General features: G+C 71.8%; 56 protein-coding genes and 2 riboswitches. Of the genes, 28 read left to right on the plus strand and 28 right to left on the minus strand.

Annotation, left to right across the window (positions count from 1 at the left end; translation table 11 throughout):
• Positions 1-67 precede the first annotated feature (67 nt).
• Together Pta02_RS26660 and Pta02_RS26665 are read left to right on the plus strand one after the other, a co-directional pair.
• The gene (locus Pta02_RS26660; protein WP_203877675.1) at positions 68-655 is read left to right on the plus strand and encodes a TetR/AcrR family transcriptional regulator C-terminal domain-containing protein; all 588 of its coding nucleotides are present in this window, start codon (positions 68-70) and stop codon (positions 653-655) included.
• A 532-nt stretch (positions 656-1187) separates the two neighbouring features.
• Positions 1188-1379: a DUF5999 family protein gene (locus Pta02_RS26665; RefSeq protein ID WP_203877676.1), complete on the plus strand. Its 192-nt coding sequence runs from the start codon at positions 1188-1190 to the stop codon at positions 1377-1379.
• A gap of 38 nt (positions 1380-1417) precedes the next feature.
• On the opposite strand, the gene Pta02_RS26670 is transcribed toward Pta02_RS26665, so the two are convergent.
• On the minus strand, positions 1418-2023 hold the full coding sequence (locus Pta02_RS26670) for an alpha/beta hydrolase family protein (RefSeq protein WP_203877677.1): 606 nt from the start codon (positions 2021-2023) through the stop codon (positions 1418-1420).
• Positions 2024-2106: 83 nt separating this feature from the next.
• Between Pta02_RS26670 and Pta02_RS26675 the strand changes: the two genes are divergently transcribed.
• Positions 2107-2484, plus strand: coding sequence for a hypothetical protein (locus Pta02_RS26675; protein WP_203877678.1), 378 nt, complete (start codon positions 2107-2109; stop codon positions 2482-2484).
• Between the two features lie 36 nt (positions 2485-2520).
• Here Pta02_RS26675 and Pta02_RS26680 read toward each other — a convergent pair whose 3' ends face one another.
• From Pta02_RS26680 to clsA, 8 genes are all read right to left on the minus strand, one after another.
• Positions 2521-3303 carry a hypothetical protein gene (locus tag Pta02_RS26680; protein ID WP_203877679.1) on the minus strand — a complete coding sequence of 261 codons (783 nt, stop codon included), beginning with the start codon at positions 3301-3303 and terminating at the stop codon, positions 2521-2523.
• 117 nt (positions 3304-3420) lie between these two features.
• A complete protein-coding gene (gcvP, locus tag Pta02_RS26685) occupies positions 3421-6273 on the minus strand; it encodes an aminomethyl-transferring glycine dehydrogenase (RefSeq protein ID WP_203877680.1) in 2853 nt (950 codons plus the stop codon).
• Positions 6274-6435: 162 nt separating this feature from the next.
• A riboswitch (glycine riboswitch) is annotated at positions 6436-6527 on the minus strand.
• A gap of 15 nt (positions 6528-6542) precedes the next feature.
• Positions 6543-7163, minus strand: a complete 621-nt coding sequence (locus Pta02_RS26690; RefSeq protein WP_203877681.1) for a MerR family transcriptional regulator — start codon at positions 7161-7163, stop codon at positions 6543-6545.
• A gap of 144 nt (positions 7164-7307) precedes the next feature.
• Complete coding sequence (locus tag Pta02_RS26695; protein WP_203877682.1) at positions 7308-7787, minus strand: bifunctional nuclease family protein; 480 nt, start codon at positions 7785-7787, stop codon at positions 7308-7310.
• 85 nt (positions 7788-7872) lie between these two features.
• Positions 7873-8523 (minus strand): transcriptional regulator FtsR, encoded by a 651-nt coding sequence (gene ftsR, locus Pta02_RS26700; RefSeq protein WP_239131241.1) that lies wholly within the window; start codon positions 8521-8523, stop codon positions 7873-7875.
• A 26-nt stretch (positions 8524-8549) separates the two neighbouring features.
• A complete protein-coding gene (locus Pta02_RS26705; RefSeq protein WP_203877684.1) occupies positions 8550-9062 on the minus strand; it encodes a double zinc ribbon and FHA domain-containing protein in 513 nt (170 codons plus the stop codon).
• Positions 9063-9329: 267 nt separating this feature from the next.
• Positions 9330-11831: a mannose-1-phosphate guanyltransferase gene (locus Pta02_RS26710; RefSeq protein WP_203877685.1), complete on the minus strand. Its 2502-nt coding sequence runs from the start codon at positions 11829-11831 to the stop codon at positions 9330-9332.
• 3 nt (positions 11832-11834) lie between these two features.
• The gene (gene clsA, locus Pta02_RS26715; RefSeq protein ID WP_239131250.1) at positions 11835-12419 is read right to left on the minus strand and encodes a cardiolipin synthase ClsA; all 585 of its coding nucleotides are present in this window, start codon (positions 12417-12419) and stop codon (positions 11835-11837) included.
• Positions 12420-12536: 117 nt separating this feature from the next.
• Positions 12537-12649: riboswitch (TPP riboswitch) on the plus strand.
• Between clsA and thiC the strand changes: the two genes are divergently transcribed.
• Positions 12642-14372, plus strand: coding sequence for a phosphomethylpyrimidine synthase ThiC (thiC, locus tag Pta02_RS26720; RefSeq protein WP_203877687.1), 1731 nt, complete (start codon positions 12642-12644; stop codon positions 14370-14372). It overlaps the preceding riboswitch by 8 nt.
• Before the next feature lie 14 nt (positions 14373-14386).
• On the opposite strand, the gene Pta02_RS26725 is transcribed toward thiC, so the two are convergent.
• The 4 genes from Pta02_RS26725 to Pta02_RS26740 all read right to left on the minus strand — a co-directional run bounded on the left by Pta02_RS26725 (position 14387) and on the right by Pta02_RS26740 (position 17803).
• Positions 14387-14653 carry a hypothetical protein gene (locus Pta02_RS26725; protein WP_203877688.1) on the minus strand — a complete coding sequence of 89 codons (267 nt, stop codon included), beginning with the start codon at positions 14651-14653 and terminating at the stop codon, positions 14387-14389.
• Between the two features lie 151 nt (positions 14654-14804).
• Positions 14805-15266 (minus strand): hypothetical protein, encoded by a 462-nt coding sequence (locus Pta02_RS26730; RefSeq protein WP_203877689.1) that lies wholly within the window; start codon positions 15264-15266, stop codon positions 14805-14807.
• Between the two features lie 66 nt (positions 15267-15332).
• Positions 15333-16034 (minus strand): response regulator, encoded by a 702-nt coding sequence (locus Pta02_RS26735; RefSeq protein WP_203877690.1) that lies wholly within the window; start codon positions 16032-16034, stop codon positions 15333-15335.
• The gene (locus Pta02_RS26740; RefSeq protein WP_203877691.1) at positions 16031-17803 is read right to left on the minus strand and encodes a sensor histidine kinase; all 1773 of its coding nucleotides are present in this window, start codon (positions 17801-17803) and stop codon (positions 16031-16033) included. The genes Pta02_RS26735 and Pta02_RS26740 overlap by 4 nt, the downstream gene beginning before the upstream one ends.
• Before the next feature lie 127 nt (positions 17804-17930).
• On the opposite strand from Pta02_RS26740, the gene Pta02_RS26745 reads away from it, so the two are divergent.
• The 3 genes from Pta02_RS26745 to Pta02_RS26755 all read left to right on the plus strand — a co-directional run bounded on the left by Pta02_RS26745 (position 17931) and on the right by Pta02_RS26755 (position 20329).
• Positions 17931-18521, plus strand: a complete 591-nt coding sequence (locus tag Pta02_RS26745) for a class I SAM-dependent methyltransferase (protein ID WP_203877692.1) — start codon at positions 17931-17933, stop codon at positions 18519-18521.
• 106 nt (positions 18522-18627) lie between these two features.
• Complete coding sequence (locus Pta02_RS26750; RefSeq protein WP_239131242.1) at positions 18628-19824, plus strand: acyl-CoA dehydrogenase family protein; 1197 nt, start codon at positions 18628-18630, stop codon at positions 19822-19824.
• Positions 19825-19912: 88 nt separating this feature from the next.
• Entirely contained in the window at positions 19913-20329 is a 417-nt protein-coding gene (locus Pta02_RS26755; RefSeq protein ID WP_203877693.1) for an SRPBCC family protein, read from the plus strand.
• Here the strand turns inward: Pta02_RS26755 and Pta02_RS26760 are convergent.
• Positions 20326-21699 (minus strand): APC family permease, encoded by a 1374-nt coding sequence (locus tag Pta02_RS26760; protein WP_239131243.1) that lies wholly within the window; start codon positions 21697-21699, stop codon positions 20326-20328. The two genes, Pta02_RS26755 and Pta02_RS26760, sit on opposite strands and share 4 nt — an antisense overlap.
• 198 nt (positions 21700-21897) lie before the next feature.
• Between Pta02_RS26760 and Pta02_RS41435 the strand changes: the two genes are divergently transcribed.
• Complete coding sequence (locus Pta02_RS41435) at positions 21898-22362, plus strand: Lrp/AsnC family transcriptional regulator (protein WP_239131244.1); 465 nt, start codon at positions 21898-21900, stop codon at positions 22360-22362.
• A gap of 40 nt (positions 22363-22402) precedes the next feature.
• On the opposite strand, the gene Pta02_RS26770 is transcribed toward Pta02_RS41435, so the two are convergent.
• Genes Pta02_RS26770 through Pta02_RS26780 form a run of 3 tightly spaced genes read right to left on the minus strand, consistent with a single transcriptional unit; the run spans position 22403 to position 24835 of the window.
• Entirely contained in the window at positions 22403-23185 is a 783-nt protein-coding gene (locus Pta02_RS26770; protein ID WP_203877696.1) for an enoyl-CoA hydratase/isomerase family protein, read from the minus strand.
• Positions 23182-24111, minus strand: a complete 930-nt coding sequence (locus Pta02_RS26775) for an alpha/beta hydrolase (RefSeq protein WP_203877697.1) — start codon at positions 24109-24111, stop codon at positions 23182-23184. Before Pta02_RS26775 ends, Pta02_RS26770 begins: the two co-directional genes overlap by 4 nt.
• Positions 24112-24145: 34 nt before the next feature.
• Positions 24146-24835, minus strand: a complete 690-nt coding sequence (locus Pta02_RS26780; protein WP_203877698.1) for a gamma-glutamyl-gamma-aminobutyrate hydrolase family protein — start codon at positions 24833-24835, stop codon at positions 24146-24148.
• 489 nt (positions 24836-25324) lie between these two features.
• On the opposite strand from Pta02_RS26780, the gene Pta02_RS26785 reads away from it, so the two are divergent.
• Complete coding sequence (locus Pta02_RS26785; protein WP_203877699.1) at positions 25325-26440, plus strand: globin domain-containing protein; 1116 nt, start codon at positions 25325-25327, stop codon at positions 26438-26440.
• A gap of 144 nt (positions 26441-26584) precedes the next feature.
• The gene (locus Pta02_RS26790) at positions 26585-27679 is read left to right on the plus strand and encodes a WD40/YVTN/BNR-like repeat-containing protein (RefSeq protein ID WP_203877700.1); all 1095 of its coding nucleotides are present in this window, start codon (positions 26585-26587) and stop codon (positions 27677-27679) included.
• 57 nt (positions 27680-27736) lie between these two features.
• Here the strand turns inward: Pta02_RS26790 and thyX are convergent, their stop codons facing one another.
• The 7 genes from thyX to Pta02_RS26825 form a co-directional block, all read right to left on the minus strand.
• Positions 27737-28462 (minus strand): FAD-dependent thymidylate synthase, encoded by a 726-nt coding sequence (thyX, locus tag Pta02_RS26795; RefSeq protein WP_203877701.1) that lies wholly within the window; start codon positions 28460-28462, stop codon positions 27737-27739.
• 88 nt (positions 28463-28550) lie between these two features.
• Complete coding sequence (locus Pta02_RS26800; protein WP_203877702.1) at positions 28551-29123, minus strand: dihydrofolate reductase family protein; 573 nt, start codon at positions 29121-29123, stop codon at positions 28551-28553.
• 175 nt (positions 29124-29298) lie between these two features.
• Complete coding sequence (locus Pta02_RS26805) at positions 29299-30078, minus strand: ABC transporter permease (RefSeq protein ID WP_203877703.1); 780 nt, start codon at positions 30076-30078, stop codon at positions 29299-29301.
• A 6-nt stretch (positions 30079-30084) separates the two neighbouring features.
• A complete protein-coding gene (locus Pta02_RS26810; RefSeq protein ID WP_203877704.1) occupies positions 30085-30975 on the minus strand; it encodes an ABC transporter ATP-binding protein in 891 nt (296 codons plus the stop codon).
• A gap of 73 nt (positions 30976-31048) precedes the next feature.
• On the minus strand, positions 31049-32221 hold the full coding sequence (locus tag Pta02_RS42025) for an amidohydrolase family protein (RefSeq protein ID WP_203877705.1): 1173 nt from the start codon (positions 32219-32221) through the stop codon (positions 31049-31051).
• 157 nt (positions 32222-32378) lie between these two features.
• Positions 32379-34517, minus strand: coding sequence for an anthranilate synthase component I (locus Pta02_RS26820; RefSeq protein WP_203877706.1), 2139 nt, complete (start codon positions 34515-34517; stop codon positions 32379-32381).
• 243 nt (positions 34518-34760) lie between these two features.
• Positions 34761-35522: an SGNH/GDSL hydrolase family protein gene (locus tag Pta02_RS26825; protein ID WP_203877707.1), complete on the minus strand. Its 762-nt coding sequence runs from the start codon at positions 35520-35522 to the stop codon at positions 34761-34763.
• 204 nt (positions 35523-35726) lie between these two features.
• On the opposite strand from Pta02_RS26825, the gene Pta02_RS26830 reads away from it, so the two are divergent.
• Both Pta02_RS26830 and Pta02_RS26835 read left to right on the plus strand, forming a co-directional pair.
• Complete coding sequence (locus tag Pta02_RS26830) at positions 35727-37334, plus strand: CocE/NonD family hydrolase (protein WP_203877708.1); 1608 nt, start codon at positions 35727-35729, stop codon at positions 37332-37334.
• Positions 37335-37360: 26 nt separating this feature from the next.
• A complete protein-coding gene (locus Pta02_RS26835) occupies positions 37361-38308 on the plus strand; it encodes a helix-turn-helix transcriptional regulator (protein WP_203877709.1) in 948 nt (315 codons plus the stop codon).
• Positions 38309-38338: 30 nt separating this feature from the next.
• Here the strand turns inward: Pta02_RS26835 and Pta02_RS26840 are convergent, their stop codons facing one another.
• Positions 38339-39253, minus strand: a complete 915-nt coding sequence (locus Pta02_RS26840) for an SDR family oxidoreductase (RefSeq protein ID WP_203877710.1) — start codon at positions 39251-39253, stop codon at positions 38339-38341.
• A 145-nt stretch (positions 39254-39398) separates the two neighbouring features.
• Between Pta02_RS26840 and sthA the strand changes: the two genes are divergently transcribed.
• The 5 genes from sthA (at position 39399) to mctP (ending at position 44091) form a co-directional block, all read left to right on the plus strand.
• The gene (sthA, locus tag Pta02_RS26845; protein ID WP_203877711.1) at positions 39399-40814 is read left to right on the plus strand and encodes a Si-specific NAD(P)(+) transhydrogenase; all 1416 of its coding nucleotides are present in this window, start codon (positions 39399-39401) and stop codon (positions 40812-40814) included.
• A 100-nt stretch (positions 40815-40914) separates the two neighbouring features.
• Positions 40915-41469, plus strand: a complete 555-nt coding sequence (locus Pta02_RS26850; RefSeq protein ID WP_203877712.1) for a VOC family protein — start codon at positions 40915-40917, stop codon at positions 41467-41469.
• Positions 41469-42131 (plus strand): carboxymuconolactone decarboxylase family protein, encoded by a 663-nt coding sequence (locus Pta02_RS26855; protein ID WP_203877713.1) that lies wholly within the window; start codon positions 41469-41471, stop codon positions 42129-42131. The genes Pta02_RS26850 and Pta02_RS26855 overlap by 1 nt, the downstream gene beginning before the upstream one ends.
• 135 nt (positions 42132-42266) lie before the next feature.
• Positions 42267-42479, plus strand: a complete 213-nt coding sequence (locus Pta02_RS26860) for a DUF3311 domain-containing protein (protein ID WP_239131245.1) — start codon at positions 42267-42269, stop codon at positions 42477-42479.
• Between the two features lie 4 nt (positions 42480-42483).
• Positions 42484-44091, plus strand: a complete 1608-nt coding sequence (gene mctP, locus Pta02_RS26865; protein WP_275423616.1) for a monocarboxylate uptake permease MctP — start codon at positions 42484-42486, stop codon at positions 44089-44091.
• A 108-nt stretch (positions 44092-44199) separates the two neighbouring features.
• On the opposite strand, the gene Pta02_RS26870 is transcribed toward mctP, so the two are convergent.
• Complete coding sequence (locus tag Pta02_RS26870) at positions 44200-44577, minus strand: DUF6285 domain-containing protein (RefSeq protein ID WP_203877714.1); 378 nt, start codon at positions 44575-44577, stop codon at positions 44200-44202.
• A 52-nt stretch (positions 44578-44629) separates the two neighbouring features.
• Between Pta02_RS26870 and Pta02_RS26875 the strand changes: the two genes are divergently transcribed.
• From Pta02_RS26875 to Pta02_RS26890, 4 genes are all read left to right on the plus strand, one after another.
• Entirely contained in the window at positions 44630-45820 is a 1191-nt protein-coding gene (locus tag Pta02_RS26875; protein WP_203877715.1) for an acyl-CoA dehydrogenase family protein, read from the plus strand.
• 52 nt (positions 45821-45872) lie between these two features.
• On the plus strand, positions 45873-46928 hold the full coding sequence (locus Pta02_RS26880; RefSeq protein ID WP_203877716.1) for a phosphotransferase family protein: 1056 nt from the start codon (positions 45873-45875) through the stop codon (positions 46926-46928).
• 92 nt (positions 46929-47020) lie between these two features.
• The gene (locus Pta02_RS26885; protein ID WP_203877717.1) at positions 47021-47506 is read left to right on the plus strand and encodes a maleylpyruvate isomerase N-terminal domain-containing protein; all 486 of its coding nucleotides are present in this window, start codon (positions 47021-47023) and stop codon (positions 47504-47506) included.
• A gap of 132 nt (positions 47507-47638) precedes the next feature.
• Positions 47639-48286 carry a DNA alkylation repair protein gene (locus Pta02_RS26890; RefSeq protein ID WP_203877738.1) on the plus strand — a complete coding sequence of 216 codons (648 nt, stop codon included), beginning with the start codon at positions 47639-47641 and terminating at the stop codon, positions 48284-48286.
• Between the two features lie 122 nt (positions 48287-48408).
• Here the strand turns inward: Pta02_RS26890 and Pta02_RS26895 are convergent, their stop codons facing one another.
• Positions 48409-49236, minus strand: coding sequence for an NmrA family NAD(P)-binding protein (locus Pta02_RS26895; protein WP_203877718.1), 828 nt, complete (start codon positions 49234-49236; stop codon positions 48409-48411).
• Between the two features lie 242 nt (positions 49237-49478).
• Here Pta02_RS26895 and Pta02_RS26900 point away from each other — a divergent pair, with 242 nt between their 5' ends.
• From Pta02_RS26900 to Pta02_RS26925, 6 genes are all read left to right on the plus strand, one after another.
• Positions 49479-49871, plus strand: a complete 393-nt coding sequence (locus Pta02_RS26900; RefSeq protein WP_203877719.1) for a hypothetical protein — start codon at positions 49479-49481, stop codon at positions 49869-49871.
• A gap of 89 nt (positions 49872-49960) precedes the next feature.
• A complete protein-coding gene (locus tag Pta02_RS26905; RefSeq protein WP_203877720.1) occupies positions 49961-50167 on the plus strand; it encodes a hypothetical protein in 207 nt (68 codons plus the stop codon).
• Positions 50168-50236: 69 nt separating this feature from the next.
• Entirely contained in the window at positions 50237-50449 is a 213-nt protein-coding gene (locus Pta02_RS26910; RefSeq protein WP_203877739.1) for a helix-turn-helix domain-containing protein, read from the plus strand.
• Positions 50449-51216, plus strand: coding sequence for a Clp protease N-terminal domain-containing protein (locus Pta02_RS26915; RefSeq protein ID WP_203877721.1), 768 nt, complete (start codon positions 50449-50451; stop codon positions 51214-51216). The genes Pta02_RS26910 and Pta02_RS26915 overlap by 1 nt, the downstream gene beginning before the upstream one ends.
• 104 nt (positions 51217-51320) lie before the next feature.
• Complete coding sequence (locus Pta02_RS26920) at positions 51321-52730, plus strand: FG-GAP repeat domain-containing protein (protein ID WP_203877722.1); 1410 nt, start codon at positions 51321-51323, stop codon at positions 52728-52730.
• A gap of 111 nt (positions 52731-52841) precedes the next feature.
• Complete coding sequence (locus Pta02_RS26925; protein ID WP_203877723.1) at positions 52842-53375, plus strand: hypothetical protein; 534 nt, start codon at positions 52842-52844, stop codon at positions 53373-53375.
• 92 nt (positions 53376-53467) lie between these two features.
• On the opposite strand, the gene Pta02_RS26930 is transcribed toward Pta02_RS26925, so the two are convergent.
• Positions 53468-54232 (minus strand): hypothetical protein, encoded by a 765-nt coding sequence (locus Pta02_RS26930; protein WP_203877724.1) that lies wholly within the window; start codon positions 54230-54232, stop codon positions 53468-53470.
• A gap of 215 nt (positions 54233-54447) precedes the next feature.
• Here Pta02_RS26930 and Pta02_RS26940 point away from each other — a divergent pair, with 215 nt between their 5' ends.
• Positions 54448-56286, plus strand: coding sequence for an acyltransferase family protein (locus Pta02_RS26940; RefSeq protein WP_239131246.1), 1839 nt, complete (start codon positions 54448-54450; stop codon positions 56284-56286).
• Positions 56287-56310: the final 24 nt, after the last annotated feature.

Genomic DNA, 56310 nt, shown 5'->3' on the forward strand with positions numbered 1-56310 from the left:
CTTGGGGAGGTCGTGCCCGGCGTGGCTGCCTTTACACAGTAAGGCACCGGCTGGCACGATGATCCCCATGCCTGCCAAACGACCTCCGATCCCGCTGTCCAGGGAGCGCATCATCGAGGCGGCCCTGCACATCGCCGACGGCCAGGGGCTGCGCCGGCTGACGATGCGCCGGCTGGGCGACGCCCTCCAGGTGGAGGCGATGGCGATCTACCATCACCTCCCCCGCGGCAAGGACGCGCTCATGGACGCCCTGGCCGAACACGTCACCGCCGTGCACGCCGAGCCGGGCGACAGCTGGCAGGAGACCGCCCGGGCGTGGTGCCGGGCGAGCCGGGCGGCGCTGCGCGAGCACCCGGGGGTCCTGGCGCTGGCCCTGACCAAACAGCCCAAGGGCCGTGCCGCGACGGCCCTGCGGGAGCAGACCGAGCAGCTGGCCGAGGCCGGGCTGGCGGACGCGGCCGAGGCGGTACGGGCGCTGCGGGCCTACGTCCTGGGCGCGGTGGCGGTGGAGGTCCAGCAGTCGGGCTGGGCCGAGGCCCCCGACGAGGGTGACGAGCCATGGCGGCCCCCCTCCCAGGGCGGCGGCAGCCCGGCCGCCGACGCCGACTTCGAGCGCGGCCTCGACGCGATGCTGGCCGGGCTGGCCACCCGCTGAGCCGCTCCGGCCCGCCCCGTTCCGCCCGGGAGCCACACCCCGAGGCCGCCCCGGCCCGCCCGGGAGCCACGCCCCGACGCCGTCCCCGCCGCCTGTCGAACCGGACCGGAACGGCCTTCAGGCCCGTCCCCGCCGGCGTTCCGAGCACCCCGGACCGCGGCGGGGCCGTACGGCCCCGCCGCACGTCAGGAACTCGTAACCGATCGTTTACCCGGATTCGGCGTGTCTCACTTGGCCTGTTATGTCTCCATAAGGCACTCTGTGTTATAGGTCACATGCCCGAAGGAAGTTCCGTTGGGGCCATCCCCAGTGGCTCTCGAACGGTCCTAACTGACTATGTCGTCCGGACGTGACCTACAGCACACTTGTTTCCAAGGTGCGTACCTCACCCCGTTCGAGGTACGCACGGTCATATGTCAACCCAGCTGCTCGTCCCCCGTCACGGTGGGAACGGGGCCCCATCGGTGACGGTGCCCCCGGTCGCCCGATGTCGGTCCCGGCGAGCCGATACGAGAAATCCGGAGGCACGCCGATGTGCCCGCACGAGCCGTCCTGTCCGTCCGCTGATGCACGGGACCGCGAAGCCGCCCGAACCCTTGCGGCCCACCCCGAGCAGGGCTGGAGCCTGCTCTGCAACGGTGTGGTGCTGTTCGAGGACACCGGCGAGCTGCTGCCCGACGGCGCCGTCATAGAGCCGCACCGGCCCCTGCTCGGCGTCGCCTGAGCCGCGCGGCCCGCTCCGGGCGCCCCGCGGCCCCGGCCTCAGGCCCGGCCCGCGCGCATCCTGGCGCCCAGCCATCCCGCGACGATCTCGCCCACCCGGGCGGGATCCCTGTTCAGGTCGTGCCCCTCACCCGGCAGTACCACCAGATCGGTGGCGTCGGCCTCCTCGGGCACGCCGAACGGGTCACGCTCCCCGTTGACCACCAGCACATCCGCACCCGCCGCGCGCAGCTCCTGTGCCCTGGACCGTTCCGGCCTGCCCGGCGGGTGCAGCGGGAACGCCAGCGCGACGACCGCCGCCGCCCGCACCGCCCCGGCCGTACGGCAGGCGACCCTGGCCCCGTTGCTGCGGCCCCCCTGAGCCAGCGGCAGCCCCGGATGGGCCGCGCGCAACTCCTCCACCAGCGCCGTCCAGGCCTCGTCCTGCTTGACCGCCGAGCCCGGCGCCCGGGCTCCCCGCAGCCGGAAGGGCTGCGTCACCCTGGCGACCGTCCCGCCGATCTTCAGCACCTCGTCCCGTACGGCCAGCAGGTCCGGGGCCCCCACTCCCCCGCCCGAACCGTGCGTCAGGACGAGCAGGAACAGGGGGTCGGGCGCGTGATCGATCTCGACCTCGGCCGGACCGTGCGGCGTCATGAGCTCCATGCGACGAAACCGTACCCGGATGGACGGCAATCTCGTCCTCATGGCCGATACCGGCGGCCATACCGGGGTGCAGACTGAAAAGCGTGCAGGATTACAACGACATCCGTCAGGACATGCGCGCCACCATCGACGCCCGGCGCGACCTCGGCCCCGAGTACGAAGCCGCGCTCGTGGAGTCGTTCGTCGACCGTCTCGACGCGACCATCGCCGCCCGGGTGCGGGCCGAGGTGCACGCGACCGGCGCCTCGCCGTACGCGCCCTACCCCGGCCAGCCGTACCCGAAGCAGAAGAAGAGGGCCAACCCCTCGATCGCCATCGCCCTGGGCTCCCTGGGCATCGGCGTCCCGCTGACCGGCATCGCCGCGGCCGAGGCGGGCCTGGCGGGGCTGCTGCTGGCCTGGGGCGGCCTCGTGGCCGTCAACATCGCCCACGCCCTCGGCAACCTGCGTCACCGCGACTGACCCTCGGGCCCGGGCGCACAGACGGGGAGAGAAGCCTCAGGCGTCGCGGTCGAGCCGGAGGCGGACCTCCTCGGCGAGGCGCTCGTCGGCGTGGTCGAGGCCGTAGCGCCACACCTGCTCGGCGTCCTCGTCGCGGCCGCGCAGCGGGAGCGTGCGGGCCAGCAGCTCGATGGCCAGGGCGCCGGTCTCGGCGTCGTCGCCCTCCTCCACCGCCGCGGCGAACTCCGCGCACGCCAGCTCCAGGTGGGCGATGCCGAGCAGCACCCGCAGCCTCGGCACGTCGGCCACCTCGGGGATCTCCAGGGCCTCCAGGAGCGCGTCGGCGGCCAGGCCCGCCTCCCCCTCCTCCAGGAACGACTCGGCCAGCCGCTGCGCCGCGCGCGAGCCGATCTCCGGATCCCCGGTGGCCAGCGCGGCCCGCAGGGCCCGCCGGGCCTCCTGCTCCTCCGTGGCCAGGCGGGCCAGCGCCATGTGCGCCGGCGCCAGATAGGCGGGGTTGTCCAGCCCGAGCGCGGCCTGCCAGGCGGCCCGGGCCTGATCGGGCAGGTCCTCCCGCTCGAAGCTGCCGGCCAGCAGGCAGGCCGCCTGGGAGGCGAACTCGGGGTGGCCGGTGGCCAGCGCGGCACGGGCGGCCGCACGGGCGCCCGGCACGTCCCCGCGCTCCTGCAGCACCACGGCCAGCCCCACGGCGGCCTGGGCCCGGTCGGGCTCGTCGGGGTCGGCGGCCAGCTCTGCGAAGATCGTCGCGGCGCCGTCCAGGTCGCCGTCCTCGGCCAGCCGGCGCGCGGTGTCCAGGGGACGCGTGTCCACCTCAGGCATGCAGGATCCTTCCCGGGTACGCGGTCGCCCCGAGCCTAACGACTCGGGGCCGTCCGCGTCCCCCCGCACGCGCCCATCGGATGCGCGGCCCGCACGGGCGGGCCGCGTCAGGAGAGGTCAGTCCTCGTAGGCCGACAGGGGCGGGCAGGCGCACACGAGGTTGCGGTCGCCGTAGGCCTGGTCGATGCGGCGCACCGGCACCCAGTACTTGCCCTCGCGCAGCGACGCCACCGGGTAGGCGGCCTCGGTGCGGCTGTAGGCGTGGCCCCACTCGTCGGCGACCAGGCAGTCGGCGGTGTGCGGGGCGTTGCGCAGCGGGTTGTCGGTCTTGTCGTAGGCGCCCGAGGCGACCTTCGCGATCTCCTCCCGGATCGCGATCATCGCGTCGCAGAACCGGTCGAGCTCGGCCAGGTCCTCGCTCTCGGTCGGCTCGATCATCAGCGTGCCGGCCACCGGGAAGGACATGGTCGGCGCGTGGAAGCCGTAGTCGATCAGACGCTTGGCCACGTCGTCCACGGTGACGCCGGTCTCCTTGGTGATCTGGCGCAGGTCGACGATGCACTCGTGGGCGACCAGGCCGCCGCGCCCGGTGTACAGGACCGGGTAGTGCGGGGCGAGCCTGCGGGCCAGGTAGTTGGCCGACAGGATGGCCTGCTCGGTGGCGGCCTTGAGGCCCTCGCCGCCCATCATCCGGATGTAGGCCCAGGAGATGGGCAGGATGCCCGCCGAGCCGTACGGCGCGGCCGAGACCGGACCGACCGCCGAGCCCTCGCGCAGCGGGTGGCCGGGCAGGTAGTCGGCCAGGTGGGCGCGGACCGCGACCGGGCCGACGCCCGGACCGCCGCCGCCGTGCGGGATGCAGAAGGTCTTGTGCAGGTTCAGGTGGGAGACGTCGGCCCCGAACTCGCCCAGCTTGGCCAGCCCGACCAGCGCGTTGAGGTTGGCGCCGTCGACGTAGACCTGACCGCCGGCCTCGTGGACCATCTCGCAGATCTGGGTGATGGTCTCCTCGTACACGCCGTGCGTGGAGGGGTAGGTCACCATGATCGCGGAGAGCCGGTCGCGGTTCTTGCCGATCTTGTCGGCCAGGTCGGCGAGGTCGACGTTGCCGTTGTCGTCGCAGGCGACCACGACGACCTTCATGCCCGCCATGACGGCGCTGGCGGCGTTGGTGCCGTGCGCCGAGGACGGGATCAGGCAGACCTCGCGGCTGCCCTCGCCCCGCGCCTTGTGGTAGGCGCGGATGGCCAGCAGACCGGCGAACTCCCCCTGGGAACCGGCGTTGGGCTGGATCGACACGGCGTCGTAGCCGGTGACCTCGGCCAGCCAGCCCTCCAGCCCCTCGATCAGCTCGACGTAGCCCTCGGCCTGGTCCTCGGGGGCGTACGGGTGCAGTCCGGCGAACTCCGGCCAGGTGATCGGCTCCATCTCGGTGGTCGCGTTGAGCTTCATGGTGCAGGAGCCCAGCGGGATCATCGACTTGTCGAGCGCGATGTCCTTGTCCTGCAGCCGGCGCAGGTAGCGCAGCATCGCCGTCTCGGAGCGGTGGCTGTGGAAGACCGGGTGGGTCAGGTAGTCGCCCGTGCGCAGCAGCTCGCCGGGGATCGTGTCCTGTACGGCGTGCAGGTCGGCCAGGACGGCGCCGCTGACCTCGAAGGCGGCCAGGACCTGCTCCAGGTGGAGCGGCTCGGTGCGCTCGTCGCAGGTGATGCCGACGTGGTCGGCGTCGACCAGGCGCAGGTTGATCCCGTTCTCGCGGGCGGCCTCGACGACGCCGGCGGCGCGGCCGGGCACCCGGGCCAGCAGGGTGTCGAAGAAGGCCTCGTGCACGATCTCGACGCCGCCGTGGCGCAGGGCCTCGGCGAGCACGACGGCGTGCCGGTGGACGCGCCGGGCGATCCGGCGCAGGCCGTCGGGACCGTGGTAGACGGCGTACATTCCGGCGATCACGGCCAGCAGCACCTGCGCGGTGCAGATGTTGCTGGTCGCCTTCTCGCGGCGGATGTGCTGCTCGCGGGTCTGCAGCGCCAGGCGGTAGGCCGCGCGCCCGTCGGCGTCCACCGAGACGCCGACCAGGCGGCCGGGCATCTGCCGCTGCAGTCCCTCGCGGACCGCCATGTAGGCCGCGTGCGGGCCGCCGAAGCCCAGCGGGACGCCGAAGCGCTGCGAGGAGCCGATCGCGATGTCGGCGCCGAGTTCGCCGGGCGTGGCCAGCAGGGTGAGGGAGAGCAGGTCGGCCGCGGCGACCACCTGGGCGCCGAGGGCGTGGGCGGCCTCGGCCACCGACCGGAAGTCGCGGATGCGGCCGCTGGTGCCGGGGTACTGCACCAGGACGCCGAAGCACTCGGGCAGCTCGGCGGTGAAGTCGCTCTCGACCAGCTCGATGCCCAGCGGCTCGGCGCGGGTGTGCAGCACGGCCTTGGTCTGCGGCAGCGCGTCGGCGTCGATCACGAACACGTTCGACTTGGCCTTGCCCGCGCGGCGGGCCAGGGTCATCGCCTCGGCCGCGGCGGTCGCCTCGTCCAGCAGGGAGGCGCCGGCGACGTCCAGGCCGGTCAGGTCGGAGATCACCGTCTGGAAGTTCAGCAGGGCCTCCAGGCGGCCCTGGGAGATCTCCGGCTGGTAGGGCGTGTAGGCGGTGTACCAGCCCGGGTTCTCCAGCAGGTTGCGGCGGATGACGGCGGGGGTGACCGTGTCGTGGTACCCCAGGCCGATCATCGAGGTCAGCACGGTGTTGCGGGCCGCGAGGGCGCGCAGCTCCCCGATGGCCTCGGCCTCACCGGCCGCGGCGGGCAGGGCGAGGCGGTCCTTGGCCCTGATCGTCTCGGGCACCGCCACCGCGATCAGGTCGGAGACGGAGCCGAACCCGACCGCCTCCAGCATGCGGGCCTGGTCGGTGTCGTCGGGCCCGATGTGGCGGGTCGCGAACGGCGGAGGGGTGAGCTCGCTGAGGGGTGACAGATCGGTCATGGAAAGCCTCCCGAGGCGGTGGAGACCGGCGCTGGGCGCGGGCGTGTGCTGCCGGATCTCCCCCTCTGTCATCTCGACCTGAGAGCTTCACCTGCCCCGGAGGGGCGGGCTTTCACCGTCGGTGAGACGCGCCTGGCGGACGCACCTGCTTTCCAGAGTTGCCTCGTCCGTGCGGTACAGGGTGCCTGAGAGATTCCGGGGAGGTTGCTCCTTCGGCGCCCCGATCGGGTCGGGGTCTCTCCCGCACAGGGTCAACAGCTGTATCAACCTTACCCCGTACGGCGGGCCCTGCGGCGGCGGGCCAGCTCATCGGCGTGGTGCTCGGCTAAAGGGCCGTCAGTGGTCTCCGCACGCTCGCCGGGCAATTCCGCCAGAGAGCCCTCCACCTCCTGCCAGACCCGGCCCAGGGCTATGCCGAACACTCCCTGACCCCCCTGGAGGAGGTCGATGACCTCGTCGGGCGAGGTGCACTCGTAGACGCTGACCCCGTCGCTCATCAAGGTGATCTGGGCCAGATCGCTGACCCCCCGGGCGCGCAGGTGATGCACGGCGATGCGGATCTGCTGCAGGGAGACGCCGGTGTCCAGGAGGCGTTTGACGACCTTGAGCACCAGGATGTCGCGGAAGCCGTACAGGCGCTGGGAACCGGAGCCGTGGGCGGCCCTGACGGTGGGCTCGACCAACCCGGTGCGGGCCCAGTAGTCCAGTTGCCGGTAGGTGATCCCGGCAGCGGCACAGGCCGTCGGGCCCCGATAGCCGACGTCGGCGGGCAGGCTCACCGGCTGCCCCTCGAACAGCAGGCCTTCTTCTCCGGCACGCTGGCGCGCCGACCGGCGCCGCCCCGGATCATCCTGGCCGGCCGCCTTTCCTTCGCCGCTGCTGACCGCCACTGCGGACCTCCGGCTTTCTCTCATCCCATGGCCTGATCTGGGGGTTTGCACACGGCCACAGGTTCACTCGCACCGTATGACTGGGGTCCAGCTCAGTCAACGACCCCACTCGGCGCGTCGTGAAGCGTAAATGCACCGAAATTCCTACCCCGCGCGGCCGAAGTCCTCCGGCGAGATCTGGTCAAGGAACTCCCTGAACTTCTCCACCTCGTCTTCCTGGCCCTCCTGATCGTCCGGAATGATCACTCCGGCCTCGCGGACCACGTCCTCACTGGCGAAGATACGCGCGCCGGTGCGCAGTGCCAAGGCGATCGAGTCCGAGGGGCGGGCGCTCACCTCGACGCCGTTGGAGAACACCAGATCTGCGAAGTAGATGCCCTCGCGGAGAGCGACGATGTTCACCGTGCGCAGCCCCACGCCGAGAGCGTCCAGGACATCGCGGAACAGGTCATGGGTGAGCGGCCGCGGCGGCGGCTCCTCCGCCTGGGCCATGGCGATCGCGGTCGCCTCGTTCATGCCGATCCATATGGGCAGATAGCGCTCCCCCCGCGCTTCCTTCAACAGGACGATGGGCTGGTTGGAGGGCATCTCAACCCGAACGCCCACGACCTCCATCTGCAACACGGGCTGCTCCGTCTTTTCGCTGAGTTCCGACCGGTTTCTTCAACGTAACACCCACAGGGCGGAAAGCGCCCGGTCAGGTCCGGCCTCACCTGCCCAGCGCGTCACGTACCCCGGAACGCAGCAGCGAAGCGTGCAGCTCCAGCAGCAGGCCGGAGATCTCCCTGGCCGTCTCGTCCGCCCTGTCGATGGCGCCGGGGCCCTTGCGGCGCAGCAGGGGGGCCACGGCCTGCTCCACCAGTCCGGCCTCCCGCTCGGCGGCGGCCCTGACCGCCCGCAGGTGGCGGGCGTGCAGTCCGAAGGCGGCCAGCGCGCCCACGCTGCGGGCCACGGCGAGGGCCTCGGCGTCGTAGTGGCGGGCCACCGCCGACAGCAGGCCGTAGGCCTCGAGCTCGGTCAGGGTCTCCTCGTCGAGGTCGGCCGCGGCCAGGAGCTCCTCCCGGGTGAGGCGGACCTCGGCGGGCGCCTCGTCGGGGACCGCCCGCGGCCGGGCGACCGGCCGGTCCTCCCGGTCGGCCGCCTCCAGCCGGTCCTTGATCACACGCAGCGGGAGGTAGCGGTCACGCTGCTCGCCGAGGATGTACCGCAGCCGCTCGACGTCGGCGTAGGTGAACTTCCGGTAGCCGGAGGGACTCCGCTCCGGCTCGATCAACCCCTCGCCCTCCAGGAAACGGATCTTGGAGATGCTGACATCGGGGAATTCACCCTGCAGAAGGGCGAGGACCTCCCCGATGCTCATATGCGCACGAGCGGCCTGCGGGCTCATCATCCTCCAGCGGCGCCGCGGGTGAGGAACACCAGACGGAACTTTCCGATCTGCACCTCGTCCCCGCCGTAGAGCGGGACCTCCTCGATCCGTTCGCGGTTGACGTAGGTGCCGTTCAGGCTGCCGACGTCGCGGACGGTGAACATGCCTCCGCCGCGCCGGTAGAACTCCACGTGGCGCCGCGAGACGGTGATGTCGTCGAGGAAGATGTCGCTCTCCGGATGGCGGCCCACGGTGGTGAGGTCGCTGTCCAGCAGGAAGCGGCTGCCGGCGTTCGGGCCGCGCATGGCGACCAGCAGAGCCGTGCCCGGACGCAGCTGCTCGACGGCCTGCCGCTCGGCGAGGAGCGTCTCCCCTGTCTCCGCCTCGTAGGCCTCGATCCCGGACAAGGAGATCGTCGACGTGCTGTCTCCCGGGACCTCAGCTCTGGTCAGCGGCGACCCGCAACGAGAACAGAAACGCGCGTCCTCGGGGTTGGCATGACCGCACTGCGTGCAGTAGACGCTCGGCATCGATCGGCTCGGCCTCCTACCGCGAAGACGCGGCAACGGTGCTCGGGGATGCGCGCCTCGCTTCTTCGCTTCTCAAGTGTTTTCAGACTGCGAATGCCGAAACTTACGCCGCTGAGGCGCAAAGGTCAAGGCGAGCGGTCGACCGCGGGTTCGGTCGTGTCAAAGCTACAGCGGGGCACGGTCCAAGGTCTATATCTGTGCTCATTGCGACGCTGCGCGTCGCAGGGTGCTCGACGGCGGCGCCGAAGCATATGATCTTGTGAGGGGTCACAGGCCCGCGGCGCGTTCCACCACGCGGGCCCAGCGTTCCAGGAGGGTCTGGGCGGAGTCGACGTCGGGGCCCTCGGCCCACAGGTGGGTGACGGCCTCGGCCGGGTCGGGCAGGACCAGGGCCCAGCTGCCGTCCTCGGCGACGACCCGGACGCCGTCGGTGGTGTCGATCCGGTAGCCCTCGGCGGCCTCGATGACCGAGCGCATCACCACGCCCTTGGCCGCCCAGGGGGTGGGCACCGTACGGCGCAGCAGGCGGGCCACGGGGATCCTGGCGTCGATCTGGCTCAGCGACAGCCGGGTCCTGGCGACCAGGCCCAGCAGGCGCAGGAACACCGCCAGGCCGTCCACCGTGGGGCCGAACTCCGGCACGATGAAACCGCCGCGCCCGTCCCCCGCGAAGACCATGTCGGGAGCCTTGGAGGCGGCGGTCAGGGCGTCGATCGCGGTGGAGGTCCACTCGACCTGCACGCCGTGGAACCGGCAGACCTGCTCGGCCACGCGGGTGGTGGTCACCGGCAGCGCCACCCGGCCGCCGCGCCGTTCGGCCGCGACCAGGTCCAGCACGACCAGCAGGGCCCGCTCCTCGCTGATCAGCTGGCCCATCTCGTTGACCAGCGAGACCCGCTCGCCCACCGGGTCGAACCGTACGCCGAAGGCCGCCCTGGAGGAGCTGACGAGCTCCGACAGGCGCTGCAGGTCGCGGCGGCGCTCGGCGAAGGTCTCGGTGGGCGAGGCGTCGTCCAGCCGGTTGTTGACCGTCAGCACGTCCACCCCGACCCGGCCCAGGAGGCTGGGCAGCACCAGCGAGGAGGTGCCGCCCGCGCAGTCGACCACGACCTTCATGTCGGCGTCGCGCACGCCGCTCATGTTCACATAGCGCAGCAGCTCGTGGGTGTAGCCCTCGACCGCCCGCGAGGGGAAGGTGAGCTCGGCGATCTCGCCGGGGAAGGCGCGGCGGAACTCCTGGCGCGAGAAGACCCGCTCCAGCTTGCGCTGGGCCGACTGCGACAGGTCGGCGCCGGTCTCGTCCATGAAGACGATGTCCACGCTCTGCGGGTCGCCGGGGGTGGTGCGCAGCGCGATCCCGCCGACGGCGTTCTCCCTGGCGGTGTGGAAACGCGAGACCGGCAGCGGGGCGGCCTCCAGGTCCAGCACGTTGATGGCGCTGGCGTTCAGGGCGCTGATGACGGCTCTCTTCAGGGCCCTGGCCGCCCGGGAGGAGTCCCGGGAGGTGACGACCGAGGTGCCCTTCCTGAGGGTCGTGGCGTAGGCGCTGGCCAGCCGTACGCACAGCTCCGGGGTGATCTCGACGTTGACCAGCCCGGAGACCCCGCGCGGGCCGAACAGGTTGCGCTGGCCCCGCGACTCCCAGATGACGCTGGTGTTGACGACGGCCCCGGCCTCGACGGTCTTGAACGGGTAGACCTTGACCCCTGAGGAGACGTAGGCCTCGGCCTCGATGATGCACTCGTCGCCGACGACCGCGTTCTCCTCGACCCGGGCCCCCGTCATCAGGTCGGTGTTCTTGCCGATGACGCAGCCGCGCAGGTGGGTGCTCGGTCCCACGTAGACGTTGTCGTGGACGACCGCGCGGTGCAGGAACGCGCCCTCGCGCACCACCGCGTTGCTGCCCAGCACGGTGTACTCGCGCAGCTCCGCCCCGGCCTCGACCTTGGCGTAGTCGCCGACGTAGAGGGGGCCCTTGAGGATCGCGTCGGGGTCCACCACCGCGCCCTCGGCCACCCAGACGCCGGGTGAGAGCTCGAAGGCCCCGATGTCCACCTTGACCCGGCCGGACAGCACGTCGGCCTGGACCCGCAGGTAGCTCTCGTGGGTGCCGACGTCCTCCCAGTAGCCCTCGGCCACGTAGCCGAACAGCGGGGCCCCGCGCTTCAGCAGCTCCGGGAACACGTCCGCCGACCAGTCGACCGGCCCGTCGGCGGAGACCTCGTCGAGGACCTCCGGTTCCATCACGTAGATGCCGGTGTTGACGGTGTCGGAGAAGACCTGGCCCCAGGTGGGCTTCTCCAGGAACCGCTCCACCCGGCCCTGCTCGTCGACGATGACGATGCCGAACTCCAGCGGGTTGGGCACGCGCTTGAGCCCGATGGTGACCAGGGCGCCGTTCTCCCGGTGGAAGCGGATCATGTCGGTCAGGTCGATGTCGGTGAGCGCGTCCCCGGAGATGACCATGAAGGGCGCGTCGCGGAGCTCGTCGGCGGCGTTCTTCACGCTCCCGGCGGTGCCCAGCGGCCGCTCCTCGGTGGCGTAGTACAGGTTCATCCCGAGCTCGTCGCCGTCGCCGAAGTAGTTGCGCACCAGGGCGGCCAGGAACTGCACGGTCACCACGGTCTCGGTGAGCCCGTGCCGTTTGAGCAGGCGCAGCACATGCTCCATGATCGGTCTGTTGACCACAGGGAGCAGGGGCTTGGGCTGGTTCGCGGTCATCGGCCGCAGCCGTGTCCCCTCACCGCCCGCCATGACGACGGCCTTCACTGATCACCTCTTACGGCTTTTGGCTCCTTTGCGGAGCTGCCGCACCTGTACCCAATACAGCACCCCTGACCACCAGTACAGCCCGACACCCCAGATAGCCAGCGACCAGCCGACGATCCGCGCCGGCTGGGCGTACCAGGCGTCGTGGTGGGCCAGGAAGAGCAGGGGGAAGGAATAGAGCAGGTTGGCCGTGGCGGCCTTGCCCAGGAAGTGCACCGGCAGCGCCGGGCCGTACCCGAGCTTGCGCAGGATCGGCGGGATGCCCAGCAGCATCACGTCCCGGAGCGGGATGATCAGTGCCAGCCACCAGGGGATGATGTCCCGCAGGGCCAGACCCAGCAGGGTGGCCAGGATGTAGAGCCGGTCGGCCAGCGGGTCGAGCAGCCGGCCGAGCCTGCTGGTCTGGTTCCACGCCCGGGCGATCTTGCCGTCGAGCCAGTCGGAGAACCCGGCGAGCATCAGCAGCGCGACGGCCCAGCCGTCGGCCTTCGGGCCCAGCACGAGCCAGAGGAAGACCGGGACGCCGAGCAACCTGGCCAGGCTCAGCGCGTTCGGAACCGTCCAGATCCGATCCTCGGTTTCCGATATCTCCGAACTCACCCGTTTATCTCCTCCCCGTGCCTGATAGCGACACTACTGTGTTGACGGCGACGCTTCGCGGATCGGGGAGGGTGGTGATCGGGAGGGGGACGCGCTAGGGTTTCGGCCGACCAACGCGGGAGCCCGGAGAACCGGGCTGAGAGGACGGCTGTCACAGCCGCCGACCGCCAGAACCTGCTCCGGGTAATGCCGGCGAAGGGAGTTTGCGCGATGGCTGACGCGCGGCTGTCCAGTTCCAAGATCTATGTGGGTGACCTGCGGGTCCCCATGCGCCGGGTGCGGCTGACCGACGGGGAGTCGGTGACGCTCTACGACACCTCGGGGCCCTGCACCGACCCGGCCGTGAGCGTCGACGTCACCCGCGGGCTGCCGCGCCTGCGCGAGGAGTGGATCCTCGATCGCGGCGACGTGGCGCGGTACGGCGGGCGCCGGGCCAGGCCGGCCGACGACGGCCATCGGGACCGGGAGTCCTGGGCCCGCGACCTGCGTTCCCTGGACGCGGTCTTCACCGGTGACGAGCGCAGGCCGCTGCGGGCGGCGGGGGCGCCGGTGACGCAGCTGGCCTACGCGCGGCGCGGGCAGATCACCAGGGAGATGGAGTTCGTGGCCGTCCGCGAGGGCGTGACGCCGGAGTTCGTGCGCGAGGAGGTGGCCGCCGGGCGGGCGATCATCCCGGCCAACGTCAACCATCCGGAGAGCGAGCCGATGATCATCGGACGTAATTTCCTGGTGAAGGTCAACGCCAACATCGGCAACTCCGCCGTCACCTCCACCATCCAGGAGGAGGTGGACAAGATGACGTGGGCGACGCGGTGGGGCGCCGACACCGTGATGGACCTGTCCACGGGGCGCAACATCCACACCACCCGCGAGTGGATCATCCGCAACTCCCCGGTGCCGATCGGGACGGTCCCGCTCTACCAGGCGCTGGAGAAGGTCGGCGGCGCCGCCGGGGAGCTGTCGTGGGAGGTCTACCGCGACACCCTCGTCGAGCAGTGCGAGCAGGGCGTCGACTACTTCACCGTCCACGCCGGGGTGCGCCTGGCCCACGTCCCGCTGACGGCCGGGCGCAAGACCGGCATCGTCTCCCGGGGCGGCTCGATCATGGCGGCCTGGTGCCTGGCCCACCACCGCGAGAGCTTCCTGTACGAGCACTTCGCCGACATCTGCGAGATCATGGCCGCCTACGACGTGGCGTTCTCGCTGGGCGACGGCCTGCGGCCCGGCTCGATCGCCGACGCCAACGACGAGGCCCAGTTCGCCGAACTGCGGACGCTGGGCGAGCTCACGAAGATCGCGCACGCGCACGACGTCCAGGTCATGATCGAGGGGCCCGGGCACGTCCCGATGCACAAGATCAAGGAGAACGTCGACCTGCAGCGCGAGCTCTGCGACGACGCGCCGTTCTACACTCTCGGCCCGCTGACGACCGACATCGCCCCCGGCTACGACCACATCACCTCGGCCATCGGCGCGGCGATGATCGGCTGGTACGGCACCGCGATGCTCTGCTACGTCACGCCCAAGGAGCACCTGGGCCTGCCGAACCGCGACGACGTGAAGACCGGCGTGATCACCTACAAGATCGCGGCGCACGCGGCCGACCTCGCCAAGGGGCACCCGGGCGCGCAGGCCCGCGACGACGCGCTGTCGGAGGCCCGGTTCGAGTTCCGCTGGGAGGACCAGTTCGAGCTGTCGCTGGACCCGGACACAGCCCGGTCCTTCCACGACGAGACCCTGCCCGCGGCCCCGGCCAAGACCGCTCATTTCTGCTCGATGTGCGGGCCGAAGTTCTGCTCCATGCGGATCAGCCGGGACATCGCCGACAAGTACGGCGCCGCGGCCGCACCCGGCGACGACGAGGTCGAGGCCGGGATGCGGGCCAAGGCCGAGGAGTTCGCGGCGGGCGGCAACCGCCTGTATCTCCCCCTGGCCGACTGAGCGCCCCGGGGCCGTCAGTCCTCGGTGCCGGGGGCGCGCTCACCCTCCGGGGCGCCCTCGACGCGCCCCTCGGCGCCCCGGCCGGTCTCCTCCCCCAGCCCCGAGGACTCCGCGGGCATGGCCGACCCGACGCCGGAGGCCCGGTCGGCGGGGTTCTGCGGCTCGTCCGGATAGGAGGTCTCGGTCATGGAGCCGGCGGTGCCGACGGTGTCCTCCATGCGCCGGTCGGTGGAGGTGTCGGAGTCCGCCACCCAGCTCTCGTCACGTTCGGTGTCGTTCATGGCGTTAGCCTGCCCGGCAGGCAGCGCTCCTACCGCCGCCTGCGCGAACGGGGGAGGGGGCGTCCCCCGGCCCCGGGGGGCGGGCCGGAAGGACGCCCCCCGCGCGGCGGGAGACCGTCCGTCGCGTCACGGAGCGGTCTCCCGTCCTGCCTCAGGAGCGCCGGACGGCGGCGCGGGGCGACCAGGCCCAGATGAGCACGGCCAGGGTGAGCCCGAACAGGGCCAGGCCGCTGGGCACGTGGGTGCCCAGCAGTTGCCAGGTGAAGTGCTGACCCATGCCGATCAGGAACAGGCCCAGGCTGGCCAGGGCGGGCCAGCCCGCTCCTCGGCCCGGACGCCAGACCAGGACGGCCGCCACGATCTGCAGCAGGGCGATCACATGCACCGCCAGGCCCGCCATGACGTGCGGCTCGGCCAGCATCCCGTCCGCCGGCAGGGCCTGGCCCGTGGCGATGAGGTCCTTGGCCGTCTGCACGGACTGCCCGGCGAAGGAGGCCGCGGTGACCAGTCCGGCCGCCTGGGCGACGACCAGGACGCGCAGGCCGTACAGCAGCCCGGTGGAGACGGGCCGGCCCTGCGGGGGCGCGGATCCCTGGGCGATGACCTCCTGCATGGGATGTGTCCTTCCTTCGGTGAGTGGTCAGGAGCACATCGTGGTCGCCGGGGACGCGGCGCGTCGTCACCCTCCGGGGTGACCCGCCGATCCGCCGCGGGGCGGATTGCGCACCGGGCGGAACCCCGCGTCGACCAGCCCGATCCGGTGGGCGACCACCGCGGCCTGGATGCGGTTGCGCAGGCCCAGCTTGTCCATGGCGGTGGAGACGTGGGTCTTGACGGTCGTGACGCCCACGTGCAGGGTGTCGGCGATCTCGGCGTTGGACAACCCCGTCCCGACCAGGGCCAGCACGTCCAGCTCCCGGTCGGTGAGCCCGGCGGGGACGCGCGCGGTGACCTTCTCCTCGGCCGCCAGCGCCCGCTCCACCACGCGGCGCAGCACCGAGGGGGCCAGCAGCGGCTCCCCGGCCGCGGCGCGGCGCACGGCGTCGACCATCCGCTCCGGCTCGTCGTCCTTGACCAGGAAGCCGATCGCCCCGGCGCGCAGCGCGGCGTAGACGTTCTCGTCCTCGGCGAAGGTCGTCAGGATCACGATCCGCGCGGCCGGCCAGGCGGCCAGGATGCGCCGGGTGGCCTCCAGCCCGTCCATCCTCGGCATGCGCAGGTCCATCAGGAGCACGTCGGGGCGCAGCCGCTCGGCGTGCTGTACGGCCTGCGCACCGTCGACCGCCTCCCCGCAGACCTCCATCTCCCCGGCCGCCTCCAGCAGCATCCGCACGCCCGCCCGCACGAGCGCCTGGTCGTCGGCGATGACGACCCGGATCACCGGGTCTCCTCCACCGGACGGTGGACCCCCGCGATGTCGTACTCGCTCACGCTGTCCTGTCGTCCTTCCTCCCGCCTCCAGGGCAGGATCCTGCGTTGCGGCGTCATGCCGCAAGAATGCGCCGAACTCTCCAGCGGGAGCGTGGCCGCCAGGCGCCAGCCGCCGTCCCCGGTCGGTCCCGCCGACAGGTCCCCGCCCAGCGCCCGCGCCCTCTCCCGCATGCCCGCGATGCCCTGCCCGGAGGAGGGCAGCGCGTCGCGCAGGGCGGGTGAGGGCGCCTCCGCCTCCGGGGTGTCGCCGGGCGGGGGCCCGCTGAGCACGTTGACCTGCAGCGCGTCTCCGGCCACCTTCAGCTCCACTACCGCCGAGGTGCCGGGGCCCGCGTGCTTGAGCACGTTGGTCAGGCCCTCCTGGACGATCCTGGCGGCCGAGGCCCGGGTCACCAGGGGCACCAGCGCGGCCTCGGGACTGGAGCGCAGCTCCACCCTCAGGCCAGCGGCGTTGACCCGGTCCACCGCGTCGTGCACCACCTCCTCCGGTGCGGCGACGGGGAGATGGGCCAGCTCGGGGTCGCGCAGCACGTTCAGCAGGCCGCGCAGGTCCTCCAGCACCTGGTGGCCGGTGCTGCGGATGTCGGACAGCGCCTCGGCGACCGGCCCCGACGGCGCGGCGTACTGGGCGGCGCCGGCCCGCAGCACCATGGCGCCCACGTGGTGGGCCACGATGTCGTGCACGTCGCGGGCGATGCGCTCGCGCTCGGCCAGCAGGTCGGCCCGGGCCCGCTCGGCCGACAGCTGCCTGGCCTCCTCGGCCATGGCCAGTTGCAGGTCCGCGGCGTCCTTGCGGACGCCGAGGTAGCGGCCGATGATGATCGGCGCGGCCACCATGGCCAGCAGGGCGGCGATCCGGGTGGGGGTGACCTGCGACATCTCCTCGCCGACGATGTTGAGGGCGGTCACCCCGGTGGCCAGGACATAGGCCACGATGGTCCACGACCACGAGGCGCGGGTGGCGAAGACGCCCAGGGTGACCAGGAACAGGCCCTGCAGCGAGTTCGCGGCGAAGCCGGCGTTCTGATTGGCCAGCAGGACCAGCACGCCCTGCAGGGCGAAGGCCGTACCCGGCAGCCTGCGCACCAGCCCGGCCGTGATGCCGCAGCCGATCGCGCACCAGCCCGCCGCCCAGACCGGCAGCGGCCCGTCGTTCCACCTGGTCCAGGTGTCCAGGACCATGAAGGCCACCCCGCCGCCCGCCAGGAGCAGATCGAGGGCGGGACGGCGCTCGACCGCGGCCACGGGTTCGATGGGATGGCGCAGATAGCGGCCGACGATGACGGGGATGACCGCCAGGCCCACCGGGAAGTACCAGGCCCCCGCGGTGAACGCGGTGCCGGGGTCGGCGAGGTTGAAGGCGGTGGCGGTCCCGGCCAGCACCGCGCCGGGCACGATCCGCCGCCACGTGTGCCGGTAGGCCAGGACCCCGACCGCGACCGGGATCAGGGTCTGCACGGTGTCGGCGGCGAAGACGCCGAGCCGGTCGCAGACGATGAGCAGGGCCGACTGGTAGAGGCAGATCTCCAGCGGCCAGCGCCGGACGAATCCCATGGGCGTCCCGGCGAGCAGGGACAGGCCGACCGCGGCCGGCCAGGGCACCGGATCGCCCGTCTTGCCGGAGACGAACAGGCCGATGGCGACTGCGGCGCAGGCCAGAAGGACGTCGAACACCGGGCCTCGCGTCCTGGCATCCGGCACCTGAACGCGGGATGTCATAGGCGAACGCTATCCGTCTCCGGCCTCGGATCGCTCCTCCCGGAGAAGGGGCCGTCTCCTCCTAGTGGCCGGAGGATCGGCCGAATGGCTGGTCAACCATCTCAAAAGAGACCCTAATCTTCACTTCATGACCAACGACACCACGCTCTTCCTGGGTCAGTGGGTGCGCTCTCCGGGGGTCACCGGAGCGGTGGCGCCGAGCTCCCGCAGGCTCGCCGAGGCCGTGACGGCGCCGGTCCCCCACCGGGGCGAGCCGGTGATCGTCGAGCTCGGGCCCGGGACCGGCGCGTTCACCGCCGAGATCCAGCGGCGCCTGGGCGGGCGTGGGCACCACCTGGCGGTCGAGATCAATCCGAAGCTGGCGGAGTTCCTGGCCGCCCGCCACCCCCGGGTGGAGGTCATGGTCGCCGACGCGGCCACGCTGCCCGGCCTGCTCCGGGAGCGCGGCCTGCCGTACGCCGACGCGATCGTCAGCGGCCTGCCCTGGGCCGCCTTCTCCGACCGGACGCAGGGCGAGCTGCTGGACGCGGTGGCCACGGCCATGGGGCCGAACACGGCCTTCACCACCTTCGCCTACAGCTTCGCCAAGCGGCTGCCGCCCGCGCGGCGCTTCCGCCGGCGGCTGGAGAGCGTCTTCGAGGAGGTCGTCCTGGGGCGTACGGTCTGGGGCAACATCCCCCCGGCCTTCGTCTACCACTCCCGCCGGCCCCGCGTGTAGCCCTCCGTCCGTGCCGCCCCGGCGTCCGCACGGCCGTCTCCGATCGGCGGCGGGAAACACTCGCCCCTGAACCGAACTTCGTTCTACGATTGCGCACGCAACTAGAATGGAGTTGATCACGGTGGACTTCACGCTCCCGGACAGCGCCCTGGCCGTTCAGCGCGGCATCGCCGACATCTGCGCGCGCTACGACCTGGACTACTGGCAGCGCTGCGAGACCGACAAGCGCTGGCCCGAGGAGGTCTGGGCGGAGCTGGCCAAGGGAGGCTGGCTGGGCCTGGCCGTACCCGAGGAGTACGGCGGGGGCGGACAGGGACTGCTGGAGCTGGCCGTGGCCACCGAGACCCTCTCCGCGTCCGGCTCCGCCGGAGGATCGGCGTTCACCTACGTCCTCACGCCGGGCTTCGGCGCGATGACCCTGGCCCGGCACGGCAGCCGCCGGCAACGCGAGCAGCTGCTCCCCAGGCTCGCCACCGGCGAGATCGAGACCTGCTTCGCCCTGACCGAGCCGGACGCCGGCTCCAACGCCCTGGGCATCTCCACCTTCGCCCGGCGCGACGGCGACGAGTTCGTCGTCAAGGGCCAGAAGATCTGGATCACCGGCGTGCAGCGCGCCACCTGGATGCTCCTGGTCACCCGTACCGTCCCGGCCGCCGAGGCCAAGCCCCGCACCCACGGCATGACCGTCCTGCTGGTGAACGTGCCCGAGGCCGTGGCCGCCGGGCAGCTCTCCTTCCAGCCGATCCCCAAGATGGGCGCCAACACCACCCCGTCCAACATGGTCTTCATCGACGACCTGCGCGTGCCGGCCGCGAACGTCGTCGGCGAGGTCGACCAGGGCGCCGCGGTGCTGTGGGACATCCTCAACCCCGAGCGCATCCTGCTGGCCGCCTCCGCCCTCGGCGGCGCGGAGGTGGCGCTGAAGGTGGCCGTGCAGTACGCCAAGGAGCGCGAGGTCTTCGGCCGCCCGATCGGCGCCAACCAGGCCATCGCCTTCCCCCTCGCCCAGGTCAAGGCCAAGATCGAGCTGGCCAGGCTGATGCTCTACAAGGCCGCCTGGCTCTTCGACAACCAGCGGCCGTGCGGCACCGAGGCCAACATCGCCAAGCTGACCGCCTCGCAGGCGGCCTGGGAGGCGGCCGACCACGCCTTCCAGACCCACGGCGGCATGGCCTACTCGCTGGAGTATCCCGTCGCCCGCCTGCTGGCCGACGCCCGCATCGGCAAGGTCGCCCCGGTCACCGAGGAACTGCTGCTCAACTATCTCGCCACCCAGGTGCTCGGGCTGCCCCGGAGTTTCTGAGCCGTTTGCGGCCCGGGCCAGGCTGACGGACGATTGGCTGGTCCGGAAGCGCACGTGAAGGAACGCAGAGGAACGCGAAGGAGCGTCCATGGCCGTCTACGCCAGCACCGTGATCAACGCACCGGCCGACAAGGTGTGGGACTACCTCAGGGACTTCGCCAACCTGGCCGAGTGGCTGCCCGGCGTCACCAGCTGCGAGATCGAGGGAGGCGGAGCCGCCGAGCCCGGCGCGATCCGCCGGGCCCAGGCCGGCGACAGCCTGTTCCGGGAGCGGCTGCTCACCCTCGACGACACCTCCCGGTCGGCGACCTACGAGATCATCGAGTGCCCGCTGCCGGTCAGCAACTACCGGGCCACCTACCGGGTCGCCCCGGTGACCGACAGCGGCCGCTCCTTCGTCGAGTGGTCGGCCTCCTTCGATTCCGACGACGAGGCGAAGATGAGCAAGATCTTCGCCCGCGGCATCTTCGAGCCCGGCCTGGCCTCCCTGCACAAGCGCTTCTAGGGAGTGCCGGGAGGGCTTCCGGGCCCCACCCGGAAGACCCGGATCCGGGAGGTTCCCGCCGCCCGCCCCAGCCTGGAGATCACCAGGCCCGCGGCGGCCAGGGCGGCGGGGACCAGCAGGTACGGCCCGCAGGAGGCCAGCAGCACGAGGGTGAAGACCGTGGCCACCACGGCCGTGCGGCGCCCGGCCCCGGCCAGCAGGCGGGTCGCGGCGGCCACGCCCACCACGGTGACCGCCGCCAGGCAGGCCGAGGTGGCGCGCATGAGCGGGTCGAGCCCGATCCCGTATGCCAGCGCCACGGCGGTGAGCACCCCGGACATCAGGGCCAGCGCGGCCAGGCTCCGATGCGGCGCCCTCTCCCCCGGCCCCGGCACGGGAGCGCCCGCCTCCGGACCCGGCAGAGGGTCACCCGTCTCCGGGCCTCGCAGGGGGTCACCCGCCCCGCCGCCGTCCCGGCCGGCCGGGGCCGGCGGCCCGGCGAGCCGGGCGGGCAGGGCGCCGTCGCGGGCCAGGGCGGCGCCCAGGCGGGCGCCTCCGGCGACGTAGGTGTTGATCGCGCCGAAGCTCAGCAGCAGGGCCACCACCGCGGTGACCGGACGGGCCGCCTGCCCGGCGCCGTGCTCCAGCAGCAGGGCCAGCGGCACCGGCGAGGTCGCCGCCCGCTCGCCCAGCACGCCGATCGTGGTCACCGCCAGCCCCAGGTAGAGGACGCCGACGATCGCCAGGGTGAGCACGGTGGCCCGCACCAGGTGGCGGCGGGGGTCGGCGAACTCCGCCGACAGGTGGCTGGCCGCCTCCCAGCCGACGAAGGCGAAGAACAGCACCCCGGCCGCGTGGGCGGCCCCGCTCCAGCCGTGCGGGGCGAAGGGCGTGAACGCCTGCGGCCGTACGGCGGGCAGGGCCGCGGCGACGGCGGCGACCAGGAGTGCGACCAGCAGCCCGGCCAGGAGCAGTTGCAGCCCGCCGGAGAAGCGCAGGCCCGCGTGGTTGGCCGCGAACGCCGCGACCAGCAGCGCGCAGGTCACCGCCACGGTGCCGGCCGGTCCCAGGCCCAGGCCCGAGGCGACGTACTCACCGGCGATCATGGCGGCGGCCGGCACCCCGATCGGGACGGTGAAGTAGAACCACCACCCGGTCACCGCCGCCGCCCGCGGCCCGAAGGCCCGGCGCGCGAAGGTCGCCACCCCGCCGCCGTCGGGGAAGCGGCCGCCCAGCGCGGCGAAGGTCAGCGCGACCGGCACGCTGAGCGCCAGCAGGGCGGCCCACGCCACGACCGAGGCGGGCCCGGCGGCGGCCGCGGCCAGATGCGGCAGGGCCAGCACCCCCGGCCCGAGCACCGCCCCGAGGAACAGCCCCGTCCCCCGGGCCATCCCCAGCCCCGGACCCGCACTCCGGGCCCCCGCCGCTCGCCACCCCGGCCCCGGACCTGGACCCGGTCTCCGCGCTGTCTCCGGCATCGTCCACCACCTGTTCCCTCGATCGGCGACTCGCCAGGGAAGGTAGCCAAACGAGCGTCGAATAAGGCGATCCGCCGAACGTTTGATCAGAATCGGGGCAGAATCATCGGCGTGGACGAACTTGATGCGGAAATCATCCGCCTTCTCCAGACGGATGCGCGGCAGTCGAACCGGGAGCTCGCCCGTGCGCTCGGGGTGGCCCCCTCGACCTGCCTGGAGCGGGTCCGGGCGCTCACCCGACGGGGGGTGATCCGCGGCTATCACGCCGACATCGACCACGCGGCGCTCAACCGCGGCGTCCAGGCCATGGTCTCGGTCCAGGTGCGCCCGTTGAGCCGGGCCGTGATCGAGTCCTTCAAGGACTCCGTCAGCCGCCTGCCGCAGGTGCTGAGCGTCTTCGTGCTGGCCGGCGGCGACGACTTCCTGCTCCACGTCGCCGTGCAGGACCTGGACCACCTGCACGGCTTCCTGCTCGACCAGCTCAGCCAGCGTCGCGAGATCGCCGGGTTCCGCACCTCGGTGATCTTCCAGCGGGTGCAGAACAGCGTGATCGGCCGCCTGCCCGACCCGGCCTGACCGGCCCCCGCCGCGGGAGGCGGGGCCCGGCCTCGGACGGTCAGGTGAAGCGCGGCGGGCGCTTGTCCCGTACGGCCCGCACGCCCTCGGCCACGTCCGGCCCGGTGAAGCCGAGGAACTCCATGGCCAGGGAGGCGTCGAAGGACGGCCCCGCCAGGCGGAGCCAGTTGTTCAGGGAGTACTTGGTCAGCCGGATGGCCTCGGCCGACCCCGCGGCCAGGCGGACGGCGATCTCCAGGGCCTTCTCGTGCACCTGCCCGTCGTCGACGCAGAGGCTGACCAGGCCCATCGCCTCGGCCTGCTCGCCGGTGACCGGCTCGCACAGCAGCAGGTGGTACTTGGCCTTGGCCAGGCCGCACAGCAGCGGCCAGACGATCGCGGCGTGGTCGCCGGCGGCGACGCCGAGCCGGGTGTGACCGTCGATGATCTTCGCGTTGCGCCCGGCCACCGAGATGTCGGCCAGCAGGGCGACCGCGAGCCCGGCGCCGACCGCGGGGCCCTGGATCGCCGAGACGACCGGCTTGGAGCAGTCGAGCACGTTGTAGACGATGTCGCGGGCCTCGGTGAACACGCGCATGCGCGTACCGTGGTCGCGCATCATCTCCTCGATCATCGACAGGTCGCCGCCCGCGGAGAAGGCCTCGCCCTCCCCCCGGACGACGACGGCGCGCACGTCGTCGTCGCGGTCCACGTCGCGCCAGATCTCGGCCAGCTCGCGGTGGCCGGTCATGTCCACCGCGTTGAGACGGCGCGGCTCGCTGATCACGATCCTGAGGACCCCGTCGGCCGCCCAGTCGATCTTCAGCTTCTCGTAGTCCTTCACCGGAACGCCTCCTTCAGTCGCGCGGCGGCGTACTCGCGCGCCTCGATCGCCTGGTCGAAGAAGCCGGGCAGGCCGTAGAAGCCGTGGACGGCCCCCTCGTAACGCCGTACCTCCACCGGCACCCCGGCCGCCGCGAGCCGGGCGGCGTAGGCCTCGCCCTCGTCGCACAGCGGGTCGCACTCGGCGACGATCACCGTCGCCGGCGCCAGGCCCGCCTTGTCGGCCAGGCGGAGCGGGGCCAGCCTGGGGTCGGCCGGGTCCCCGCCGTACTGCCGGGCGAACCAGGCCATCTCGTCGGCGCCGAGGCCGAAGCCGGTGGCGTAGGTCCGGTAGCTGGGGGTGTCCATGGCGACGTCGAGCACCGGGTAGACCAGCACCTGGTGCACCGGCCGCAGCCCGGCGTCCCTGGCCAGCCAGGCCGCCACGGCGGCGATGTTGCCTCCCGCGCTGTCGCCGACCAGCGCGATCCGCTCCGGGTCGGCCCCATAGGCCTCGGGCCGGACGAAGACGTCCCTGACCGCGGCCCAGCCGTCGTCGGCCGCGGCCGGGAAGGGGTGCTCGGGGGCGAGCCGGTAGTCCACCGAGATCACCACCGCGCCGTTGCGCACCGCCAGGTCCCGGGCGAGCGCGTCGTTGCGGGCCACGCTGCCGAAGACCCACCCGCCGCCGTGGAAGTAGACGATCGCCGGCAGCGGCCGGTCGTCCTCGACGGGCCGGTAGACCCTGACCGGCACGCCGACCGGGGTCCCGCCGCGCACGAGCTCGTCACGCACGACCGGCAGCGGCACGATCGGCCCCCGCTGCTCGGCGAAGCCGTCCAGGGCCCGCATTTCGGCGATCTTCTCGGGGGCGAGCTCGGAGAGGGGCGTGCCCAGATCGGTGGGGAACAGCTTCAGGTAGGCCTCGGCCTGGGGGTGCAGCGCCATGATCGCACCATACCCCCCGCCTCCCGGCCCGGTCTCAGTGGGCGCAGGCCTCGACCAGCGCCTCGACCAGCCGGTTGTCCGACTCGCGCTCGGGGTGCCACTGGACGCCGACGCCGAAGCGGTGGCCCTGCAGCTCGACGCCCTCCACGATCTGGTCGTCGGCCCAGGCCACGGCGAGCAGGCCGGTGCCCAGCCGCTTGACCGCCTGCCGGTGGGGCGCCGTCACCTCGGCGTGGTCGCCGACGGCCTTGCCCAGCTTGCTGGACACGCTGATCTGGATGGTGTGCGCCCGCCCGCTCTCCTCGTGCCGATCGTGGTCGACCACCGCGGGCAGGTCCGGGATGAGGCTCCCGCCCTGGGCGACGTTGAGCACGTGCATGCCGCGGGCGACCGCCAGCAGCGGCAGGTCGGCGGCCACGGCGGCGCGGGCCAGGGCCAGCTCGAAGCGGTCGCGGTGGGGCTGGGGCTCCTCGGACCGGTCGTCGCGGGCGGCGCCGTACAGGGTGGGGTCGAGCTCGGCGCCCCCGGCCAGGATCAGGCCGGACAGTCCGCGCACGCAGTCGTCGACCCCGGCGATGCCGAGCGGAGGCAACAGGACCGGGACACCCCCGGCCTTCTCCACCGCGCGGGCGTAGGCCGGCGGGGACAGGACCGCTTCCCGGACCCAGGTGCCCCAGCGGGCGGCTTCGAGGTAGGCGGTGATACCGATCAAGGGTCGGGACATGCGATCTCCAGGGGCCGTGCGCACAGTCGTACCGCCCGCTTCGGCGGTACCCATCCCATCTCCAGCAGCAGTCCCATCATGGCGTACACCATTTCCCCCATGTCACGTATCCCAGGTATCAGTGTCATCTCGTCGGGAAGCGGCCCGCCTCGGCACGGCGGAGAGGTTGGGGACCTCGAGGCCGGTTCACGGAGATGACAATGATTTCCGAATCCGGTAAATGCCGATATCAGATTGAACATGAATCGAATTCGCTTATCGCATCCGAAACTTAGCAGAGTGTTACAAAAAATAACTCTGTAATTACAGAGAGTTCAATCGCGCACCATATTGGAGGGAATCGGTTGTGACGTCCGGATGGTGATGGAAGACTTAAATTCGAGTGCTCAGGTGCGCCGGGGCCGCCGGGGCGCTCATTACCCGGACCGTCAGGGAGGTGGATCTGCAGGACCGGACGCCGATCCGGTCAATTAGGGTGGGTTCTGTTACATGTCTTTGAATCCGCATCTCGTCAAGGAGAGCTTCGCCGTCATCGAGCCCGTGGCGGACAGGGCCGCGGCGTACTTCTACGGCCGCCTGTTCGCCGAGAACCCGCATCTGCGGGGGATGTTCCCGCCGGCGATGGACGTCCAGCGCGACCGCCTGTTCGGCGCGCTCACCAGGATCGTCTGGAGTCTCGACAGCCCCGACGGCCTGGCCTCCTATCTCGGCCAGCTCGGCCGTGACCATCGTAAGTACGGGGTGATCCCCGAGCACTACACCGCCATCGGCAACGCGCTGCTGGCCACGGTCAGGCGCTTTGCCGCCGAGGTCTGGACCGCCGAGATCGAGGCGGCGTGGGTGTCCGCCTACACCGCCGCGGCCAACGCCATGATCGAGTCGGCCGAGGCCGACTCCGGGGTCTCCCCGGCCTGGTGGCTGGCCGAGGTGATCGACCACGAGCTCCGCACCCGGGACATCGCGGTGATCACCCTGCGCCCGAGCCAGCGCATGCCGTTCGTCCCCGGGCAGTACGTCAACGTGCAGACCGCACGCTGGCCCCGCGTCTGGCGCACGTTCTCCATCGCGAACGCGCCCCGCGAGGACAACACGGTCCGCCTGCACGTCCGGGCCGTGCCCGGCGGCTGGGTCTCCACCGCGCTGGTGGAGCACACCCGGATCGGCGACACCGTGATGCTCGGCCCGCCGGTCGGCACGATGACCCCCTCCGACTCGGGGCGGGACATGCTGTGCGTGGCGGGGGGCACCGGCCTGGCACCGCTCAAGGCGATCGTGGAGCACGTGATCTCCTCCGGCAGACGGCCCAACATCCATCTGCTGGTCGGCGCCCGCCACGCGCACGAGCTCTACGACCTGCCGGACCTGATCCGGATGGAGTCGAGCTTCCCGTGGTTGCGGGTGCTGCCCGTGGTCTCCGACGACGCCGGGTACGACGGCATGCGGGGCCGGCTGCCCGAGGTCATGGAGCGCTTCCACTCCTGGTCCGAGCACGACGTCTACGTCTGCGGGCCGTCCGAGATGGTCAACGAGGCGGTGCGCAGGCTCCAGTGGAGCGGCGTACCGCTGGCCAACATCCGAAGAGACATCGCGCTGGGCGAGTTCTGACTGTCCGACAGGGCCCGGACCCCCCTCCGTCCGGACCACCCCTCCCTGACACGAAGATCCGTTCGAACACGCCGCGCCGATCGGAAACACGTGCGAGAAAGGAACCGCCGTGGAATCATGAAGCCGAACCGAAGGGAGACGAGTATGGGCGACGCACTCCTGGCAGTCGGCACTCGAAAAGGCCTCTTCCTGGCCCGCTCCACCGGCGGCGGCCCGTTCGAGGTCGAGCCGGTCCGTTTCTCCACCATCGGGGTGCCCTCAGTGGCGCTCGACACCCGGGCGACCGACTCCGGCGGCTCCGCGCCCCGGATCCTGGCCGGGATCGAATACGGCCACTTCGGCCCGTCGGTGATGTGGTCGGACGACCTCGGCGCGACCTGGCAGGAGGCCGACAGGCCGCCGATCGCCTTCCCCGAGGAGACCGGCGCCGCTCTGGCGCGCGTCTGGCAGCTCACGCCCTCCCCGAGCGAGCCGGACGTGGTCTGGGCCGGCGTCGAGCCGGGCGCGCTGTTCCGCTCCGAGGACCGCGGCGCCACATACTCCCTGGTCGAGGGGTTGTGGAACCACCCGCACCGCGCCAGGTGGCAGCCCGGCGGCGGCGGGCTCTGCATGCACACCGTGCTGCCCCACCCCACCGACCCCAAGACCATGGGAGTCGCCGTCTCCACCGGCGGCTTCTACCGCAGCACCGACGCCGGCGCCTCCTGGGAGGCCGCCAACCAGGGCATCCGCGCGCCGTTCATGCCCGAGGGCTCGCAGTACCCCGAGTACGGCCAGTGCGTGCACAAGGTCGCCATGCACCCGGCCCGCCCCGAGCGCCTGTTCCTCCAGCACCACTTCGGCGTCTACCGCAGCGACGACTTCGGCGGCTCCTGGACCTCCATCGGCGACACGCTCCCCTCCGACTTCGGCTTCCCGCTGGTCGTGCACCCCGAGCGGCCCGACACGGTCTACGTCTTCCCCCTCACCGCCGACATGGACCGCACCCCGGTCGACCACCGCTGCCGGGTCTACCGCAGCGACGACGCCGGCGAGTCGTGGCAGGCCCTGAGCGACGGCCTGCCCGAGGACGCGGTGCACGCCAGCGTGCTGCGCGACGCGATGTGCGCCTCGCCCGCGGGCGTCTTCTTCGGCACCCGCGACGGCGAGGTGTACGGCTCGCGCGACGACGGCGAGAGCTGGTTCACCGTCGCCCGGCACCTGCCGGACGTGCTGACCGTGCGCGCGGCGCTGCTGTGACCCCTCTTCGGTTCCCGGGGTTTCCCCGGCCCCGGGAGCCGAAGGGAGCCGCGCTTCTCAGGGAGCCACGCGGCCGTTGACGACGAAGGCGGCATGGGTGAGCGGCATCAGCTCCGCCCAGGCGGTCTCCATCTTCTCGGCCACCATCTCGATCTCGCGCTGCGGGAACGAGGGCACCTTCGCCTGTTCGTTCTTGGTGCGCAACGACAGGAAGTGCATCAACGAGCGGGCGTTGCAGGTGGCGTACATCGAGGAGAACAGCCCGACCGGCAGCACGGCCCTGGCCACCTCCCGGGCCACCCCGGCCTCCAGCATCTCCTGATAGGCGGCGTAGGACTGCCGGTAGGAGGCCTCCATCGCCTCCGAGACGAGCTTGTGCTGCCCCTCGGTGCCCTCGACGAAGACGTACTTGCCCGGCCGGCCCTCCTGCACGAGCTTGCGCTCCACGCCCGGAATGTAGAAATTGGGCTGAAGCTCGCGATATCTCCCACTTTCCTCGTTGTACGACCATCCCACCCTGTGGCGGTGGAACTCGCGGAAGACGAAGATCGGGGCGCTGACGAAGAAGGTCATCGAGTTGTGCTCGAACGGGCTGCCGTGCCGGTCGCGCATCAGATAGTTGATCAGGCCCCTGGACCGCTCGGGGTCCTTGCCGATCTCGTCCAGGGACTGCTCCCCCGCGGTGGACACCCGGGCCGCCCAGAGCACGTCGGTGTCCGAGGCGCTGTGCTTGACCAGCTCCACGGTCACGTCGTCGAGGAAACGCGGCTGACTTTCGTCCACGGCGGGAGAACCTTCCGGTGTCGGGGGCGGGGCCGCAGGCAAGCCTACAAGCCTAGCGTTGATCACCAAGCAGCTCCCGGCCACTCCGTCACTCTCCCCGGCCGGCGCGCGTGTAGCGCAGCATCACGGCCCGGGAGTCGAAGGTCCGGGTCTCGACGAGCCGCAGGCCGACGCGCTTGCCGGGGGCGGCGAGCAGCGGCTTGCCGCCCCCGAGGACGACCGGGTGGACGACGACGCGGTAGTCGTCGATCAGGCCGAGCTCGGTGAGGGCGGCCGCCAGAGCGGAGCCGCCGTTCAGCAGCAGGCCCCTGCCGGGCTGCCGCTTGAGCGCGGCGAGCTCTCCGGCGATGTCCTCGCCGATCACGCGGGCGCCCCAGTCGGCCCTCTCCAGGGTGCGCGAGAAGACGATCTTCGGGGTCGCCCGCCAGATCGGCGCGAACGCCAGGTCGTGGGGGTCCTCCGACAGCGACTCCACGTGCGGCCAGAAGCCGGCCATCATCTCCCACACCTTGCGCCCGTACAGGAAGGTGTCGACCTCCTCCTGCAGGGCGATGGAGTACGCCGACAGCTCGGGCCCCACGGCCGGCCAGTCGAACTCGCCGTCCGGCCCCTCGATGTGGCCGTCGATGGAGGTGTGCACCCAGTAGATGACCTTGCGCATGGCGGACTCCTTCGTCTCCGGGACCCCGTGGGGTGACGCGCCCGGCGGGCGCTTTCACCGGGAGGTCGGAGGCGCCGGGGCGTTCTCGACATCCGCGGGGAGGATTTTCTCCCGGATCTCCGGCGCGGGCCGTACGGCGGCCCCGGGGTCGCGGCGGCCGTACGGCGCGGGCGTCTCAGGTGATGTCGCGGCGGACCGTGGTGAGGGAGGCGACGACGGCGAAGATCAGGGCGTAGGCCACCAGCACCGTCGCGCCCGCCCAGGCGGGCAGCAGGTCGGCCTCGCCGAAGCCGGTGTCGATCCGGACGGCGATCAGGCTCTGCGCCGCTCCGGACGGGGTGAACTTGCCCACACCCTGGAGCGCGGGGATGGCCGTGAACAGCGCCTCGATGACGAAGACCCAGACGATCGCCCCGACGATGGCCGCGATCTGGTTGCGGACCAGGGCGCCCAGGCCGATCCCGAACAGCGCGTACAGCGCCGAGGTGGCCAGCACTCCGAGCATGATCCGGGGGATTCCGCCGCCGAACAGGACGACCTCGCCCCCGGAGATCAGCACGGCCGGGATCACCGCCGCGGCGGTGAGCAGCAGGGCGGCGACCCCGAACAGCCCGCCCACCAGCAGCCCGGCGACCAGCTTGGCCGTCACGACCCGGCCGCGCCGGGGTGTGGTGAGGAAGGTGGTGGTGATCGTCTGGTAGCGGTACTCGCCGGTCATCATGACGATGCCGAGAACCATCACGAAGATCGACGAGCCGGCGCCGGAGGTCCAGGCCGCCTGCTGGAACTCCAGGGTCTCCCTGCCGGGCAGGGCCGGGGCGCCCTGGGTCCGCACCCCGGCGAACCCGATCGTGACGGCCAGGGTGATCCCGGTGAACAGCAGCATGACGAGGAGCATGATCCACCACAGCCGGGTGGTGAACAGCTTCTGCAGTTCGGAACGGACCAGTGCCACCACCGCTCACGCCTCCCTGGTCAGTTGCATGAAGATCTCCTGCAGGTCGGAGCGCTCCCGCACCAGCTCGGTGACCAGCACCCGCTCGTCCAGCACGACCTGGCCGACGGTCTCGGCGTCGACGCCGTAGAAGCGCAGCGCGCCGTCCCCGGCCCGCTCGACTCTGGCGCCCTTGGCCTCCAGCGCCGGCACCAGCCGGTCGGCCTCGGCGGCGTGCACCCGGACCGGGCGCTCGCCGTTGCCGGTCAGCTCGGCCAGGGAGCCCTGGTGGACGAGCCTGCCGCGGGCGATGATGACGACGTTGTCCACGGTCTGCTGGACCTCGGCCAGGACGTGGCTGGAGACCAGCACGGCCACGCCCTGGTCGTGGGCGAGGGTGCGCAGGAAGCCGCGCAGCCACTCGATCCCGGCGGGGTCGAGGCCGTTGGCCGGTTCGTCGAGGATGAGCACGCGGGGGCGGCCGAGCGTGGCGGTGCCCAGCGCCAGGCGCTGGCGCATTCCCAGGGAGAATTCGCCGACGCGTTTCCGCGCGGCCTCGGCCAGGCCGACCTGCTCCAGCGCCTCGTCGGCGCGGGCGGCGGGCAGCCCCGCGGCGGTGCAGACCACCCGCAGGTGGTCGCGCGCGGTGCGGCCGGGGTGGAAGCTGGTCGCCTCCAGCACCGCGCCGACCTCGGTCAGGGGGTGCTCCAGGGCGGGGTACGGCCGGCCGCCGACCAGCGCGGTGCCCCGCTCGGCGGTGACCAGACCGAGAAGACAGCGCAGGGTGGTGGTCTTGCCCGCGCCGTTCGGCCCGAGATAGCCGGTGATCGTGCCGGCGTCGACGGAGAAGGAGACGTCGTCGACGGCCTTGACCGGGCCGAAGCTCTTGGCGAGGTTCCGGATCTCGATGGCAGTCATCAACCGGGATTATCCCGCTGTGGCGCGGATCACACCTCCTCCCGCGGGAGGAGATCCGATCACAGGTGTGCGATCACAGGCGGTAGACGCGGCGGGCGTTGCCCGAGCCCGCCATGTGCGCCGCCCTGGCCGCGTCGGCCGCGCTCCACTCCCCCGACGCCAGCCGCTCGGCCAGCGCCCAGGCCAGGCCGCGCCGATAGCGCAGCGCGCCGAGGTGGCAGGTCTCGGCCAGGCCGCGGGCGCCGGAGCCGAACAGCTGCTTGTGGAAGGGGACGAGCTCCAGCAGCTCGCCCATGACGGCGGCCGAGCCCGCCGCGGTGGCGGTCGGCGCGGGGCCGACGTCGACGTAGACGTGCGGGAAGACGGCGGCGAGGTGGGCGGCGGAGCGGTGGAACGGATAGCAGTGCAGCAGGACGAGCGGCACGCCGATCGGCTGCAGGGCCCGGACGAAACCGGCCATCAGCGCCGGGTCGGCCCGGTGCGGATCGAGACCGGAGTCGCCGTATCCGGTGTGCATCTGCAGCGGCAGGTTGCGCTCCCTGGCCACGTCCACGGCCGTCCAGAGCAGGTGGCGCAGCAGCACCGGATCGGTGAGCGGTTCCTTGGGGTCGGCCAGGCGCCGGTTGGCGGCCGCGATCACCGCGCCGCGGCTCGGGCGCGCCGGGTCGAAGTCCAGGCCGTGGCGGTGGGCGATGACCGACTTGAGGCCGACGGCCCGCACCGCCCGGCCGGCGAGCTCGGCCTCCAGGGAGGAGATGTAGGACACCCCGGAGACGGCGGTCTCGGCGGCCTCCTCCTCGACCTGCTCGATCCGGGTGATCTCGTCGGCCGCCGCCCCGCCGAGCCGGCCCATCTCGGCCGTCGACAGCAGTTCCGGGCCGCTGCCGCCGGTGTCGACGAGGAAGGCCACGATCCCGGCCTCGCGCAGCAGCCGCCGGTTGACCTCCGCGGGTCCCAGCTCGCAGCGGCGGGTCAGATAGACCGCAGGGGGCGCGTGCGGCTCCAGGCCGAGGGCGGGGGCGCACCAGCGGCGGACCGCGACGCCCGTCGGCGTGTCGAAGTGGGTGGTGCCGGGCGGGGCGGGGGTGTCCGCGTCGGTGATCAGCATCTCGAACTGGGCCCGGGCCAGGTCGTCGCGGCGCACGGGGTGGCAGTGGTGGTCCAGCAGGGGCGCCAGCAGCGCCTCCTGGACCGTCTCGGGCAGGGCACCGGTCAGCTCGGCGGGCAGGACCTCTTGCGGCCGCATCACGGGCTCCTCTCACACGGCCGCGGGCGGACCGGTCCGCCGGTCCGCCCGCAGTGTCACGTGCAGAGCACTCTACGGCTACGGAGCGTGGTCGCGCCGCCGTTTCGGCCCGCCGGCCCGCCCGGCGGCCCCTCCCGTCCTGCCCGTCCCGGCCTCCTCAGCCCGCCGATCGGGAGAGCCGCAGGACATTGGCGATGATCTTCGCTCCGGCGCCGCCCTCCGCGGTGAGGATCGACTCGGGGTGGAACTGCACGGCGAAGCGGCGGTGCCGTACGTCCTCGATCGCCATCACCGCGCCGTCGGGCGTCAGGGCGGTGGCGGCGAAGCCGGTCACGCCCGGCTGCTTGGCGTGCAGCGAGTGGTAGCGGGCGGCGGTGAACTCCTCGGGCAGGCCCTCCAGCAGCGCGCTGTCGCCCATCCGCTTGACCTGCCCGCGCTTGCCGTGCTCGGGGTAGGACAGCAGCTCCAGCGTGCCGCCCGCCTGCTCGACCATGCCCTGCAGCCCGAGGCAGACGCCGAAGACCGGCAGGTCGCGGGCGTACAGCTCGCCGACCAGCGCGGGCAGGCCGAAGTCCGAGGGCCAGCCGGGGCCGGGCGACAGCACCACGAGGGACGGGGCGATCTCGTCGATCATCTCGATGGGGAAGCCGTGCCGGAGGGTGACGACCTCGGCGCCCTCCTGGCGGAAGTAGTCGGCGAGGGTGTTGACGAAGGAGTCCTCGTGGTCGACGAGCAGGACCTTCATGCCCTCGCCCGGGCGCTCGGCCACGACCGGCGCCGCGGTCTCGGCCTTCGGCGCGCCGACGGCGGCGAGCGCGCCGAGCAGGGCGCTGGCCTTGAGCTCGGTCTCGCGCTCCTCGGCGTCGGGGTCGGAGTCGAACAGCAGCGTGGCCCCGGCCCGCACCGTGGCGACGCCGCCCTTGATCTGGGCGGTGCGCAGGGTCAGGCCGGTGTTCATGGAGCCGTCGAAGCCGATGTAGCCGACCGCGCCGCCGTACCAGCGGCGGGTGGTGGCCTCGTGGTCCTCGATGAACTGCATCGCCCAGGTCTTGGGCGCGCCGGTGACGGTGACGGCCCACATGTGGGTGAGGAAGGCGTCCAGGGCGTCGAACTCCGGCCGCAGACGTCCCTCGATGTGGTCCACGGTGTGGATCAGCCGGGAGTACATCTCGATCTGGCGGCGGCCGATGACCTGGACGCTGCCGGGCACGCAGATGCGGGACTTGTCGTTGCGGTCCACGTCGGTGCACATGGTCAGCTCCGACTCCTCCTTGACGCTGGACAGGAGGGTGCGGATCGCGTCGGCGTCCTCGACGGGGTTGCCGCCGCGGGCGATGGTCCCGGAGATCGGGCAGGTCTCCACCCGGTCGCCGCCGACCCGGACGTACATCTCCGGGGAGGCCCCGACCAGGTGCTCGCCCCCGCCGAGGTTGAACAGGAACTCGTAGGGCGCGGGGTTGGCCCGGCGCAGTTCCCGGTAGAACCCGGCCGGGTCGGGGCAGGCCGCGTGGAAGACCTGGCCGGGCACGACCTCGAACAGGTCGCCGCGCACGAACTTCTCCTTGGCGGCGGCCACGACCTTGGCGTAGCCGCCCTTGACCGGGTCGGCCGGGATCTCAGCCGGGACCGGGGGCAGCGGGACGACCTCGCCCTCGCGGGGCAGTCCGCGGGTCGAGACGCCGTTCACGGTGAACTCGTAGCGGAACTCCTTGCTGGTCTCCCGCTTGCGGTCGATCACCATGATCCGGTCGGGCAGGTGCAGCACCAGGTCGCGCTGATCCTGCGGCCGGGCCAGCACCTGGCGGATCGGCTCGAACTGGAAGGCCAGGTCGTAGCCGAAGGAGCCGTACAGGCCCAGGTGCTCGTCCTCGCCCTTGAAGGCGGCGATGATCTCACGGATGGCGGTGAAGACGGTGGGGCGGCGGCTGCGCATCTCCTCGGGGAGGATCTCGTCGGACTCGGCGACGTACACCTCGACGTGGTCGGGGGCCGGCTCCGCGGTGGGCTCGCCGGCCGCCAGCAGGCAGGGGGCGATCGCCGGCAGCACGACCCGGCCCCGGGCGTTCAGCGCGCGGACGGCGATCCTGCGGCCGCGGGCCACGATCTCCAGGCAGGGGTCGACGTAGGCCAGGTGCCATCGGCTGTAGCGGCCGGGATACTCCATCCCGGAGGAGAGCACGCCGCCGCGCCGCTCACCGAGCGTGCCGACGACCTCGTCGAGCACGGTCTCCGGCACGTCGGCCGTCGAGACCTCGACCCCGATGCCACCGGCGGTGGTATATCCGCTCGTCTCCACTGCAGTCTCGCCCCTTGTCGATTCCCTGATGCCCGGGGGCGGACGCAGAAAAGGCCGCCTACCCGGGCGGCCGTCCGTCTGCTCGCGTATGCGAAAACCTGCGCCGCCTACAAGCGGCGCCACCACTGAAGGGTATCGGCGTTTCGCATGTGCGCCAGACTACCGGCGCCGACCGTGATCATGCAACGTGAACGGCCCACCGGTGGAGGCCGGTGGGCCGCCCGCCGTACGGCGCCGCCCCGCTCAGCCCAGCGGGGTGAGCTCGGGCCGCTTGGCGTCCAGCCCGTCGCCGGAGGAGCGGCCGTGCAGGCGGCGGTTGATCCAGGGGCCGAGGAACTGCCGGGCCCAGCGCAGGTCCTCGCGCCGGGCGTCGGCCCACACCGCCGGGGTCAGCGGTGGGTACGGCTCCCGCCAGTCCTCCCGCACGGGCAGGCCGAGCGCCTCGGCGGCGCGCAGGGCGATCCGGCGGTGGCCCTCGGCCGACAGGTGGAGGCGGTCCTCGCTCCAGGAACGGCGGTCGCGCAGCACACCCATCGCCCACAGGTCCACGAGTGTGCAGTCGTGCCGGGCCGCGATGTCGTGGATGTGCAGGTTGTAGACGGCGACCTTGTGGTGGACCAGCCGCATCACCGGCACCTGGCGGAGGTCGAATCCGGTGAAGAGCACGACCCCGGCCCCGGTGGCGCGCAGCCGGGCGGTGGCGGTGTCCAGCAGCGCGGCGACCGTGTCGGGGTCGGTGCCCGGGCGCAGGATGTCGTTGCCCCCGGCGCACAGCGAGACCAGGTCCGGCCTCAGCGCCTCGGCCCGCGGCACCTGCTCGTCCAGGATCTGGCGGATGAGGCGGCCCCTGACGGCGAGGTTGGCGTAACGCAGTCCCGCCTGCCCCGCGGCCAGGTGCTCGGCCAGCCGGTCGGCCCAGCCCCGGTAGCCTCCGCCGCCGGCGTGGTCGTCCAAGCCCTCGGTGAAGCTGTCCCCAAGAGCGACATACGAGGTTATTGATGACATGTCGCGATAGTTTGCCGCGCGGGCTCCCCCCTACGCGACCGTAGGGCGCGGCCCCTGGGATCGCGTCAGGACAAGGCAATCCGCCACGGTCGAATCATGAGATGTCTCATACCTGTAAGCACTGGTCATACCGGCCCCGCTTCTGTTACCAGTAAGTAGACAATGTCTGTTACCAGCCGGTAGACATCGGTGCCGGGAGGACATATGGCGATCGCATGGCCGCGGACCGCCCACCGGGTGACGGTCCAGCGTGACCTGCCCGTCCCGATGCCGGACGGGGTCGCCCTCATGGCCGACCGCTACGCCCCGGTGGGGGTGGAGCGCCCGCCCGCCATCCTGGTCCGCTCGCCGTACGGCAGGCGCGGGGTGTTCGGGCTCATGTACGGCCGGGCGTTCGCCCGCCAGGGCTTTCAGGTGATCATGCAGAGCTGCCGCGGCGGGTTCGGCTCGGGCGGCCTGCTCGACCCGCTCGCCGACGAGCACGCCGACGGCCTGGCCACCCTGTCCTGGTTGCGCGAACAGCCCTGGTACGGCGGGAGCCTGGCCATGCAGGGCCCCTCCTACCTCGGCTACACGCAGTGGGCCCTCGCCCCGTTCGCCGGGCCGGAGCTGAAGGCCATGGCCACCTCGGTGACCGCCTCGCAGTTCCGCGACGCGGCCTACGTCGGCGGGGCGTTCGCGCTGGAGTCGTCGCTGATCTGGACCACGCTGACCGCCTCGATGGGCAGCCCGCTGGGCGGCGCCGGGGCGCTGCTGGCCCCGCGCAGGACGCGGCGGGCCGCGCTGTCGGGGCGCCCGCTGGCGGAGCTGGACGTGCTGTCGGCCGGCCGGGGCATGCCGTTCTTCCAGGACCTGCTGGCCCACCACGCCGAACCGGCCGCCTACTGGGGCAGGCGCGACTTCTCCGGCTCGGTGGGCGAGGTCGGCGCCGAGGTCACCATGGTCGGCGGCTGGTACGACGTCTTCCTGCCGTGGCAGATCAAGGACTACGCGGCGATGCGGGCCGCGGGGCGGCGGCCGTACCTGACGATCGGGCCGTGGTACCACGCGGACATGCGGCAGGCGCGGGCCGCCGCGGCCGACGCGCTGACGTGGTTCCGGGCGCACCTGATGGACGACCCGTCGGGGGTTCGGGAGCAGCCGGTCCGCCTCTACGTCACCGGCGCCGGGCAGTGGCGCGACTATCCGGACTGGCCGGTGCCCGGCGTGCGGGAGCAGCGCTGGCACCTGCGGCCGGGCTTCGGGCTCGCCCCGGACAACCCGGTGGAGTCGGAGCCGGACCGCTATCGCTACGACCCCGCCCACCCCACCCCGGCGCTGGGCGGCCCGGTGCTGCTGGGCAACTCCGAGCCGCGCGACAACCGGCGCCTGGAGGCCCGGCGCGACGTGCTCGTCTACACCGGCCCCGAACTGCGCCGGGACACCGACATGATCGGCCCGGTCCGCGCGGAGATCTACCTGCGCTCCACCTCCCCGCACGCCGACGTGGTCGTGCGGGTCTGCGACGTGCACCCCGACGGGACGTCCTACAACGTGTGCGAGGGGGTGCGGCGGCTCACGCCGGGGGTGTCCGTGGCGGGCGCCGACGGCGTGCGCCGGGTGGAGGTGGACCTGTGGCCGATCGGCCACCGGTTCCGCCGGGGCCACCGCGTCCGGGTGCACGTGGCCGGCGGCGCCTACCCGCGGATCGCGCGCAACCTCGGCACCGGCGACCCGCTGGGCACCGGCAGCGCCATGATCGCCACCGACCACGAGGTCTTCCACGACCCGGACCGTCCCTCCGCGGTCGTCCTGCCCGTGGTCCCGCACTGAGCCGCGCCGGGCGTTAGGGTCGGCGGGTGCGCGCGGCCAGGTTGATGTCGGTTCTCCTGCTGCTGCAGTCGCGCGGCGGCATGACCGCCGCCGAGCTGGCCCGGGAGCTGGAGGTGTCGGAGCGGACCGTGCACCGGGACGTGGCCGCCCTGTCGGAGGCGGGCGTCCCGGTCTACGCCGACCGCGGGCGCGGGGGCGGCTACCGGCTGCTGGAGGGCTACCGCACCCGCCTGACCGGGCTGGACCGGGCCGAGGCGCAGGCGTTGTTCCTGTCCGGGGTGCCCGGGGCGCTGCGCGAGATGGGGCTGGGCGAGGTCGCAGCCACGGCCCGGCTGAAGGCCGCCGCGGCGCTCTCCCCCGGCCTGCGCGACGCCCCGGCGACGGCGGCGCAGCGCTTCCACCTCGACGCCCCGGGCTGGTTCGCCAGCGAGAGCCCGCCCCCGCAGGCGCTGGCCCCGCTGGCCCGCGCGGTGTGGGGCGACCACCCGGTCACCGCCCTCTATCGCGAGACCGAGCGCACGCTGGAGCCGTACGGGCTGGTGCTCAAGGGCGGGGTCTGGTACCTCGCCACCCGCACGGCGATCTACCGGGTGGACCGCTTCTCCGCCGTCGCCCCCCACCTCGAGCGGCGCTTCGACCGGGACCCCGGTTTCGACCTGGCCGCCTTCTGGTCCGAGCGGGCCGCCGAGTTCGCCCGGTCCCTGCTGCGCACGCACGTCACCGTCCGGCTCAGCCCGTACGGGGTGCGCATGCTGCGTTTCATCGCCGATCCGGCGGCCGTCGGCGACGCGCTCGCCTCCGTCGGGGAGCCCGACGGGCAGGGCTGGGTCACCGCCCGCCTGCCCGTCGAGTCCTACAAGGTCGCCTACGGCCAGCTGATGCGCTTCGGCCCGGACGCGGAGGTCCTGGACCCCCCCGAGCTGCGCGTGCTCATGGCCGGGGCCGCCGCCCGCATGGCCGCGCTGTACGACTGAGCCGTCCTGTACGACCTGTCGGGGCGGACGTCACCGGTAGCCGGCGGCGTCGGCGGGCCCGCCCGGGTCCTGGACCTCGACGAGATAGCGCCAGGCATCCGGCCGGCTGCCGTCGACGTCGGTGAAGCCGTACTCCTTGGCCAGTTGCCCGCTGGACAGCGACTGCCCCGACCAGCGTTCCCGCTGCGGATCGGTGGCCAGGGCGACGACCGCGCGCCCGGTGTAGGCGGGCGACTCCGAGATGGCGAAGTGCGGCTGCTTGTCCAGTGCGTCGCGCCAGTTCTCCTCGGTGACGCCGAAGCCCTCCAGCATCGCCTCCGAGCGCAGCCAGCCCGGGGTCAGGCAGACCGCGGTGCAGCCGTGCGGGCGCAGCTCGTGGGCCATGGAGAAGCCCAGCCGGTTCACCGAGACCTTGGCCAGGTCGTAGAAGGCGCACAGCCGGTAGTTGGCCTGGTTGTACTCCGAGGTGCCGTCGGTGACCTCGACGTGCAGGCCGCCCGGGTTCCTGATCATCAGGGGCAGCGCGTGGTGGCTGGTGATGAGGTGGGTGTCGATCGCCAGGCGCAGGATGCGCAGGCCGTCGTCCAGGGAGTGCTCCCAGACGGGGGTGTTCCAGGCGGTGAGGTGGTCGCCGCCCCAGATGTCGTTGACCAGGATGTCGAGCCGGCCGTGCTCGCGGTCGATCCTCTCCACCAGTGCCCTGACCTGCTCGGGGTCCAGGTGGTCCACCGGTACGGCGACGCCCTCGCCGCCGGCCGCCGTCACCCGTTCGGCGGTCTCCTCGATCGTCTCCGGCCGGCCCATCTCCGACCTGCCCTGCCGTGTGCTGCGGCCGGTGCAGTAGACCGTGGCCCCGGCGGCCCCCAGCTCCGCCGCGATGGCTCGTCCCGTCCCCCGCGTCGCCCCGGCGACGAGGGCGACCTTTCCCTTCAGCGTCGTTTCCATGACCACGACCCTGCCGGGAAAACAGGACACCCGATGTCATGTTTTCCCGGTCTTCGCCGCGCTGCCGGCCGGACCGTGAGCCGGGCTATTGGCCGGACCGGCGGCAGGCCGGACAATGAGGTCCCCGGTCGGAAGGTCTGTGCCGATGTATGACTTCGATCTCCTCGTGCTCGGGACCGGTCCGGGCGGGCAGAAGGCGGCGATCGCCGCGGCGAAGCTCGGCAGGCGGGTCGCGGTGGTCGAGAAGAGGCACATGATCGGCGGCGTGTGCATCAACACCGGGACGATCCCCTCCAAGACGCTGCGCGAGGCGGTCCTGTACCTGACCGGCCTCAACCAGCGGGACCTGTACGGCGCCAGCTACCGGGTGAAGGAGGAGATCACGGTCGCCGATCTCGGCATGCGCACGCAGCACGTGATCGGCCGTGAGATCCAGGTGATCCGCAACCAGCTCGCCCGCAACCACGTGACGGTCCTGCAGGGGACCGGGCGCTTCCTGGACCCGCACAGCATCGGGATCGCCGGGGACGTCCCCGCCGACCACGACCGGAAGGTCACGGCCGAGAAGATCGTGATCGCCACGGGCACCTCCCCGGCCCGCCCGCCGAGCGTGGAGTTCGACGAGAGGACGGTCATCGACTCCGACGCGATCCTGCACCTCGACCGGGTGCCCGAGACCCTCGTCGTCGTCGGGGCGGGCGTCATCGGCATCGAGTACGCCTCGATGTTCGCCGCGCTCGGCACCAAGGTCACCGTGGTGGAGCGCCGCGAGCGGATGCTGGAGTTCTGCGACCTGGAGATCGTGGAGGCGCTGAAGTACCACCTGCGGGACCTGGCCGTGACCTTCAGGTTCGGCGAGAGCGTCGCCGCGGTCGAGCGCCGGCCCCGCGGCGCCCTGACGATCCTGGAGAGCGGCAAGAAGATCCCCGCCGACTGCGTCATGTACTCCGCCGGGCGCCAGGGCACCACCGCCGAGCTCCGCCTGGAGGCCGCCGGGCTCACCGCCGACGACCGGGGCCGGATCGCGGTGGACGAGAACTACGCCACTCCCGTCCCGCACATCTACGCGGTCGGCGACGTGATCGGCTTCCCCGCGCTGGCGGCCACCTCGATGGAGCAGGGCCGGCTGGCCGCCCAGCACGCGTGCGGCGAGCCGGTCGCGGAGATGCAGGAGCTGTCCCCCATCGGGATCTACACCATCCCCGAGATCAGCTTCGTCGGGAAGTCCGAGGACGAGCTGACCCGCGAGAAGATCCCGTTCGAGGTGGGCGTCTCCCGCTACCGGGAGCTGGCCAGGGGGCAGATCATCGGCGACTCGTACGGCATGCTCAAGCTGCTGGTCTCCTCCGACGACCGGCGGCTGCTCGGCGTGCACGTGTTCGGCACGGGCGCCACCGAGCTCGTCCACATCGGGCAGACCCTGATGGGCTGCGGCGGGACGGTCGACTATCTGGTCAACGCCGTGTTCAACTACCCGACGCTGGCCGAGTCGTACAAGGTCGCCGCCCTGGACGCGATGAACAAGATGCGGGTGATCGCCCGCCTGACGGCCGAACCGTGAGCGCGGCCCGCCGTACCCCCGCCTCGTCGTGACGGGTGTCCCGGCGGGCCCCGTGTGATAAGTAGTTGGTTACTTCGAGGAGTTTCGGCAAGGAGAGGCCATGGGCGGCAACACGGAGTTCGAGCTGCGCGGGGTCAACCACATCGCGCTGGTGTGCTCGGACATGAAACAGACCGTCGACTTCTACTCCGGCGTCCTGGGCATGCCTTTGATCAAGACGATCGAGCTGCCGATGGGCTGGGGCCAGCACTTCTTCTTCGACTGCGGCGGGGGCAACGCGCTGGCGTTCTTCTGGTTCCCCGACGCCCCCGAGGGGGTGCCCGGCGTCTCGGCGCCCAAGAACCTGCCCGACCGGGGCGAGCTGCTGTCGGCGGTCGGCTCGATGAACCACATCGCCTTCGACGTGGCGCCCGAGAAGATCGAGGAGTACCGCGAGCGGCTGATCGCCAAGGGCGTGGACGTCGGGGTGATCCTCAACCACGACGACAGCGAGTTCGGCGTGGCGCCGAAGATGCAGGAGGGCGTGTTCGTCCGGTCGATCTACTTCAAGGACCCCGACGGGATCCTCGTGGAGTTCGCGGCCTGGACGCGTGCGCTCGACCGTCCCGAGGACGTGCGGCACGAGCCGAAGACCGCCGCCGAGCGGACCGTGTGATGCCGCGGCTGCGCCAGGTCCCGCGCGAGCAGGTCACCGACCCGCTGACCCTGTTCTTCTACGACCGCCTCTTCGGCCCGGACCGCGACCCGGTCGCCGAGCCCGGCACCGCCTCCGGCTCCCCCGGCGACTGGTGGACCGTCTTCGCGCTGCACCCGGTGATCCTGCGGCACTGCGTGAAGGGCTTCCAGCTCTACCGGGAGGCCCGGCTCGACCCGGTCCTGCGCGAGCTGGGCCAGTGCAGGGCCGGGTGGGCGCGGGGCAGCCAGTTCGTCTTCTCCCAGCACTGCAAGCAGCTGCGGGCGATCGGGGTGCCGCAGGAGAAGGTCCGGGCGGTCGCGCACTGGCAGGTCAGCCCGCACTTCGACGAGCTGGAGCGGGCCGTGCTGGCCTACACCGACGGGCTGGTACTGGACGGCGGCCGGGTGCACGACGAGGTCTTCGCGGTTCTGAAGGCGCACCTGAGCGACGAGGAGATCCTGGAGCTCACCTACATCACCTGCCTGTACGAAATGCACGCGACCATGTCAAGAGCGCTCCGCCTGGAATTCGACGACCGGCCCGAACCGATCGTCGAAGTGGCGGCACCGGAGGGTTACGGCACCCGCGACATCGTCGACGACGTGGTCACCGGGGGCAGCAGTCGGGCCGCGGACGGCTGAACCGACCGTTCGTCGCGCCAACCGGTCCGCTCGGCGATCGGTGACCGCAACGAAACGGCGCCGCGCTTACTCTGCCGGTCAACCCGCAGGCACCATTACGCAGAACCGGTGCCGCTTCAGATCGAGGAGACCGTGTTGACCACCCCGAACGGGGACCGGAGCGACCGCAGTCCGTGGAACTGGCTGCTCATCGTGCCGATCGTCCTGCCTCTCCTGCCTTTCCTGTTCAACCACGACGAACCCCGGCTGTTCGGCTTCCCGATGTTCTACTGGCTCCAGCTCGCCTTCATCGCGGTCGGCGTCACCTGCACCACGATCGTCTACCGGATGACCAAGCGGGGACGGTGACCACGTGGAACAGCATCTGACCGAGATCATCGTCTTCACCGTCCTGTTCCTGGTGGTCAGCGGGATGGGGTTCGTGGCGGCGCGCTGGCGGCGCCCGCAGGACCTGGCCAGCCTGGACGAGTGGGGACTGGGCGGCCGGAGCTTCGGCTCGTGGATCACCTGGTTCCTGGTCGGCGGCGACCTGTACACCGCCTACACCTTCGTGGCCGTGCCCGCCCTGCTCTGGAGCGCGGGCGCGATGGGCTTCTTCGCGGTGCCGTACACCATCGTGATCTACCCGCTGGTCTTCCTCGTACTGATCCGGCTCTGGTCGGTCTCGCACATCCACGGCTTCGTCACCCCGGCCGACTTCGTCCGGGCCCGCTTCGGCTCGCCCACGCTGGCGCTGCTGATCGCGATCACCGGCATCGTGGCGACCATGCCGTACATCGCGCTGCAGCTGGTCGGCATCGAGGCGGTGCTGAAGTCGATGGGCGTGACCGGCCACCTGCCGATCATCATCGCGTTCGCCATCCTGGCCGCCTACACCTACCAGTCGGGCCTGCGCGCCCCGGCGCTGATCGCCTTCGTCAAGGACACGCTGATCTACATCGTGATCCTGGTGGCGATCGTCGTCATCCCGGTCAAGCTGGGCGGCTGGGACCTCATCTTCGACAAGGCCCAGGAGAAGTTCGCCGCGAGCCCGGCGCCGGGTGACGGCATCCTGCTCAACGCCAACAACCAGCTGCAGTACATCACGCTGGCCTTCGGCTCGGCGCTGGCGCTGTTCCTCTACCCGCACAGCATCACCGGCGTGCTGGCCTCCCGCAACCGCGACGTGATCAAGCGGAACATGTCCGCGCTCCCGGCCTACAGCCTGCTGCTGGGCCTGATCGCGCTGCTCGGCTACATGGCCATCGCGGCCGGGACCACGCCGATCGGCAAGGACAACAACACGATCGTGCCGCGGCTGTTCGACCAGATGTTCCCCGACTGGTTCACCGGCGTGGCCTACGCCGCGGTCGGCATCGGCGCGCTGGTCCCCGCCGCGATCATGTCGATCGCCGCGGCGAACCTGTTCACCCGCAACATCTACAAGGAGTACATCAAGCCGGACGCCACCAACGCCGACGAGGCCAAGGTCTCCAAGATCACCTCACTGCTGGTCAAGGTCGGCGCGGTGGCCTGCATCCTGTTCCTGGACACCGGCTTCTCCATCGACCTGCAGCTCATCGGCGGCGTGATCATCCTGCAGACGCTCCCGTCGGTGGCGCTGGGCCTGTACACCCGCTGGTTCCACCGCGGCGGCCTGATCGCCGGCTGGGTCGCGGGCATGAGCGCGGGCATGCTCCTGCTCTACAACGTCGGCAACCCGGCCACCGGCAAGCTGCACTTCGCCGGCTCGGCGTTCCCGCTGGAGAAGCTGGGCCTGGACACCAAGATGACCATCTACGCGGGCGTCCTGGCACTGGCCGTGAACCTGATCGTCGCCGCGGTCGGCACCGTCGTCGCCCGCGCCGTGAACGCGGCCGACGGCGAGGACACCACCCACCCCGACCACTACTTCGCCGACGAGGGCGACCCCCGGGTCAAGGACCTCGACTTCTCCCCGGGGGCGCCCAAGGCCCACTGACCCCTCGCAGGACCACCGGGTACGGCCCGCGCCCCCTTCACGGCGGCGCGGGCCGCGTCGTTCGGCCGTCGTTCGGCCGTCGTTCGGCCGTCGGGACAGAGCCGCCGCTCAGCCGTCGAGGTAGGCCGGGTTGGCCACGGCGAGCTTGGCCCGGACGGACTCGGTCAAGGCGGCGACCAGGGCGGGGTGGTCCAGTCCCCCGCGGACGGCGGCGGCGAGTTCGGCCTCGGAGGCGAAGCCGAGCTCGCCGAGGCGTCGCGCGTGCGCGGCCGCCTGCTCCGGGCCGAGGGCGAGCTCCCGCTCGACCATGCCGAGCACGTTGACGGCGACCCGGGTGTGGAAGCGGACCCGGCCCTCGACCGCGGGGAGCACGTCGCTCTCCAGGAAGTCACGGACCGCGGCGACGAGCCGGGCCGCCGACGGGACGTCGTGGGGACCGTCGCGGGGACCGTCGCGGGGACCGGAGCCCGGTGGATCCTGCGGCATAAGGAACTCCTTATCCGTTGACTCGGCAACGAATCTTCGATGAGATCCTTACATGACTTTCGCGGTTCCCGACAGTGTGCGGCCGCTCCGCGACGCCGTGCACGCGTTCATGACCGAGCGGGTCGAACCCGCCGAAGCCGTCCTGCACGGGGGCGGGCCCGAAGCCGGCGAGCTCCTGCGCGACCTGCAGGCCGAGGCGAAGAAGGAAGGCCTGTGGGCCCTGGGCCATCCCGCCGGGCTGGGCGGCGGCGGGCTGCCGTTCCTCGACTACGTCTACGTCAACGAGGTCCAGGGACGCAGCGAGTTCGGGCAGCTGGCGCTGGGCACGTTCACCCTGCAGGACTCGCTGATGCTCCACGAGTTCGCCGGCCCCGAGCAGCGCGAGCGGTTCCTGGCGCCACTGGTCCGGGCGGAGATCTGGCCGAGCTTCGCGATGACCGAGCCGGAGGTCTCCAGCAGCGACCCCACCCAGCTGCGGACCTCGGCCGTGCTGGACGGCGACGAGTGGGTGATCAACGGCCACAAGTGGTTCACCACCGGCGCGAACCGGGCCGCCTACACGACCGTCATGTGCCGCACCGAGCCGGACGCCCCACCGCACCTGGCCTTCTCCATGATCCTGGTGCCGACCGACACGCCCGGATACACGATCGTCCGGGACACGCCGGTGCTGGGCCTCGACGGGGGCCACTGCGAGGTCCGCTACGAGAACGTACGGGTCCCCGCCGGCAACCTGCTCGGCCCGCGCGGCCAGGGGTTCGTCATCGCCCAGCGGCGGCTGGGCCCCGGGCGGATCTTCCACTGCATGCGCTGGCTCGGCCAGGCCCAGCGGGCCTTCGACCTGATGTGCCGCCGCCTGCACGACCGCAGCGCCTTCGGCCAGCCGCTGGCGAACAAGCAGCTCATGCGCCAGCACGTGTTCGACTCCTACGCCGAGATCCAGTCGGCCCGGCTGCTGACGTTGCACGCCGCCCACGCCATCGACCGCGGCGAGGACGCGCGGGTGGAGATCGGCGCCATCAAGGTGGTCGGCGCCCGGATGCTGCACAACGTGATCGACCGGGCCGTCCAGGTGTACGGCGCGGCGGGCCTGACCCCCGACACCCCGCTGGACCGGATGTACCGCCACGCCCGTGCCGGTCGCATCTACGACGGCCCGGACGAGGTCCACATCGACTCGGTCGGCCGTCGCATCCTCGGCACGTACGCGGCCGGGGGCGGCTGGGAGTTCGGCCTGCGGTAGGGCGGTGATCGGGTACGGCATGCCGATATGGAGACCGGGGCGGGAGGGGTCGATGGACGGAGCCGGCCGGGAGGCGGTCGTCGCCGGGGCGCTCGGCGAGGGGGCGGCGGTCACGGCGAGTGTACGGCTGCCGGGCGGGGCGTCCAGGGAGACATGGGCGATCGACGCGCTGGACGCCGCCGGCGCCGCTCACGAGCTGATCCTGCGCCTCGACTCCCCGGGCGCCTCGCCGGGCGCGGGAATCGGGCTGGCCGGTGAGGCGGCGCTGATGCGGGCCGCCGCGGCGAGCGGCGTGCCGGTGCCCGCGGTCCTGGCCGCCGGCGAGGCGCACATCCTGATGACCCGGGTGGCCGGGGAGACGATCCCCCGCAAGATCCTCCGGGACGAGGCGTTCGCCGCCACGCGTCCCCGGCTGGCGGCCCAGTGCGGGGAGATCCTGGCCGCGATCCACCGCATGCCCCTGTCCGCGCTCCCCCAGCCGCCCGCCCCGCTCTCCCCTCCCCTTCCGCCGGCCGCCCCGCCTGCCGCGCTCCCTCCACCGCCCGCCTCACCGGTCCAGGCGCCCGCATCCCGTGCCGCGGCGGGGCCGCACGCCGTACCGGACGATCCGCTGGCCACCTGGCGCGACCTGCTGGATCTGACCGGGCAGCCGCATCCGGTCTTCGAGCTGGCCTTGCGCCGCCTGGCCGACTCCCGTCCGCCGGGTGGCCGGACCACCGTCGTGCACGGCGACTTCCGCAACGGCAACCTCATCGTCGGCCCCGACGGCGTCAGAGCGGTGCTCGACTGGGAGCTGGCCCACGCGGGCGATCCCGTGGAGGACCTCGGATGGCTGTGCGTGAAGTCCTGGCGGTTCGGTTCTCCCCTGCCGGTCGGCGGGTTCGGCGGGTACGACGAGCTCCTCGACGCCTACGAGAAGGCCGGCGGGCACCGGGTGGATCCCGGCGCGCTGCGCTGGTGGGAGACCTTCGGCGTGCTCAAGTGGGGGATCATCTGCGTCATGCAGGCCATGCGTCACCTGGACGGCGGCGCCCGGTCCGTCGAGCTGGCCGCGATCGGCCGCCGCGTCTGCGAGACCGAATGGGACCTCCTGCGCCTGCTGTCATGACCCCGCAAGACCTCACCCGCCGTCATGACCCCGCCAGACGGCTCGCCCCGGCATGCTTGTCCGCGGTTCCGCTCCGGCGTTACCGTGCCGCGGTGGATCTCTTCTCGCACTCTTGGACGGCGCTGCGCGCGGCGGTGGCCGAGATCCCGGACGAGGACTTCGAACGGCCGTCCGGCTGCGACGGCTGGCTCGTGCGGGACGTGGTGTGCCACCTGGTCATCGGCGCCCAGGACGTCCTGATCACCCTGGTGACGCCCGCCGAGGCCGAACCGACCGTGGATGCGGTCACCTACTGGAAGCTCGTCGAGACTCCGGCCGCTGAGAACCCGGCCGCCGAGGACCCGCTCGACGCGCTGATCCCCCGGCTGGCCGCCGCGTACGGTGAGCCGCGGCTGCCGAGGTTCCACTTCGACGACGTCGGCTCCGCCGCGGGCCGCGCCGCCCGACTCGCCGATCCGGCCCTCCGCGTCGGCACCCGCGACGAGGTGCTGATCGGCACCGGACGCCGCGCGCCGACCGGCGCGGAGAAGGCCGCGCTGGGCGGTTTCACCGCGAGGCTCCCGCTCGTCCTCGGCTGAGCCGGTTCGCTGCGGGCGATCATCCGGGTACGGCGGGAGCCCGGCTTCCGTCGTAGCCTGAATCCCGCACATGACGGACAGGAGGCGCAGGTGGCCGAGACGACGCTGACCGAGACGAGGGTGGCCGAGGTGATGGCCGAGCTGGCCGGACTCGAAGACCCGAAGATACGCGAGGTGAACGAGAAACACGGCGACGACCACGGTGTGAACCTCGGCAAGCTGCGCGCGCTCGCGAAGCGGCTGAAGACGCAGCAGGACCTCGCGTACCGGCTCTGGGAGACCGACGACACCGCGGCGAGACTGCTGGCGATCCTGATCTGCCGCCCGAAGGCGTTCGAGCGTGACGAGCTGGACGCCATGGTACGCCGGGCACGCGCGCCCAAGGTGCACGACTGGCTCGTGAACTACGTGGTGAAGAAGAGCCCGCACGCCGAAGAGCTGCGCCTGGCCTGGTCCGCCGATCCGGACCCGGCGGTCGCCAGTGCCGGTTGGGCGCTGACCACCGAACGCGTGGCGAAGAAGCCGGAGGGCCTGGACCTGTCAGGGCTGCTCGACGTCATCGAGGCGCGGATGAAGGACGCCCCCGATCGCCTGCAGTGGGCGATGAACCACTGCCTGGCGCAGATCGGGATCGAGCACGCCGAGCACCGCACCCGTGCGATCGACATCGGTGAGCGCCTGGAGGTGCTCAAGGACTATCCGACCTCCCCGGGCTGCACGTCTCCGTTCGCGCCCGTCTGGATCACCGAGATGGTGCGCCGGCAGCACGACACGGCGTGACCCGTGCGGTGACGGACGAGGACGCGGGAACCGGCCGCTGAAGGAACGCCTCCGCGGCCTGTCCGGCGAGCGATCGCCGGACAGGTCACGTTCTCAGGCCTCAGGCCTCAGGAAGGCGGCGGCTACCCCTCAGGGCGGAAGGCGTCCGCGTGGTCGGCGGCCCACTGCGCGAACGAACGCGGTTCGCGACCGGTGATCTCGCGCACCGCGGGTGAGACGCAGAGCGCCTCGGGCGGTGGGTTCCCCTGCCAGGAGGCGAGCAGTTCGATGAGCTCCTCACCGTACCCCGCCTGCCGCCAGCGTTCGCGCGCCTGCTCCTCGGTGAGCTCGACGAAGCGCAGCGGCCGGCCGATCGCCTCGGCGATCGCGGCCAGCCGCCCGCGCTGGCTGAGCACCTGCGGCCCCGTCAGCACATACGTCCTGCCCGCGTGACCGCCGCGTGCGAGCACCGCCGCCGCCACGGCGCCGACGTCCCTCTCGTCCACCACCCCGCCGGGGACGTCGGCGAACGGCTCGCGCACCTCGCCCCTCTCCTTGATGGCGGGCGCCCAGGTCAGCGTGTTGCTCATGAAGTCGACCGGCTGAAGCGCGGTCCATTCGAGATCACCGGCCGCGAAGGCCTTCTCCACCGGGCCCACCTGCCCGTTCCACAGAAGCGTCACCCGCCGCACCCCGGCCTTCCGCGCCGATTCCACGATCTCCGGCCCGGTCTGCAGGGTGGCGTAGTCGTCGCCGCCCACGGTCAGCAGGTGCGCGCCCACCACGCCGTCGAAGGCCGGGCCCAGCGTCCGGGGATCGGTGAGATCACCCCGCACCACCTCCACCTGCTCCGGCAGATCGGCCCGGGCCGGGTCCCTGGTCAGGGCCCGTACCCGCTGCCCGGCACGGAGGAGCTCGCCGACGACATGCCTGCCGACCTTGCCCGTCGCCCCGGTCACCAAAAACGTCATCGGCCCGCCTCTCCCTCTGGGACACCGATCTGTCGGGGACACCGACGCTACGGCCCGCCCCCGCGCCGGGGCATCGGGCATTGGTCCTAGGGCTTGTGCGGACCGGAAGCAGCATCGTCACTTCCCAGGCGGGACGGTGGGCTCGGCGGAACAGCTGACAGGTGCGAAAGGTCACCATGCCCTATACGCTGTCCCAGCTTTACCAACAATCCCGACAAATCCAACAGAAGGAATGTTTCGCCATGAGCTTCCCCCTCCGGCGGCGAATCGCCATCCTGGCCACCACGACGCTGATCGCCACAGGTCTCAGCGTCATCACGGCCGGACCGGCAGCGGCCAGCGGCTGCTCGGCTCCCCCGTGCGGCCGGGTGGAGAACAAGACCAGCACCTACATCAAGGTGCGCTGGAAGAATGACAACAGCGACCCGTGGTCGTATGCCAGCCTGGCCCCCGGCACGGGCATGGGCGGCTATCTGAACAGCCCCAAGCGGGACATCGACGGCTTCTACGCCCCCAAGAACTGCCGCACCGCCTACTCCGTCAGAGCGGGCAGCCAGTACCACGTCTACGGCGGCTGGGTGAAGATCACTTCCTGGGAGACCGCCAAGGTGCTGTCGGTCACCTGCCCGGGCTGAGCAGTTCCAGCGCCGGTTCTGCCCGCCGGTCCGATGGATCGGCGGGCAGGACCTCCGGTGACGCGATCGGAGGTCGCCGGGCCGCGACGATGGACCGCGTAACCGACGCGGACTTCCGCCTCGCCGTCATCAGCGAGCCGAAGACCGATCCGTCCGCCCGTGAGCCGTCCTCCGACGACGCCGGCTTCCAGAGCCCTTCGAACAGAATCAGCTTCCTGCGCCTCGTCGCCGAGGCGCCGCCGTACCGCTGGAACCTCCGGCCGTGCGAGCGGTTCCCCGTGGCGGTACGGCAGTGATCGTCAGACCTCGACCGTCAGCATATGTTGACGCCTTGACGACCGTCAGCATATGCTGACGGCGTGTCCATGAACACCGATCTCGAGCAGGCCGTGCACGGCACCGACCCGGATGCGGCGCTGCGCGCCGTCGCCCGCCTGCGCAGGCTGGTGGAACAGTTGGAGGCCGAGCACGTCGCGGCGGCGCGTCGCGCCGGCTGGTCCTGGCGGGACATCGCCACCCGGCTCGGCGTCACCAAGCAGACCGTTCACCGCAAGTACCACCACGTCCTGGAGGACTGATGTTCCGAGGTGACCACCCCGACCTGAGCCGGACCGTGGGCCGGGCCCTGAGGCTGGCCCGCGACCTCGGGCATCCCCGTACGGGCAGCGAGCACCTGCTGCTCGCCCTCACCGCGGAAGGCACCGGCCTCGCCGTCGACTCCGCCCCGGACGGCACCCCTGCCGCCTCCGCCGCAGGCGCTTCCGGCGTCGCCTCCGTCCTCGCCGTACACGGCGCGACGGAGACCGCGATCCGCGAGGCCGTCCACCGCGCGGCACCCGCCGGGGCCGGTACGGCCGCCGACCGGGACACCCTCGCCGGGCTCGGCATCGACCTCGACCGCCTGCTCGGCGCCTCGGGTGCGAAGGCACTGGACCGCCCGCCCGCACGCGAACCGCTGTTCCCTCTGGGCGCGGCCGAGGCGCGGCGCCGGTCCGCACGGATGCGCCCGCCGCTCGGCCTGGACGCCCAGGCGGCCTACGAGGCGTCGCTGCGACTGGCGCTGTCCCGCCGCGAACGCGACCACCGGCCCGAACACCTCGCCCTCGCGCTCGTCACCCTCGACCCCGGCGTGGCGTGGGTGCTCTCGGCCGCCGGAGTCGACAGGCAGGCGCTCCTCGCCGACCTGGCCGCCGCCTTCCCACCGCCTCGGCGCAACCCGTTCCTGAACCTCGAACGGCGACTGGCACGCCGGACCCGCCACCATGACATCGTGCGGCGCTACCAGCGCACGACAGGACGCACCACCACATCGGCCGCCGCCGTCGCCACCCTCATCGGCGGCTGAGGACTCCCGCCCCCGCAGGACTCGGCCGGCCGGTACGCAGAGTTCGAGAGGCCCGACCAGTCAGGCCCAACTGCGGCACAAGTCACCGGCGTGATCATGACCGCATGCGCGTGAAGAAGATCCGTTGGTGGGCGGCGCTGCTCGCCGCCCTGACCACACCCGTCACCCTGCCCGCCGCGCCCGCCGCGGCGGCGCCGATCACCGTCGACACCGACTTCAACGGCGACGGCTACAACGACCTGGCCGTGGGCAGCCAGTCATATCCCGGGCATGAGGGGACCGGCCACAGCGGCTTGATCACCGTCCTGTACGGCGGGCCGAACGGTCTCACCGGGCGGCACCTCATACGCCCCGAGCCCGACTGCTTCGTCGTGATCTACAACTGCTCCGGGTGGGGCCGGAGCCTGACCGCGGGCGACGCGGACGGCGACGGCAAGATCGACCTGGTCTCCGCGGGCAGCGCCGACCTGCAGATTCACTCCTGGACGGCGGAAGGTGTGACACGCAAGCTCCGGTGGAGCGGCAGGTTCATCCGCGACGCGCTGACAGTGGGCCGCGTCGACCACGCCGATCCACGCCCCGACATCGTGGGAGGGTATGCCGAAGGCTATGGCCAGGTGCTGGGAGGGTGGTACAACGGCGGCTCCTTCGAGACCGCCGGGCTGAGCTCGACGCGCAGGTTGAGGCCCTGGTCCATGACCATCGGCGACATTCACGGGGACGGGCTGTCCGAGGCCATGTGGGTGGGCATCGATGTCACCAACGGCCCTAGCGGTACATATGTGTGGTACTCCGGCAACCTGCGCAACCCATCGGCCGATCCCTGGGTGCTGGGCGGTCCGGAGGGATGCCAGGCCCCCGAGACGAGCAGGCTGGCCTGCCCGAAGAACGACTCCGTGGTGACGCTCGGCGACGTGAACGGCGACGGCTACCGCGATCTGGTGATGGTGACGCCCAGCACCGGCACGCTGAACGTCTGGTACGGCGACAAGTACGGCGGCGGCATGTCCAGGGTCGGCTACAGCGCCCGCGGCCTGACCTGGCTGACCACGCTCTCCACGACGTCCCAGCTGAACCTCGCCACCGGCGACGTCAACGGCGACGGCGCCGCCGAGATCTCCATCGGCGTTCCCCGCGCCACCGTATCGGGCCGGACCGATGCGGGCGCGCTCGTCCTCATCCCGGGCTCCGGCACCGGTCCCGTCCCATCGGCCGCGCAGGTCATCACCCAGGACGGCGTCGCGCCCCCGGACGCCTCCCCCACGGCGGACCCGATCGGTGAGCAGTCGGCCGAGTACGACAACCTGGGCGCGGCCGTCTCGATCATCGACCTCACCGGCGACGGCAAGGGCGAGCTGATCGCGGGTGCTCCGGGCAAGAACGGCAACCGCGGGATGCTCGTGGTCCTGCCCGGCACCGCCACCGGCGTCCCCTCCACCGCCCAGGTCCTGCACGCCCAGGACGCGGGGGCGACCGCCGACAGAGCCCGTTTCGCCGGCACGCTGCTGCACTGAGAGATCGTCCCGTCCGGCGAGGAGAGCCGCGATGGTCCCCCGCCCCGGCCGAGCCGGAGTGGGGGATCGGCCGGCATGAGGTATCAGCGGGAAACTCTATGATCGCGGCTCATGACGCACCCGGATGCCACCGCCGACACTGTGACCATCGCCCTCGGTGTCGACTACGGCCAGGCATATCTCGTCGATGAGTGCGGCCAAGCCATGGTTCCCGATCAACCGGCCGATGACGACCCCGCGCACTCTCTCGGGATCATCAGCGTGGCGGACGGCGTCGCCCTGCTGACCATCGGCACGCACTACGGCAAGGTCCGTTTCGACGTTCAGGTGACGCAGCGCGAACCCGACCCGGATCTCGGCTCGTACGAGGACATCGTGGAGATCAGCTTCGACTCCGAGGCGGGGAGCGTCTCCCTCCGCGAGTGGGGGGACGGCGACGTTCACGCGCTCCCGCCGCTTCCGGCCGGGCCCGGTTGGTACCGCCTGCGATATCACGTCCACGGTCTGGACGAGGGCCACGCCGACTACTACGAGGAGGACGCGCCTGATCGCTATCTCCTGCAGATCTGGTCGGCAGAGGAGTGCGGGCCACGGATCGTCAAGAGCAGGAGCAGGCGGCACCGGTCGTGGACGCAGGCCGGCTGAGGAGGCGTCCCGCCGGTTCCGAACCGGCGCGGGATTCCCGCCGGGCAGCGGTCGGCGGGCTTGTCCGCTGTGACGGACGCCTGTGGCGGTGGTCAGGCGAAGCGCTCGATCGTCACGGGAATCAGCCTCGCGTGCCGCATCGCCGCCGTCAGCTCCCGCAGGAGCGATCCGACCCCGTCATCGGACGAGCCGCCCAGGCATGCGGTCAGGTCGAGGCACCAGGCCGTACCGGGGCCGATCCGGCGGAGATCCCAGGTGAGCGTGTCATGGCCCGCGCGCATACGGGCCGTACCGGCCACGCGGGCCGTCGGATCGGCGCAACCGCCGGCCGGCTCCATCGACCAGAGATCCCGCAGCCGTCGCAGGCGTTCCGCGTCCAGGTCACCGGCGAACAGGACGCGATAGACCCGCCTTTCACGAAACCCCTCGGGAACCCGGGGGGAGCCGAGGAGCAGGGGGGCGGAGTCGTCCAGGGGCAACCGGTCGCGGAAGCGGGCCCGCAACGCCGCCTCACCGGGCAGGTCCTCCCCGCCGATCCGGCGGTAGACGGCTTCGGCGGTGCGGCGGTGAACGGCGAGGACCCGGTCACGTAGCGCCGGGTCGGTGCGCATGTCCCGGCTGAAGGCGGCCGAACTCCACCAGGTGCCGTCCGTCACGCTCCATCCCGCGCTGTCCAGCCCGGTCGCCGTGTGGTCGTCGGCGAGCACGAACTCCTCGACGACGATCCCGTCCACCGGCGCCTCCGGCCCACCGGCCTGTCCCGGCCCCGGCATGACCAGGTAGTAGTCCAGCGGCGACCGTGACCCGTACGGACCGGTGATCGCCGTGTCTGCGGACAGAGGCATGTCAGCGGTCATGCGGCGTGTTCCTCCAAGTGCCTGCCACTCGGGCCCCGAAGCTTGCGAGAACCCACCGGTGACGATTCCGTGGCCGGTGCTGTGACGGCCGGTGCTGTGACGCCGAGATCGAACGATACGGTGCGGACGCCGGTCATGAACGGCGATCATACGATCACAGGCCGGCAGAGCGGACCCTCCGCGTCACGGCCCTGGTCCTCGCGGCACGACCCGATGTGATCGTCAATGCCGCCTACCGGCAGTCCGACTGGGCGACCACGGCCGAGGGCGGCATGCACCTCGCACTCGGCGCCGCGGCGGCAGGAGCCCGGCTCGTCCGTGTCTCCAGCGACGCGGTCTTCTCCGGTACGGCCTCCCGTTACGACGAGACGCACCTCCCGGACCCCACGACCCCGTACGGCGCCGCCAAGCCCGCCGCCGAGACCGCGATCAAGGGCATCGCCCCGGCCGCCGCCCTCCTGGAGCTGGCCGCCTCATCCTGTGCCGGGATCCACCACCTCGCCGGCACCGATGCCGTCAGCCGTCACGAACTCGGCGTGCTGATCGCGCGCCGGGACGGTCTCGACCCGGCCACCCTCCCCACCGGGCTCCGCGCCGACACCGGCCCGCCCGGCCCCCTCGACGTGCGCCTGGACGGCACCGCCACCCGAGCACGGTTGACCACCCGTCTCGGGGCGCACGCGAGTTCCTCCATGTGCCGCGGCGGTGGTCGCCTCCGGATCGCGCCGGATGAGTGCGACGGCCATCGGAACGAGCATTGCCCTGCTCTTCCCTTTCCGCCCGGGATGGAGGACAACCATAGAATGACGACGGCACGCATCGGACCGCCCCCCGTGTCCGCGGCCGCCCGGCGGCCGGAACTGGACGCGATCCGCGCCCTGGTGGTGGTCGGATTGATCTTCTTCCACTCCGCCCTCGTGTTCGACGCCCGCGACGACTTCTACGTGAAGAATCCCGAGACCACCGAGGCGACCATGGTCCTGGCCGGTCTCGCGGTGGTGTGGGCGATGCCGATCCTCTTCCTCATCGCCGGGCTGGGCTCGTGGCACTCGCTGCGCCGCCGCGGCCCCGGCGGATTCACCATGGAACGACTACGGCGGCTCGGCGTGCCGCTGGTGTTCGCGACCCTGACGATCATTCCGGTGCCGCAGTGGCTCAGGCTGCGGGCCGATCCCGCCTACCACGAGTCGTACCTGCACTTCCTTCCGCGATTCTTCGCGGTACGGCTGGAGCCCGCCGAGTTCCCCTTCGTTCTGCAGGGTGAGCACTTCGAGACCGGACACCTGTGGTTCGTGGTGCTACTGCTGGCCTTCTCGCTCCTGATCGCACCGCTGGTCCGTCTGCTTCCCCGCGACGGCGGACATAGACTCCTGAACCGCCTGGCCATGACGGCGGAACGGCGCGGCGCCATCCTGCTGCCGGCCATTCCGATCGCGGCGATCAGCGCGCTGCTGGGGCTTGAGGAGTCCTACGCCGGATGGAGCCGCTGGGCGTATCTGCTGTTCTTCCTGTACGGGTTCGTGCTCGCCGCCGACGAGAGGTTCCGGACGGCGATGCGGCGGGACGCGGTACCGGCGGCCATCACGGGCCTGCTCCTGTTCCTGACGGGAATGCCCGCTTTCCTGGTCACGGCGGCGTCTCCCGGCGGTGACCCCTTCACCGACATGACCCCGCTGGCGATCGGTGCCCGGACGCTGTACGGCGCGGCGGGCTGGTGCTGTGTGGTCGCGATCATGGGCCTCCTCGACCGAGGCAGGAAGCCGGCCTCCCCTCAGATCTCCCCGGAGAGCGACACACCGACGGGGAAGGAGGCACCACCCGACAGCCGCACCCTGCGGATGTACAAGTATCTGGCCGCCGCCGTACTGCCCGTCTACATCCTGCACCAGCCGATCGTCGTCGCGGTCGCCTACGGTGTGGTGCGCTGGGAGGCACCGATGGCGGTCAAGTACGGAGTGATCGTCACAGCCTCGCTCGTGCTGACTCTGATCGCATACGACCTGCTGGTACGGCGCACACGGGTGACCAGGTTCCTGTTCGGGATGCGCGGATAGAGCAGGAAGAGACCCCCGGAAACG

The organism is Paraplanobispora takensis, assembly GCF_016863195.1.
Classification (GTDB): Bacteria; Actinomycetota; Actinomycetes; order Streptosporangiales; family Streptosporangiaceae; genus Planobispora; species Planobispora takensis.

Coding starts and splice junctions, on each gene's coding strand:
- Pta02_RS26660 (WP_203877675.1), top strand. CDS start 68: ATGCCTGCCAAACGACCTCCGATCCCGCTGTCCAGGGAGCGCATCATC.
- Pta02_RS26665 (WP_203877676.1), top strand. CDS start 1,188: ATGTGCCCGCACGAGCCGTCCTGTCCGTCCGCTGATGCACGGGACCGC.
- Pta02_RS26670 (WP_203877677.1), bottom strand. CDS start 2,023: ATGGAGCTCATGACGCCGCACGGTCCGGCCGAGGTCGAGATCGATCAC.
- Pta02_RS26680 (WP_203877679.1), bottom strand. CDS start 3,303: ATGCCTGAGGTGGACACGCGTCCCCTGGACACCGCGCGCCGGCTGGCC.
- gcvP (WP_203877680.1), bottom strand. CDS start 6,273: ATGACCGATCTGTCACCCCTCAGCGAGCTCACCCCTCCGCCGTTCGCG.
- ftsR (WP_239131241.1), bottom strand. CDS start 8,523: ATGAGCATCGGGGAGGTCCTCGCCCTTCTGCAGGGTGAATTCCCCGAT.
- Pta02_RS26705 (WP_203877684.1), bottom strand. CDS start 9,062: ATGCCGAGCGTCTACTGCACGCAGTGCGGTCATGCCAACCCCGAGGAC.
- thiC (WP_203877687.1), top strand. CDS start 12,642: ATGGCTGACGCGCGGCTGTCCAGTTCCAAGATCTATGTGGGTGACCTG.
- Pta02_RS26725 (WP_203877688.1), bottom strand. CDS start 14,653: ATGAACGACACCGAACGTGACGAGAGCTGGGTGGCGGACTCCGACACC.
- Pta02_RS26730 (WP_203877689.1), bottom strand. CDS start 15,266: ATGCAGGAGGTCATCGCCCAGGGATCCGCGCCCCCGCAGGGCCGGCCC.
- Pta02_RS26740 (WP_203877691.1), bottom strand. CDS start 17,803: ATGACATCCCGCGTTCAGGTGCCGGATGCCAGGACGCGAGGCCCGGTG.
- Pta02_RS26745 (WP_203877692.1), top strand. CDS start 17,931: ATGACCAACGACACCACGCTCTTCCTGGGTCAGTGGGTGCGCTCTCCG.
- Pta02_RS26750 (WP_239131242.1), top strand. CDS start 18,628: ATGGAGTTGATCACGGTGGACTTCACGCTCCCGGACAGCGCCCTGGCC.
- Pta02_RS26755 (WP_203877693.1), top strand. CDS start 19,913: ATGGCCGTCTACGCCAGCACCGTGATCAACGCACCGGCCGACAAGGTG.
- Pta02_RS26760 (WP_239131243.1), bottom strand. CDS start 21,699: ATGGCCCGGGGGACGGGGCTGTTCCTCGGGGCGGTGCTCGGGCCGGGG.
- Pta02_RS26775 (WP_203877697.1), bottom strand. CDS start 24,111: ATGGCGCTGCACCCCCAGGCCGAGGCCTACCTGAAGCTGTTCCCCACC.
- Pta02_RS26780 (WP_203877698.1), bottom strand. CDS start 24,835: ATGTCCCGACCCTTGATCGGTATCACCGCCTACCTCGAAGCCGCCCGC.
- Pta02_RS26785 (WP_203877699.1), top strand. CDS start 25,325: ATGTCTTTGAATCCGCATCTCGTCAAGGAGAGCTTCGCCGTCATCGAG.
- Pta02_RS26790 (WP_203877700.1), top strand. CDS start 26,585: ATGGGCGACGCACTCCTGGCAGTCGGCACTCGAAAAGGCCTCTTCCTG.
- Pta02_RS26800 (WP_203877702.1), bottom strand. CDS start 29,123: ATGCGCAAGGTCATCTACTGGGTGCACACCTCCATCGACGGCCACATC.
- Pta02_RS26810 (WP_203877704.1), bottom strand. CDS start 30,975: ATGACTGCCATCGAGATCCGGAACCTCGCCAAGAGCTTCGGCCCGGTC.
- Pta02_RS42025 (WP_203877705.1), bottom strand. CDS start 32,221: ATGCGGCCGCAAGAGGTCCTGCCCGCCGAGCTGACCGGTGCCCTGCCC.
- Pta02_RS26825 (WP_203877707.1), bottom strand. CDS start 35,522: ATGTCATCAATAACCTCGTATGTCGCTCTTGGGGACAGCTTCACCGAG.
- Pta02_RS26830 (WP_203877708.1), top strand. CDS start 35,727: ATGGCGATCGCATGGCCGCGGACCGCCCACCGGGTGACGGTCCAGCGT.
- Pta02_RS26840 (WP_203877710.1), bottom strand. CDS start 39,253: ATGGAAACGACGCTGAAGGGAAAGGTCGCCCTCGTCGCCGGGGCGACG.
- sthA (WP_203877711.1), top strand. CDS start 39,399: ATGTATGACTTCGATCTCCTCGTGCTCGGGACCGGTCCGGGCGGGCAG.
- Pta02_RS26850 (WP_203877712.1), top strand. CDS start 40,915: ATGGGCGGCAACACGGAGTTCGAGCTGCGCGGGGTCAACCACATCGCG.
- Pta02_RS26855 (WP_203877713.1), top strand. CDS start 41,469: ATGCCGCGGCTGCGCCAGGTCCCGCGCGAGCAGGTCACCGACCCGCTG.
- Pta02_RS26870 (WP_203877714.1), bottom strand. CDS start 44,577: ATGCCGCAGGATCCACCGGGCTCCGGTCCCCGCGACGGTCCCCGCGAC.
- Pta02_RS26875 (WP_203877715.1), top strand. CDS start 44,630: ATGACTTTCGCGGTTCCCGACAGTGTGCGGCCGCTCCGCGACGCCGTG.
- Pta02_RS26880 (WP_203877716.1), top strand. CDS start 45,873: ATGGACGGAGCCGGCCGGGAGGCGGTCGTCGCCGGGGCGCTCGGCGAG.
- Pta02_RS26890 (WP_203877738.1), top strand. CDS start 47,639: ATGGCCGAGCTGGCCGGACTCGAAGACCCGAAGATACGCGAGGTGAAC.
- Pta02_RS26895 (WP_203877718.1), bottom strand. CDS start 49,236: ATGACGTTTTTGGTGACCGGGGCGACGGGCAAGGTCGGCAGGCATGTC.
- Pta02_RS26900 (WP_203877719.1), top strand. CDS start 49,479: ATGAGCTTCCCCCTCCGGCGGCGAATCGCCATCCTGGCCACCACGACG.
- Pta02_RS26905 (WP_203877720.1), top strand. CDS start 49,961: ATGGACCGCGTAACCGACGCGGACTTCCGCCTCGCCGTCATCAGCGAG.
- Pta02_RS26910 (WP_203877739.1), top strand. CDS start 50,237: ATGAACACCGATCTCGAGCAGGCCGTGCACGGCACCGACCCGGATGCG.
- Pta02_RS26915 (WP_203877721.1), top strand. CDS start 50,449: ATGTTCCGAGGTGACCACCCCGACCTGAGCCGGACCGTGGGCCGGGCC.
- Pta02_RS26920 (WP_203877722.1), top strand. CDS start 51,321: ATGCGCGTGAAGAAGATCCGTTGGTGGGCGGCGCTGCTCGCCGCCCTG.
- Pta02_RS26925 (WP_203877723.1), top strand. CDS start 52,842: ATGACGCACCCGGATGCCACCGCCGACACTGTGACCATCGCCCTCGGT.
- Pta02_RS26930 (WP_203877724.1), bottom strand. CDS start 54,232: ATGACCGCTGACATGCCTCTGTCCGCAGACACGGCGATCACCGGTCCG.